We start from the raw sequence: 56,313 nt of genomic DNA, 5'->3' as shown, positions 1-56,313 counted from the left end.
AACCTGACGGAGTGAGCTGGCGCACACCTGCCGTAGAGTTGAGGCCGGTCGATACATGACCGTGACAGATCGGAAGGGCAGCAGGCGTGACCGTCGACGACTCGGGTTCCGGCACGGACGCGCAGGGCCGGGAGGACCCTCCCCCACTCTCGGCGTCGCTGGAGCAGGGGGACCCCCAGTCCGCCGATCCCGGCGAGGACCCTCTCGCTCTGCGCCTCGAACAGCTCATCCTGGGCGCGGAGCGTCGTTACACCCCCTTCCAGGCGGCCCGCAGTGCCGGCGTCACCATGGACCTGGCCACCCGCTTCTGGCGGGCCATGGGCTTCGCCGACGTCGGCCAGGCCAAGGCGCTGACCGAGGCCGACGTCCTCGCCCTGCGGCGGCTGGCCGGTCTGGTGGAGTCGGGGCTGTTGAGCGAGGCCATGGCCGTGCAGGTGGCGAGGTCCACCGGACAGACCACGGCGAGACTCGCCGAGTGGCAGATCGACTCGTTCCTGGAGGGCCTGACCGAGCCCCCGGAGCCCGGGATGACGCGTACCGAGGTGACGTACCCCATCGTCGAGCTCCTGCTGCCCGAGCTGGAGGAGTTCCTCGTCTACGTCTGGCGGCGCCAGCTGGCCGCCTCGGCCGGCCGGGTCGTGCAGGCGGCCGACGACGAGGAGATGGTCGACCGGCGCCTCGCGGTCGGCTTCGCCGACCTGGTCGGGTTCACGCGGCTGACCCGCCGTATGGAGGAGGAGGAACTCGGCGAGCTCGTCGAGGCCTTCGAGACCACCGCGGCCGACCTGGTGGCCGCACACGGCGGACGGCTGATCAAGACGCTCGGCGACGAGGTGCTGTACGCCGCCGACGACGCCGGGACGGCCGCCGAGATCGCCCTGCGGCTCATCGAGACCATGGCGAACGACGAGACCATGCCGGAGCTGCGCGTCGGCATGGCGTTCGGCACGGTGACCACCCGTATGGGTGATGTCTTCGGTACGACGGTCAACCTGGCCTCCCGGCTCACCTCGATAGCGCCGAAGGACGCCGTCCTGGTCGACACCGCCTTCGCCGAGGAGCTGATCCGTACGCAGGACGCACCGGCCTCCGAGGCGGAGGCGGTCGAGGAGGCGGCCGCGGCGGAGAAGGAGGGCGAGGAGCCACCGGTGTACAGGTTCGCGTTGCAGCCGATGTGGCAGCGGCCGGTGCGTGGGCTGGGCGTCGTGGAGCCGTGGCTGCTCACGCGGCGCAACGGGGTCTCGTAGCCGCGCGCCGCCGTCAGCGTCGGTGGTCCGATCCGCCCACGCACAGGTCGATGACCGGTATGCACAGGCCGGGGTCCGCCGGGGCCTCCGGCTGCTCGGGCTGGTCGGGGCGGCCCGGGTTCGGGGGCGGGGCGGGCGTGGTGCGGCTCGGGGGCGGGGTCCGGGACGGCTGGGATGCGGTGCTCGTCGTCGGGTGTGCGGGGGCGGGGTTCGTCGCGTCGGGGATGGTGGTGGCGTGGGGCGCGGTGATCGGCACGGTGGTCGTCGCGGGTGAGGTGGGGGCCGTGCTTCCGCCGGAGGCGGTCGGTGTGGTGCTGGGGCCGCCGAGGACCGTGGGCGCCGACGGGCTGACCCTCGGCACGGCGGCGGCGGTCGCCGCGGTGTGGGTCGCGTGTTCCGTGCCGGTGACCTGGTCCGGGCTCGGATCGGCCTCGGCGGTGTCGACGCTGCCGGCGCCCGGACCGGACGTCAGGCGTACGAGGCTCAGGGCGCCTGCGGCCAGGGCGAGGCCGCCGGCTGCGAGCAGGACCTTGCGGGGCCGGGGCTTGCGGTGCCGGCCCCGGCTGCGGGGGCTGAAGAGGCGAGTGTCGGTACCGGTACCGGTCGCTCCGTTCGGCTGGGGTGGTGCGGACGCCGCGGGCCCGGTGTCCCGATGTGGCTTCGCCGGCGTGTTCGTCGTCATCCCGATCCCTCCCCGATGCGCACGCGCCCCCGATACGCCGTGGCGGTGCGCACGCTATGCGCTGCCCTGGCAGGCGGGGCCGGAGTCGCCGGTATGTCACTCGAACGGGTGGGCGGGGCGGTGCTGCGGGAACCGGCCGCGTCCGCTCTTTTCCCGGCGCGGGCCGGCTGCGATGATCGGGGCGAGTGGTGTTAACCCGCGTTAACCGGAGGGTGTCATGAGTGAGGAACGGTTCGGGGAGTTCGTGCTGGTGCGGCGGCACGAGCAGGGGCATGTCGCGGAGCTCGCCCTCGACCGGCCCAAGGCCATGAACGCCGTGTCCACCGAGATGGCCCGGTCCATCGCCGGGGCGTGCGCGGCGCTGGGGGAGGACCGGAGCGTACGGGTGGTCGTGCTGACCTCGACGCATGAGCGGGCGTTCTGTGTCGGCGCCGATCTGAAGGAGCGCAATTCGTTCGCCGACGCCGATCTGGTGCGGCAGCGGCCGGTGGCGCGTGGGGCGTACACCGGGGTGCTGGAGCTGCCGGTGCCGACGATCGCGGCGGTGCACGGCTTCGCGCTGGGGGGCGGGTTCGAGCTCGCGCTGTCGTGCGACGTGATCGTGGCCGACCGTACGGCGGTGGTGGGGTTGCCGGAGGTGTCCGTGGGGGTGATCCCGGGGGGCGGCGGTACGCAGTTGCTGCCCCGGCGGGTGGGGGCGGCGCGGGCGGCCGAGCTGATCTTCTCGGCGCGGCGGGTGGAGGCCGTGGAGGCACGGGAGTTGGGGCTCGTCGACCAGCTGGTGGAGGACGGGCGGGACCGGGAGGAGGCGTTGGCCCTGGCGGGCCGGATCGCGGGGAACTCACCGGTGGGGTTGCGGGCGGCGAAGCGGGCGCTGCGGCTGGGGCAGGGGCTGGATCTGCGGGCCGGGCTGGAGGTCGAGGACGCGGCGTGGCGGGCGGTGGCGTTTTCCGGGGACCGGGCGGAGGGGGTCGCGGCGTTCAATGAGAAGCGGAGGCCGGAGTGGCCGGGGGAGTAGTGCGGTGGGGTGTGTACAGGTGGGGCGCGAGGGCTTCGTGAGCGGCGTTTGATGACTCCCGGCGCTGCGGCTGGGGCGGGTGGGTCGCGCAACCCGGCGCTGCCGGGTGCCTCCGCGCCCACCCTCCCCCCATCGCCCCAGGCGGCACGACTGCCCGCGGATCGCGGACCCGGCCGCCCGCCGCGGGGCACGCCGACGCCCACCTCTCCCCGTTCGCTCCGTAAACATCCCGATTCGACCCGAATATCCCTAGCCTGGAGTGATGGGTGAGGACAGGCGGCTGGCTGCCGTCGTGGCGTTGGCTCAGGGGATGGCCGGTGCGCACAGCCTGCGGGAGGCGTGGCGTGCGGCGGCTGCCGGGGCGTGTCGGGCGCTGGGTGGGAGTTTCGCCGCGCTGTCGGTGTGGGAGCGGGAGCTCGGGCGGCTCAGGGTTCTGGTGAACGTCGGTGATCTCGCCGAGGGGGAGGTGGTGTTCCCGGACGACGAGGCCTACCCGGTGCACCAGTTCGCGGAGATCACCGAGTTCCTGCACGAGCAGTGGGCGGGGGGCGGCGAGCCCGGCGCGTGGGTCGAGACCGCCGAGGGGCCGGCGGCCGGGCGGCGGCCCGGGTACTGCCACCAGCGCGTCGCCGCGCTGCGCCGCCGGGGACGCGGATGCTGCGTGGTCGCGCCCATCGTGCTGCACGGCCGCGCCTGGGGCGAGCTGTACGTCGCCCGTCCGGCCGGAGCGGAGGTCTTCGAGCGGTCCGACGCCGACTTCGCCACCGTCCTGGCCGCCGTCGTCGCCGCCGGGATCGCGCAGACCGAGCGGCTGGAGGAGGCCCGGCGGCTGGCGTTCACCGACGCGCTCACCGGGCTCGCCAACCGCCGTGCCGTCGATGTACGCCTGGAGCGGGCGATCGAGCGGCACCGCAGGGACGGCGTCGCCGTCAGTCTCGTCGTGTGTGATCTGAACGGGCTCAAGCGGGTCAACGACACACAGGGGCACGCGGTCGGCGACCGGCTCCTGGAGCGGTTCGGGTCCGTGCTGTCGCTGTGCGGGGCCATGCTGCCGGGGGCGCTCGCGGCACGGCTCGGCGGCGACGAGTTCTGTCTGCTCGCGGTCGGGGTGCCCGCCGACCAGGTCGTCAAGGCGGCCGACGAACTGTGCCGCCGGGCCGCCGAATTGGAGCTCGGGGACGGGGTCGCCTGCGGGGTCGCGTCCACCGAGTACCCGATCGGGCCCGTTCACGATGCCCGCCGGCTCTTCCGGCTCGCGGACGCCGCCCAGTACCGGGCCAAGGCGGAGAAGGCCGCCCATCCCGTCGTCGCCGGCCGCGAGGGGCCCGACGATCCCGTCGTACGGCTGGCGGACGAGCCGCCGACGGAAGCGGACGGCGAGCGGCGGCGGTTCCGGGGACGGCACTCTCCGGACGGGTGACCGGGCGGGAAACCGAAGGAGGTAAGGGGCGGACGCCGCACCCACTCGTGACATTGTCGAATTCACTGCGTACGCTCCTGAATATGGATATGCACACTGTGGTGGTGGGGACGTCCGGGGTCACCGTGTCCGACGTCCACGCCGTGGCGCGCGGCGGCGCCCGGGTCGAGCTCTCCGAGGAGGCCGTGGCCGCTCTGACCGCCGCCCGCGAGATCGTGGACGCGCTGGCGGCCAAGCCGGACCCCGTCTACGGCGTGAGCACCGGCTTCGGCGCCCTGGCGACCCGGCACATCAGCCCGGACCTGCGCGCCCAGCTGCAACGCAACATCGTCCGCTCGCACGCCGCCGGCATGGGGCCGCGCGTCGAGCGGGAGGTCGTACGGGCCCTGATGTTCCTGCGGCTCAAGACCGTCTGCTCGGGACACACCGGCGTCCGCCCCGAGGTCGCGCAGACCATGGCCGACGTCCTCAACGCCGGGATCACCCCGGTCGTGCACGAGTACGGCTCCCTCGGCTGCTCCGGCGACCTGGCCCCGCTGTCCCACTGCGCCCTCACGCTCATGGGGGAGGGGGAGGCCGAGGGCCCCGACGGGGCCGTACGGCCCGCCGGTGAGCTGCTCGCCGCGCACGGGATCCGGCCCGTAGAGCTGCGTGAGAAGGAGGGGCTCGCCCTCCTCAACGGCACCGACGGCATGCTCGGCATGCTGATCATGGCCCTGGCCGACCTGGACACGCTCTACAAGTCCGCCGACGTCACGGCCGCCCTCAGCCTGGAGGCGCTGCTCGGCACCGACAGGGTGCTCGCCCCCGAGCTGCACGCCATCCGGCCGCATCCGGGGCAGGCCGCCAGCGCCGCCAACATGCTGGCCGTGCTGAAAGGTTCCGGCCTGACCGGGCACCACCAGGACGACGCCCCCCGCGTCCAGGACGCCTACTCCGTGCGCTGCGCTCCGCAGGTCGCCGGCGCCGGGCGGGACACCATGGCGCACGCGCGCGTGGTCGCCGAGCGTGAGCTGGCCTCCTCCGTCGACAACCCCGTGGTGCTGCCGGACGGGCGGGTGGAGTCCAACGGGAACTTCCACGGGGCGCCGGTCGCGTACGTCCTGGACTTCCTGGCCGTCGCCGCGGCCGACCTCGGCTCCATCGCCGAGCGCCGCACCGACCGGCTGCTCGACAAGAACCGCAGCCACGGGCTGCCGCCGTTCCTCGCCGACGACGCCGGGGTCGACTCCGGCCTGATGATCGCCCAGTACACGCAGGCGGCGCTGGTGAGCGAGATGAAGCGGCTGGCCGTACCGGCCTCGGCGGACTCGATCCCGTCCTCCGCGATGCAGGAGGACCACGTCTCGATGGGCTGGTCGGCGGCGCGCAAGCTGCGCACGGCCGTGGACAACCTGACGCGGATCATCGCCATCGAGCTGTACGCCGCCACGCGCGCGATCGAGCTGCGGGAGGGCCTGTCCCCGGCGCCCGCGACGCAGGCGGTCATCGACGCGGTACGCGAGGCCGGTGTCGGCGGTCCCGGACCGGACCGGTTCCTGGCGCCCGACCTGGCCGCGGCGGACGCGTTCGTGCGCGAGGGACGGCTGGTCGCGGCGGTGGAGACGGTCACTGGACCGCTGCGGTGACGGTCACCGGGCCGCTGCGGTCACGGCCACTGGGCCGCTGTGGTGACGGGTGCCGGGCCGCTGTGGTGACGGGTGCCGGGCCGCTGTGGTGACGGGTGCCGGGCCGCTGTGGTGACGGGTGCCGGGCCGCTGCGGTCACGGCCACTGGGCCGCTGCCGTGGCGGTTGCCGGGCCGCTGCGGTCACGGTCACCGGGCCGCTGCGGTCACGGTCGCCGGGTCATTGGCCTGACGGAAGCGGGGCCCTGCCGTGCCGCAGGGCCCCGGGGGGATCACTTGAGCTTGGCGACCTGCGCCTCGACCACGGCCGCCGGGATCTCGGCCGCCTTGCCGGAGCCGAGCGCGGCGAAGTTCACCGTGTAGAACGTGGCGATGGTGTTGCCCTTGCGCACCACCTCGGTGTGGAAGGTGGCCGAGCCCTCGCCGTCCATGTCGACGTCCTCGGAGAACGCGACGGACTCGTCGCCCAGCCCGGAGCCCTTCTGGGGGGCGATCTTGGTGACCTTCGAGTTCTCGCCGTCCGCGGCGAGGCCGAACCCGCCGGAGCAGGCCGTCACTCCGTCGGAAACGGCCTTCATGGCCTGCTCGGCGCCGTCGCCCTCGTACGAGGACAGGCCCACGAACGTCATGTTGATGTCGAAGGCGTCCGCGATGTCCTCCGGCTGCGCGGTGGCGGTCGACGCCTTGTCCTCCGCGACGGAGTTGCTGGCGTTCGCGTCCGTGTCGCCCGGGGCGAGAGCGGCAGTGGACCAGGCGAGCGGGTCGCACGCCGCCTTGTCGGTCTTCACCTCGGACTTGGACTTCGGGAGGGTGTCGTCGCCCGAGGTGACCTTGTAGCCCTTGACCTCGCCCTGCGCGAGGAGCAGCTTCTCCAGCTCGGCCTTGGTCAGCGCCTTCGCGGCCGGAGCCGACGAGGAGGAGGAACCGGATTCCTTGGACCCCTTGGAATCCGTGGCGTTGTCCGACCCTGAGTCGGAGCAGCCCGTGATGAGGGCGAGCGACAGCACGCTCACGGCAGCCGTGGCGCCCAGTCGCGCGCCCGATGATCTCTTCATGGGCGGACTATGAGTGCCACGCCGACGAAACGTCAAGTGAAGTTAAAAACCGAGACGTTCCCGGCGAACCGCATATGCGACGAATCCGGCGCCCAGGGTGAGGAAGACGGTCCCGCCGACGACGTACGGGGTGCTGTCGAAGCTGCCCGTGTCGGCCAGCCTGGCCTCGGTGACCGAGCTCTGCGTGGCCGTGGACGCGACCCTGGCCTGCTCTGTGACCTGCGGAGACGGGTTCGCCGAGGAGGCCGTTCTCACCGGATGCTCCGCCGTCGCGTTCGCGGACGGAACGAACCACAGGGCGCCCAGCAGGGTGCCCGCGGCGGTGGCGGTCAGCAACGGACGGCGAGCGGATGACACGGAATATCGATCCCCTTGTGGCGCTGGTGAATTGGCCGTGTGGGGCGATGTTAGTGAAAGGCGCGGGTCACGGGAAAGTCACGGGGGCGAGGGGCCGTACGCTCCGAGCATGAGCACTCCAGAGACATCACGTTTTGTACGGCTTCGCGTGGAACTCGTCCTCGAAGTCGAGGACGGGGACGCGGTGACCAAGGCCGCGCTGCGCCGGATCGCCGGCGACAGTGACATGCCCGACGCGGAACGGGTACACGCCGAAGGGGCTGTGACGGAAGACACCGCGGAGGCCCTCGCCTACCTCGTCGATCCGTTCGGCCTGGTCGGTGAGGTGCCCGGGGTGGAACTCCAGCAGGCCTCATGGAGCAGTGAGCGGATCGAGTACGACCCTGATTCGCCCGACTGGGACCTCGACGAGGATGATGTCGACGAAGACGACGAAGAAGAGGACGCCGGCTGAGGCGCCTTGGGGAAATCGTGACCCCGGGCGGCAACCGCCGTCCGGGGTTTCGTCGTCTCAAGCGGCGCAGTGACCGACGCCGCCCCGTCCGCCCCAGGTGGACGTGGTGATCCCCACACAACGAGACGATGTGGAACGGGATGAACCGGTCGTAGCGTTGAAAGTTCCGGCGAGGACTCTCGGGTCGTGACGGGGGACTCTCGGGGTTCAGGGGAATTCGGCAACGATGGAGAAGCGTGTGATGACGGACAGTAAGCGGCGCAGGGGCCTGACGGTCGCGTCCGCACTGCTCGGCGGAGTGCTGGTGCTCTCGGCCTGTTCCGGCGGCGACGACAACGCCAACGGGGACGGCGGCGGCAACGGCACCTCGCAGGCCAAGGTCGACGAGGCGGCAGCCGAGAAGACCTCCGAGGCCCAGATCGAGATCACGCCGAAGGACGGCTCGACCAACGCCTCCATCAACAACTCCGCCGCCGTGACCGTGACCAAGGGCACGCTCACGGAGGTGAAGATGACGACGTCCGACGGCACCGCCGTCGCCGGTGAGATATCCGCCGACAAGAAGAGCTGGAAGCCCAGCGTCCAGCTGGAGCGCGCCACCACCTACAAGCTGACGGCGACGGCCAAGGACTCCGAGGGCCGCGCCGCCCACGAGAACGCCTCGTTCACCACGGTCTCCCCGGCCAACAGCTTCATCGGCACGTTCACCCCGGACGACGGCACCACGGTGGGCGTGGGCATGCCGGTGTCGATCAACTTCGACAAGGCGATCACCAACAAGGCCGCCGTCCAGAAGGGCATCACGGTCTCCACCACCGGTGGCCAGGAGGTCGCCTGCCACTGGTTCAACGCCAACCGCATGGACTGCCGGCCCGAGGAGTACTGGAAGGAAGGCTCCACCGTCACGCTGAAGCTGGCGCTCGACGGCGTCGAGGGCGCCTCCGGTGTCTACGGCGTCCAGCAGAAGACGGTCACCTTCAAGATCGGCCGCAACCAGGTCTCCTACGTCGACGCGAAGACCAAGCAGATGAAGGTCACGCAGGACGGCAAGACCGTCCGCACCATCCCGATCTCCGCCGGCGCGCCCGAGAACAAGACGTACGAGGGCCAGATGGTGATCTCCGAGAAGTTCAAGGAGACCCGGATGAACGGCGCGACCGTCGGCTTCACCGACGACGACGGCAAGGGCGAGTACGACATCAAGGACGTGCCGCACGCCATGCGCCTGACCACCTCCGGCACCTTCATCCACGGCAACTACTGGGGTGCCCCCTCGGTCTTCGGCAACGTCAACACCAGCCACGGCTGCGTCGGCCTCCAGGACAAGAAGGGCGCCAACGACCCGAGCACGCCGGCCGCGTGGTTCTACAACCACACGCTGATCGGGGACGTGGTCGTCGTCCAGAACACCGGCGACAAGACCGTCGCACCGGACAACGGCCTCAACGGCTGGAACATGAGCTGGGCCGACTGGAAGGCGGGCTCCGCCCTCTGACGGTCCCTCGACACCTTCGCTGTTGTCGCCGCCCATCCTTCGGGAGCGGGCGGCGACATCTGTGTCCTGGCCGCAGTCGGCGACGCTCCGGACGGGCCGGACCACGGTCACGGGGAACATCAGGGCTCAACCGTCGAACCTGTAACGGGATTCCGGCAGTCCCGTAACAGGACGTCGACAGTTCGCCGACGGCTTTCTCAGCTTCCTCTCATCTATTGAGCGGCCTGATCACCTCCCGGCATACTGCGTATTCCGGGGGGTGTACGCGCATGTGTACGAGACCGCCCCCGGCCGGGTGAACAGGGAATTCGCCCGGTTCTTCTGCTAGGGGGAAATTTGCGCAGACAAGTGAAGAGAGCATGCGCGGCCACGGTCGCCACGGCGGCAGCCGTGGCTCTCGCGGCGGGCATGACGAGCCCCGCGTCGGCCAAGGGGGAGCAGCCGGCCGGCGTCTCCAAGGCGTCGTCGCTCGCGGCCAAGCACCGCATCACCCTGATCACCGGTGACCGCGTAGCCGTCGACGCCAAGGGCCGCGTCGTCGGTCTGGAGCGGGCGAAGGGCCGCGACGACATACCCGTCCAGATCCGCAAGGTCGACGGCCACACCCTGGTGATACCGGCGGACGTCGCCCGGCTGATCGCGACCGGCAAGCTCGACCAGCGGCTGTTCGACGTCACCGAACTCAACAAGGCCACCACCCGCAAGTCCCAGAAGCAGGGCCTGAAGGTCATCGTCGGCTACAAGGGCACCGCGGCGAACGCGAAGGCCGAGGTCCGCGACGCGGGCAAGCTCCGCCAGACCCTGAAGTCCCTGAACGCCGACGCCGTCCAGACACCGCAGGAGGACGCGCCCGAGCTGTGGGACGCGGTCACCGACGGCGACAAGACCGCCTCCGGCATCGCGCACGTCTGGCTCGACGGCGTCCGCAAGGCCAGCCTCGACAAGTCCGTTCCGCAGATCGGCGCCCCCAAGGCGTGGGCGGCCGGCTACGACGGCAAGGGCGTCAAGATCGCCGTCCTGGACACCGGCGTCGACGCCACGCACCCCGACCTCAAGGGCCAGGTCATCGCGGAGAAGAACTTCTCCCCGTCGCCCGGCACCAACGACAAGGTCGGCCACGGCACGCACGTCGCCTCCATCGCGGCCGGTACGGGCGCTGGATCTCCCGCGGGGTCCGGCGGCAAGTACAAGGGCGTCGCGCCGGGCGCGAAGGTCCTCAACGGCAAGGTGCTCAGCGACGAGGGCTTCGGCAACGACTCCGAGATCCTCGCCGGCATGGAGTGGGCCGCCGCGCAGGGCGCCGACGTCATCAACATGAGCCTCGGCGGCGCGGACACGCCCGAGATCGACCCGCTGGAAGCGGCGGTGAACAAGCTCTCCGAGGAGAAGGGCGTCCTGTTCGCCATCGCCGCCGGCAACGAGGGCTTCCTCGGCGAGCAGACCATCGGCTCCCCGGGCAGCGCGGAAGCCGCCCTGACCGTCGGCGCTGTCGACGACAAGGACAAGCTGGCCGAGTTCTCCAGCATCGGCCCGGGCATGGACGGCGCCCTCAAGCCGGACGTCACCGCGCCCGGCGTGGACATCACCGCCGCCTCCGCCAAGGGCAACGACATCGCCCAGGAGGTCGGCGAGAAGCCGGCCGGCTACATGTCGATCTCCGGTACGTCGATGGCGACCCCGCATGTCGCGGGCGCCGCGGCGATTCTGAAGCAGCAGCACCCGGACTGGAAGTACACCGAGATCAAGGGCGCCCTCACCGGCTCCACGAAGGGCGGCAAGTACACGCCGTTCCAGCAGGGTTCGGGCCGTATCCAGGTCGACAAGGCCGTCAAGCAGACCGTCATCGCCGACCCGGTGTCGGTGAGCTTCGGTGTCCAGCAGTGGCCGCACACCGACGACAAGCCGGTCACCAAGCAGCTGACGTACCGCAACCTGGGCACGAAGGACGTCACGCTGAAGCTGACGTCGACCGCCACCAACCCCAAGGGCCAGGCGGCCCCGGCCGGCTTCTTCAAGCTCGGCGCCACCACCGTCACGGTCCCGGCCGGCGGCAAGGCCTCGGTCGACTTCACCGTCAACACCAAGCTGGGCGGCACCGTGGACGGCGCCTACTCGGCGTACGTCACGGCGACGGGCGGCGGCCAGACCGTCCGCACGGCGGCCGCGGTGCAGCGTGAGGTGGAGTCGTACGACGTCACGCTGAAGGTCCTCGACCGGGCGGGCAACCCGGCCAAGAACTACGACCTCAGCCTGACCGGCGTGTCCGGCCTGGGCAAGGAGAAGTGGTTCTCGCCGTACGACGCCGACGGCACGGTCACGGCCCGCGTGCCCAAGGGCGGCTACGTCCTGAACTCGGGCGTCTACGTGGGCGACGACCCGGAGAAGTACGAGGGCGCCGACTGGCTCGCCCAGCCCAAGCTGAGCGTCACCAAGAACACGACGATCACGCTGGACGCCCGCAAGGCCAAGCCGGTGAACATCACCGTCCCGGATGCCGCCGCCAAGTCGGAGTTCGCCTCGGCGGACTTCACGGTGCAGGCGGGCAACGCCACCTACGGCTTCGGCTGGTGGCTGGACTCGTACGACAACTTCCGCTCCGCCCACCTCGGTCCGCAGGTCACCGACGGCTCGCTGTACCAGCAGTGGGACGGCCACTGGGTCAAGGGTGACAAGGAGCAGTACAGCACCACGGTCGGCAGCAAGGTCAAGCAGCTCGCCACCGGCTACACCCGCCACTACAAGGCCAGCGAGCTGGCCACGGTGAAGGCCGGCCTGGGTGCCGCCGCGAGCGGCAAGAAGGGCGCGGTCTCCGCGATCGGCTGGCTGCCCGGGAGCAGCGGAGCCTCCTCGATCGGCTTCATGCAGGCCCTGCCCAGCACCCGGACGCTGCACCTGTCCACCGCGGGCGGCGTGCGGTGGGAGATGGACTTCGAGCAGTACGGCGGAGTCGACGCGGAGGGCTGGCCGATCGTCGAGGCGTTCTACACGCTCGGTGCGCAGCAGAGCTTCAAGGCCGGCAAGAGCTACTCGAAGACGTTCAACACCGCCGTCTTCCAGCCGCATCTGAACGCCGGCTTCGGTCTCTACCGCGACGGCAACAGCATCTCGGGCCTCATCCCGCTGTTCGCCGACGGCCACAAGCACGCGGGCTCCTCGCTGTTCTCCTCGGTGAACACGACCCTCTACCGCAACGGCACCAAGGTCGGCTCCCACAACGACCCGCTGTTCGGCGAGAAGGAGTTCAAGGTCCCGGCCGGCGACGCCGAGTACAAGCTGACGACGTCGGTCAAGCGCAGCGTCAAGGTCGCGGCGGCCTCCACCCGCATCGACGCGAGCTGGACGTTCCGCTCCAAGAAGACCGCCGACCCGACGAAGCTGCCCGCCTCCACGGTCCGCTTCAACGCCAAGACCGGCCTGGACAGCAAGGTCCCGGCCGACAAGAAGGTCAGCGTTCCGGTCGAGGTCCAGGGTGCGGCCAAGGGCAGCAACCTCAAGTCGCTGTCGGTGTACGTGTCGTACGACTACGGCCAGACCTGGAAGAAGGTCACCGTCAAGGACGGCAAGATCTCCGTCAAGAACCCGGCGAAGGGGAAGGCCATCTCCTTCCACGCCAAGATCGCCGACAAGAAGGGCAACAAGTCGACGATCTCGATCTACAACGCGTACTACGGCAAGTGATCCATTGAGCCGTTAGCGGACGGCCCGCCGGAAGAGCAGTGTCCGGCGGGCCGTTCGTGTTTCCGTACCGCTGCTCGCGACGATCAGGCCGACGGCGTCGAAGCCCCCGTGCCCGAACGCGTCGCGTCCGTTCCCCAGCTCGCCAGCAACCGCAGCGCCTCGGCCGCGGCCGAGCCCGGTTCGGCGTGGTACGTGATCAGGGACTGCTCGGCGTCGTCGACCAGCCGGAACGTCTCGAAGGACAGAGTGAGATCACCGACCAGCGGGTGCCGCATGCGCTTGACGCCGAAGCTCTTCTCCTTGACGTCGTGCGTGGCCCACAGCCGCCTGAACTCCTCGCTCTTGACGGAGAGTTCGCCCACCAGGGCGGCAAGCTGCGGGTCGTCCGGATGGCAGCCCGCGTCCATGCGCAGGTAGCTGACCAGGTCGGACGCCTTCTGGTCCCAGTCGACGTACAGCTCGCGGTACTCCGGCCTCAGGAACACCAGCCGCGCCCAGTTCCGCTCCTGCGCCGACAGCTCCGCCCAGTCCCCGAAGACGGCCGCGGCCATCCGGTTCCAGGCCAGGATGTCGGAGCGGCGCCCGACGATGTACGCCGGAACGCTGTCGATCGAGTCCAACAGGTGCCGCAGCGCCACCCGCACCTGCTGGGTGCGCGCCACCGGCTTCTTCTTGTGCTGCTTGGGCTTGGCCAGGTGCATGAGATGCGCGTGCTCGGCGTCGGTCAGCCGCAGGGCGCGGGCGATGGAGTCGAGCACCTCCGCCGACACGTTGCGTCCGTTGCCCTGCTCCAGCCGCGTGTAGTACGCCACGGACACCCCGGCGAGCTGCGCCAGCTCCTCGCGGCGCAGACCCGGCACCCGGCGGTGCCGCCCGAAGTCCGGCAGCCCCACGTCCTCCGGCTTCAGCCGGGCACGCCGGGTGCGCAGGAACTCGCTGAGCTCGGCACGCCGGTCGAGGCCCCCGGCGTCCGGGGCGGCCTCCTGCACGGATTCGGGCTGTTCGTCCATGCGTCCAGTATTCACCGTCGTACGCACGCGAACCTGACCCCGCCAGTAGTAGGAACAGCAGACGTACGCAAAGCCGTGGCCTGGGTGAACGCTCGCCGGTCCGGCAGGCTGGACGCCGTGCCCGGTCAGAAGGCAGCCGGGCGCGGAACCCTGAGGAGAACCCCCGGCATGACCACTGTTGCTGCGTACGCCGCCCCCGCCGCCAAGGCTCCGCTGGAGCGCACCACCATCGAGCGGCGCGAGGTCGGCGAGTTCGACGTCCTGATCGACATCAAGTTCGCGGGCATCTGCCACTCCGACATCCACCAGGCCCGCGAGGGCTGGGGCGAGGCCATCTTTCCGATGGTCCCCGGTCACGAGATCACCGGTGTCGTCTCCGAGGTCGGCCCGGGTGTGACCAGGTTCAGGGTCGGCGACCGCGTGGGCGTCGGCTGCATGGTCGACTCCTGCCGCGAGTGCGAGAACTGCAAGGCCGGCCTGGAGCAGTACTGCACCCGCGGCATGGTCGGCACGTACAACGCCCTCGACAAGAACGGCGAGCCCACCTACGGCGGCTACTCGCAGAAGATCGTCGTCGACGAGAACTACGTCGTCCGCATCCCCGACGGGCTGTCCCTCGACGTGGCCGCCCCGCTGCTGTGCGCCGGCATCACGCTGTACTCGCCGCTCAAGCGCTGGGGCGCCGGCCCCGGCAAGAAGGTCGCGATCCTCGGCATGGGCGGCCTCGGCCACATGGGCGTCAAGATCGCGCACGCGCTCGGCGCCGAGGTGACCGTGCTGTCGCAGTCCCTGCGCAAGAAGGACGACGGCCTGAAGCTGGGCGCCGACCACTACTACGCCACGAGCGACCCGAAGACCTTCCAGGAGCTGCAGGGCACCTTCGACCTGATCGTGTCGACGGTGTCGGCCCCGCTGGACTTCAACGCCTACCTCTCGCTGCTGAAGACGGAGGGCGCGCTCGTGAACGTGGGCGCCCCGGAGGAGCCGATCTCCCTCAACCTCTTCTCGGTGATCGGGGGCGGCAAGACCCTCGCCGGTTCCATGATCGGCGGCATCGCGGAGACCCAGGAGATGCTGGACTTCTGCGCCGAGCACGGCTTCGGCGCCGAGATCGAGATGATCCGGGCCGACCAGATCAACGAGGCGTACGAGCGGGTGCTCGCGAGTGATGTGCGGTACCGGTTCGTGATCGACACCGCGACGATCTGACCCGTGGCTCCTGGTTCGTCTCCTGGTTCGACTCCTGATCTGTCTCGCTGTTCTTCGTGGGCCCCGGCAGCGCCGCTCCGGGGCCCACGGGCGTCCTGTCATGTAAGGCAAGGCTTGCCTTACCGCTGGGCGGAGTAGGGTGGTCACGAGGGGAGGTCACCATGACCGTGCAGCTGAACCACACCATCGTCGCCGCCCACGACAAGCACGCCTCGGCCCGGTTCCTCGCCGGCCTCCTGGGCCTCGAAGTGAGCCCGCCCTACGGGCCGTTCGTGCCGGTCGAGATCCCCAACGGCGTGACCCTCGACTACCTGGACACGCCGGGCCACATCACGCCGCAGCACTACGCGTTCCTGGTCTCGGAGGACGAGTTCGACCAGATTTTCGCCCGCATACGGCAGGCGGGCCTGACCTATTGGGCGGACCCGTTCCACACCCGCCCCGGCGAGATCAACCACAACGACGGCGGCCGCGGCGCGTACTTCGACGACCCCAACGGCCACCGCCTGGAGATCCTGACCCGGCCGTACGGCAGCGGCGGCTGACGCACGCCTTCGGGCCGGCGGCTCAGCCCTGGACGGCGGTGCCGGTGTCCGACTCGCCGGTCCCCGGTTCCGGTGACGGCTCGCTGAGCTGGTCGCGCACATAGTTCCAGACCACCGCGATCAGTGCGGCGACCGGTACGGCGAGCAGACTGCCCACGATGCCGGCCAGACTGGCGCCCAACGTCACCGCCAGCAGGATCACGGCCGCATGGAGGCCGAGCCCACGACTCTGGATCACGGGCTGGAACACGTTGCCCTCCAGCTGCTGCACCACGACGATGATGGCCAGCACGATCAGCGCGTCCGTCAGGCCGTTGTAGACCAGCGCGATGAGAACCGCGACGAAACCGGCGAACAGGGCGCCGACGATCGGTACGAACGCGGAGACGAACGTCAGCACCGCCAGCGGGAGCACCAGCGGTACTCCCAGAATCCACAGGCCGAGACCGATCAGGACGGCGTCGAGCAGGCCGACGGCCGCCTGGGAACGCACGAACGAGCCCAGGGTGTCCCAGCCGCGCGCGGCCACGGTCGGGACGTCGGTGGCGAGCCGACCGGGCAGCTGACGGGCGAGCCACGGCAGGAACCGCGGGCCGTCCTTGAGGAAGAAGAACATCAGGAAGAGTCCCAGGACGGCCGTGACCACGCCGTTGACCACGGTGCCCACTCCCGTGACGACGGCGGAGACCATGCTGCCGAGGCCCTCCTGAGCGCGGGCGACCGCGCTGTCGAAGGCCTGGTTGATCTGGGCCTCACCGATGTTCAACGGCGGCCCGGCGGCCCACTCGCGCAGCCTTTGGATGCCTTCGACCACGCCGTCGGTCAGCTCGCCGGACTGGGACGCCACCGGTACGGCGATCAGCGCCACGACGCCCATGGCGACCAGGAGGAACAGCACGGTCACGACCGATGCGGCCAGGGCCGGTTTCCATCCGCGACGACGCAGGAAACGAGCCGGGGGCCAGGTCAGTGTGGTCAGAAGCAGGCCCACCACGAGCGGCCAGACCACCGACCACATCCGGCCCAGAACCCACAAAGTCACCGCCAGCATCACCAACACCAGCAGCAACTCGACGGAGACACGCGCCGATGTGCGGAGCGCGGCGCGGGTTTTCGTGGAACTCAACATGGCAGTCACGAGGGCACCCTATTGGTACCCCGGTCACGCTGGCTTCGCCGAGTCGCACTCCTGTGCGGCGACTCGGGCCGTCAGCCCTCGGCCTTCGCCAGGCCGATCGGGCAGGACACTCCGGTGCCTACGGGGGTGTACCTATGTGACCCATGACGAACTCGATGGGCAAGGGCACCAGGCGAGCAGCGATCTACTGCCGGATCAGCCAGGACAGGGGCGGCGCCGGACTCGGAGTCGCGCGTCAGGAAGAGGACTGCCGGGCACTGTGCGCCCGCCTGGGTTGGGACGTCGTAGCCGTCCACACGGACAACGACGTCAGTGCGTACTCGGGAGCGCCCCGACCAGCGTGGCGAGAGCTGCTGGCTGCGGTGAACCGGGGCGAAGTCGACGCGATCGCGGTATGGCACGTGGACAGGCTTACACGATCGCCTCGCGAGCTGGAAGACGTTATCGATCTGGCGGACCGTCGAGGCGTCGAACTCGCCACGGTGAGCGGAGAGATCGACCTTGCGACGCCGACCGGCCGCATGGTGGCCCGCATGCTGGGAGCCGCCGCCCGCCACGAGGCGGAGCACAAGGCGGAGAGGCAGAAGCGGCAGCGCCGCCAGGCCGCCGACGCGGGGCGGATCTCCGGGGGCGGGGCACGACCCTTCGGCTACGAGGACGACCGCGTGACCATTCGCGAGACCGAGGCCGAGGTGATACGCGAGGGTGTTCGGCGCGTGCTCGCGAACGAGAGTTTGGCGAGCATCTGCCGTGACTGGCAGGAGCGCGGAATCGTCAGCCCGGCAGGTAAGCCGTGGAAGCCCCACGGATTGCGGCGCTTACTGGCGTCGGCACGGATCAGCGGACGTCGTGAGCACACGCCGCGTGGTTCGTGGGAGAGCACACGTCCGCTGCTCGGGGAGATCGTTGCCGATGCCGTCTGGCCGGGGATCATTAGCCACGAGGACTCGGATCGTGTTCGGAGGATCCTGAGTGACCCGACACGACGGCGGAATGTGGAGGGCACGACGAAGCGCAGCTATCTGCTCACGGGCGTTCTGCGTTGCGGAAAGCCGAAGCCGGACGGTACGCCGTGCGGATGGGGGATGGTCGGTCGTCCCCGGAGCGGAGTTCCTCGGTATGTATGCCCCAACACCCCGGGAACGGACGCATGCGCCGGTACGGCCACCAACGCCGAGCGGACCGACGAGCACGTACGGGACATGGTGTTGGCCGCGCTGGAGTCGCCCGCCTTCATGCAGCGGTTGCGCGATGAGGATCACGCGGGGAAGGAGCTATACGACGAGATCCGGGCAGACGAAGAGGAGCTCGAAGCTCTCGCCGAGGACATGGGGGAGCGGAGGATCAGCCGCAAGGAATGGATGATCGCCCGCAAGCCGATCGAGGACCGGTTGAACCTCAACCGGGCGAGGCTCGCGAAGGTCTCCCGGATCGCGGTGCTCAGCGGATTCGTGGGCACCTTCGAGGACATGCAGGCCCGTTGGAAGAAGATGAACAACTCCCAGCGCAGGGCCATCATCACGGCTTGCGTGCGGTCGATCGAGGTGCGTCCGGCGAATCCACGGAAGCGCTGGGACGCTGATCGGTTCGTGTTCGACTGGATTGCGTAGCTTGACGACGCATTGGGGCGGGCATTGGTTGAGCCGGAGGCAGCCAAGCCGTCGAGTGCGGTCAGAACCAACGCACGTAGCTATTGCTCACAGGCTCCAGCCGATCGGACTTTTCCCGATTGCATGGCCTGCAGAGCAATTGCAGGTTAGTCACGTCATTTAGTCCACCTTTGCTCAGAGGCATAATGTGGTCGTAATTTTCCTTGGCGAAGGGGTTGAGTAAGCCTGAGATGTCTCGCTTGCATTGCGTACACATGCCGCGGTCGCGGAAGTACACCGCGCGACGTGCCCACTCGGGTGCATCGCGGCGTTGGAGCCGCCCTGTCTTCGTGAAGAGTTTCCTAAGGTTCGGGTATTCGGCTTCAATGTACTCTTGATCGCATTCGAGAACGTACATTGAGAGGAATTCGTGTAGGTCCTGGAGGGCGGCCCTATTTGTGAACATGACGAAGAAGACTTCGTCGGAAATCTTGCGAAGAATGTCCTGGTAAGCCTGCGTGAGCCTCAGTTCCAGGAAGTAGTCGTAGCAGGCATCGAAGAGCTCGGGCGGATCCTCGTAGCTGAAAATGTTCCCCTCGCGCTTCTCGATTTGCGGGAAGTCTGGGATCTCGAACTGGATTCTCTCCTGGATCCCGTAGAGCGCCAGGGCTACCTCGATCGGTAAGGTCCACTTAGGGTTCATTGGGTCGCCGAAGCGAATTTTTCGGCGACCGGAATTGTCGCTCTCTAGGATGCCGTCCGCAATGTATCTAATGAACTTATGAAGCGCCGTGTCCTTCTGCCATGCCGGGATGAACTCCAAAATCCCATGTTCCATGGTGAGGGATTCAAGATCGTGGAACTATGCCGAGTATCCACGTGCTACAGATTCCACCTTGCTGGCGATCCGGTACGTGTACAGGTACTCGTGATCAATCCACATGCTGCCTGTGTTCGAAGTCAACGTGCCCCCAATCTCCCACGTGATTGTAGGGCGACGCTTTCTCCTGCCGTGCGCCGTTGGCTTGGCCGACTGTCTCGGGTGCCTCCGGGTCGACGAGGCGGAAGGCCAACGCCACGCGCTCGATCACAGCCAGGTCCTCTATGACCGGGGGAAGTCCCTGCCGAGCGCGTGATTCGGCGACTCGTTTCCGAAGCTCATCCGGCACCAAGGGCGCCCCCGTAGGCGGAGGAGACAACGTCACGGGCGGCTTCTCGGCCGATGGCCAGGTCTTCGGCGATTCCGGCCGCGATGAGCGCGCCGCCGGGGGTGTGGCCGGAGCCGACGTAGCGCCAGTGCCGTTCGGTGACCGTGCTGGGGGTGCCGTCTGGCATGTCGGCCTGGCCCACGTGGTTGGCGCGTTCGGCGCGTAGTGCTGTGTAGGTCGTGGAGTAGGCGCGGGACTTGGTGAGGATGTGGCCCCGGTAGCCGAGCGTGTGAGCCCAGGCGCGCAGGCGCAGAGGCTCGTACTCAGGCAGGGCGCCGAGGCGCCAGCAGGCCCGCATGAGCGTGCGGACGTGTTCACTCACGGGGACTGTCTCGATGTCGTGCCAGGTCGTGAGCGGGTGGTCGGTGCCGGCGCCTGTCTCGCTCGCGCCCTTGGTGACGTACTTCGCGACGTACGCGGCTACAGCGTCATCGTCGGGCCCGTCGCCGTCCGCATGCAGTGGCCGGGCGTCGATCTGGTTGCCCCAGCGCAGGGCCAGCTCACCGACGGCCGGGCTGTACGGGGTGCGGATCAGGACACGCCGGGCCGAGGCCCGTATGGCATCGGCCAAGGGGTCGACGCTGCCCCAGGCCGGGGGTTCGTCGGCCGGGCCGTTGGGGCCGTCGAGGCGGACGATGGCGTGCACGTGGACGGCCGCCCGCTTCTGGTACTCGGCGACGCGGGCGAAGGACAGCCGCGCGTGCTGGGTGAAGCGGGACTGTACGAGGCCGACCGAGGAGGCGAGGCGTCGCCGGACGTCGATGACGAACCGATCCCACAGCTTGGATGCGTGCGCGTGCCACAACACGTGGCCCGTGTAGTCGTAGCAGTCGGCGCAGAGGGGTTGGCCGACGGAGGGATCATCCGGTGCGTGGACGATGCCGCAGCCAAGGGGGCGGCCGTGTTCGCACACCCCACGGTCGCGGCGGGGGCGGCACAGTTCCCCGGCGCGGTGCACCGGGCCGAAGGACGGGGCGGTCAGGGTCACGAACAGCCGAGGCCGTTGGCGGACGGTGGCGGGGACGTTCTTGCCTCCGAGGAGGCCCGCGCGGACGAGGTGGTAGGTGTCTCCGGCGTGAAGGCGGGAGCAGGCCGGGCAGACGGTTGCACGTCGGTTGCGGCAGCGGACGAGGAGGCGTTCGCCGGGTTCGTTGCGGGTGTCGTAGTGATGGAGGATCTCGCCGGTTGCGGCGTCCAGGGTGGTAGTCGAGCCGGACAAGTGGACCGGGTGAGCGCAGCCACCCGTGGCGGTGACTTGTTCCAGCCAGCGCGGGAATTTGGGGTCTTGGGCGAGGCGGATTGCGTCGCGGTCTGCTTCGGAGAGCTGACGCAGGCGCGCCGCGTGGTCGAGGGTGGCGCGCCGGTCAGCCGGGGTGTACTCCGGGGTGATGGTGGTGACCTTCCGGGGTGGGCCGCCGTAGCGGCGCGGTGGGTGGGTGGTGGGGTGTTGTGGGGCATGGGGATCACCTCCGTTGCGTGGTCGGATGGGCTGTGAGGCGGTCAGCGGATGGTTCCGGTGCCCCGGCAGACGCGGCAGCGCCTCCGCCGACCGGTCCAGGTCCTACGGGCCCCGTCGCCCTTGCAGTGGGGGCACCTCACGCGAGGCATCGGCATGGGCGTGTGTCCTTTCTGCTCAGGTGTGGGAGAAGCCGTTGATCACCCAGGTGACGAGGCCGTGGATGGTGAAGAGCACCGGCGTCTGACCGAGGTAGAGACCGAAGAGGCCGACGCAGACCGCTTCCCAGGTCCGCACGTCGCGGGAGCGGACCAAGAGGACGGTGATGATCCCGAAGACCACCGCGAACGTGAACGCCGTACCTTCGCTGATCACTTCTCGTCTCCTTCCAGTGCCCCAAGGGCACGGTCCAGGGCGGGCAGTTCCGGGGTGAGGGCTGCGTGCTTGCGGGCCGTGGAGACGGCCTCTTCCGTGGGGGTGAGGTGGGAGCGGGCACGGCTCCAGCCGCCGTCCGGGCCGGTACAGACGGCCACGCCCCGTTCCTCCGCCGTGATCGCTTGCGCGACAGCCACGGCATCCTTGTTCAGGTCGCCCAAGGTCATCTCGGCTGTGCCGGGGTCGTTGACCCGGTGGCATATCCGGCCGCCGAGCTGAGCTCGCAGCGCGGTGACACCAGGCCCGAGATCGGAACCGACCCGTTGGCCTGCCACCACGAGGTGGACGCCGAGTGCGGCCCCGAGTTGAGCCAGGCGCAGCAGCAGGGTGGAGCACTGCTCGGCTTCCGCCTTGCTCTCTCGTGTGCCGTCGGACAGGTACAGCTCCGCGATCTCGTCGACGATCACGACGACCGGCACCGGGCGGAGCTTGTCCGGGAGCTCCCAGATCGAGCGCACACCGGCCGAGCGGCATGCGCTCATCCGGTCCTGCATGTCGACCACGAGCGCGGAAAGCACGGCGACTGCTTCGCGTCGACAGGTCGCCAGTGCGCTCAACCGCCCGGCGAACAGCCCGAGTTCCATGCCGCCCTTGCAGTCGATGCCGACCAGGGCGACGGGCTGCGGCGCGAGCTGAGTGATCAGCCGGGCCAGCAGGGTGGACTTACCGGACCGGGTGGCCCCGGCGATGAGCCAGTGCGGCACGAGGCGCAGGTTCATCACCCAGGCCCCGCCGGTTTCCAGTGCGCCGATGAGCGCGGACAGCAGTTCGGTGGGGGCGGTGGCCAAGCCGGGCCGCTGAAGCGGATCGCTGCCCATCGCGGTCAGCAGGACGAGCCCGCGTTTCGGCGAGGTCACCCGCACCGCGTGGACCTTCCAGGCGTGCACGAGGGCATCGGCCGCCTTCATGTACGTCGCCGGGGTCTGGCCCGCGTGCAGCCGCACGGTCACGGTCAGGCCCATGCGGGTGGCCCGGGGGAAGGAGATCCGCGGGACCACCGGCCGCAGCGGTTCGCCTTTGACCATCAGGTCACCGAGCAGCCCGCGCGGCGGGCGCCGGGATACGGCGAGGTCGTTGAGCATGGCGACCTTGCGCCAGGTGAACGCCACCCGGCACGCGGTGACCGGGTAGTCGACGAGGTACCAGTGCCAGGCCGGCCGATGGCGGCGCACCAGGTCGCCGACGACGAGCACCCACGCGAGCACGGCCAGGGCGAAGGCGAGCAGGGTGGGCCCCATCAGGCGTCACCGCCCTTGCCGTGGGCCGCCGGTCCGTGTGCGGGCGTGATCGCATCCGCGCGGAAGCTGACGCCCTGCCGGTCGCCCATCGACCAGACGAACGCCGTCAGCCCGGTGACCTTGACGACCTGGCCCGGTTCGATGCCCTTGGGCTCACCGCTGATGGCGATCTCGATCACGGAGATACGCCGTCCGTCCGGCCGCACGGTGACGGCCACGGTGTAGACCGGGTTGCCCTCCCGGTCCTTCTTCACCTCCTGTGTCTCGGAGTTGCTGAACTTCACTTCGGGCGCGTTGGCGCACCGCAGTACGCCGAGTCGCGCCGTGTCCACAGGAATGGACTGCATTGGATTGGCCTCCCTGGCCAGTCGGGACACCAGCGAGATACTGACGTCACTTGTCCTTACGAGTGACGAGTCTGGAGTGCTGTACGGCGAGAGCGCAAGTACTTATGCTGACGAGTGATGTCGCGCGTGCGACGTGCCTACGACCTCAGGAGATGCCGAGATGTCGGAGATCCAGCGCCCAGGAGCCCTCTACCAGCAAGTCGCCGCCGCCATCCGCGAGGCAATCCTGTCGGGCGAGTTCGCCCCCGACTCCCTGTTGCCGTCCGAATCGCAGCTCATGACCCGCTACGGGGTGTCCCGGCCCACCGTTCGGAACGCCATCTCCGCACTGCGCGCGGAAGGACTGATCGACGTCCGCCACGGCAAGGGCAGCTTCGTCCGCTCCGACGGCCAGCCCACGCTCACTCTCGAACGCCGCATCAGCCGCACCACCGACGGCCGGTTCCTCATGCCCAACGGCGACGTCTGGGACGAAGCCGAAGAACCCAGCACGTACCGCACGCACACCACGAAGGCCACCGGCCGACTGCTCGGACTCGGCGAAGAAGAGGCCTTGTTCGGCTGCGACCGGCTCCTGATCGACAAGGCCACCGGCGCCCGCGCGATGCACCGCACGCTGATCCCCGTCGAAGTCGCCGAGGCCGTGCCACTGCTCGCGGAGGAGCCGGGCAAGCGCCCGGCAGCGATCTACGGGGTGCTCACCACGGACGGCCACAAGTTGTGGTGGTCGGAGAAGGTCCGCGCCCGCATGCCGCTGCCCGATGAGCGCGCCACGCTCCAGCTCCCTGACGCGACCCCGATCCTGCACCTCGCCCGCGTCACGCACGGCACCGACGATCGCCCACTGATCCTCGAAGAGCTCCGCATCGGCGCGGACCGTGCCGAACTCGCCTTCCGGATCACCGCCGACAAACAGCCCGCACGACGCACCCGCGCCTGAACACCAACGGCGATCGGTCGAAACAGCCTTTACTTCCTCAAGGGCGCGCCTGCGGCGCGCCGGGCCGCCCGGCCGCCCCGGCCGGGCGTGCGGCGTGGGCGCCGGTCCCGGCCGGTCGCCGGGCGCCCCACACGGCAGCACACCCGAGGAGGCAAGGCGTCGCCCGGCCGTCGTGGGCAGGGGCGTGGTGGGCTGGGGGTCGACGGCCTCCGAGACTTTAGGCAGCTCCCATGGGGCGAGTCTCGAAGAACAGGGGGCCGACCGGGCCATTGCGGGCAGGCCAACAGCCAGCCCGGTTCGCGGGCGAGCGTAAGGCCCCCTGTTCTCTCGCCCCATGGCAGCTACTGCCCAAAGTCTCTGCGGCCGGCGACGTGCCCACGTGTACCGCTCACCAGCGATAAGGCGGCTCATGCCGCACCACCGTCGCCATCGGCGCGCGCCTCCAGGAGCACGGCAAGCCGGTCTATGGCACCGGGCCAGCCCGCCAGGCGCACGACCCCGCGCCCGCTCTCGTCCGTGGAGGCCACCGCCCGTACGGCGGACAGCTCGAACCCCGCGCCGAGCAGCGCCCGGTTCAGTCGATCAGCGGCCTCACGAGCTTCACGCCAGCCCGCCACGTAATCGACTCCCGGCACCCAGAGGCCGGAGTCCACACCTGCGATGCCGTCGAGCCCATCGCCGAGCCAGTCCTCACCCGCTCCAGTCACCCTCGCTCACCTCAGCCCTGTTGCAGATAACAGCACGTCAACTTGCTTGAGTTAAGGGCCAGAAGCGACGCAGCGCAGCGGCCCCGGTACCATCAGGCACCGGGGACCGCTGCGTCCCCTGCCGGGCCACCCTTCGCTTTCCAGGGCTGACGGGGTGGCCCGGTCTCGGTATGCGGTTGTGAAGCGCGGCCCCTTACTGGAGTGGGGAGCTCCGTGATCCCGAAGGGACCGCGCTCCGTTGGCCGGAGGGGTCAAACTCCGGCCGGTTTCCGGGCCGCCGCCGAACTCCTGATCGCTAAGGAGTCGACACGGGCGGCAGCCCGGAGATCATCAGTGCGGTTTGCCCTCAGCACAGCCGTTCAGGTCGAAGCGACACCAGACCGTCTTGCCGCCGCCTTCTTCCGGCGTCCACCACACCGCCGCCGCCATCCGCTGAGTGATCATCAACCCACGGCCGCTGTCCGGTAGCACTGCCTCAGTCAACTCACCCATCAACTCCGGGCAGACGAAGTCGCCCATGGGAAGAAGCGGTGGCGTCGAGTCCTCATCCTTGACGCCGATGAAGAGCCACTTCGGATACAGCTTGAACGTCACGTCGATGCGCCGACAGCCGTTGGGGCGGGCTCGACCACGATCCGGAACCGCATGGTTCACCACATTCCCAACCAGCTCCGAGACAGCCAGCCGCGCGTCGTACACCACTTCACCCGTAACGACGCCGCGCAGGAACGCCGACGTGGTGTCGCGCGCGATTCGTGCCACGTCTCCGCACTCGGCGAAGAGCGTCAGTGCCAGGAAGTGGCCATTGGCGGACGGATCCGGCGCCGCGAACCAGTGGGCGTACGCCTCCACCTCTCTCGCCACGTACTCGGCTTTCCCCGCGTCCATCGCATCCCCTCCTGAGCCTCCACGGCACTCACGTCGACCGCTTGCTTCACGCAAGCCAGTACACGGCGCAGTGGGCGCGATCGGGAGCGTTCACCCGGGGGTTCACGTGAACACCTGCAAAGCCAAAGGGGGTTCGCGAATGAACCCCCCGGGGTGATACTGCTGTGACAGGATGAGCACTTGCCGTCATTCTCGGGTTGGCAGGGGAGCATGAGCCGAGAGCCGAACGCGCATTGATCGCAGTCATGGACGAGGCCAGGGTCTCGAACAAGGGCCTTGCGAAGCGCATGAAGGATGCCGCCGCTCAGCGCGGTATCAGTCTCGGGACCACCCACGTTGCCGTGCAGCGATGGCGAGACGGCGCAGGGATCAAGCCGGAGACAGCGGCGATCATGGCTGACGTACTCAGCACCAAGCTTGGCCGCCGTATCACGCCCGGGGATCTCGGCTTCTTCGACCACACACGGCCCACCGCGCCAGATCCGATCGGCATCCGAGCACGGTCCCCGACGTACTGTCCATGCTGGACGGACTCGCCCAAGAGCGCGCCGATGCGGTGACATCCGAGGAACTGATCATTGCGGACGCCGAACTCAGTTCTGCCGTTCTGTCGTGGATGATCGCGCGCCCCGACGGCATCCAGGCGGACAGACCCGCTCACCAACGGGTCGGCATGCGCGACGTACGGGCAATCAGGGACGCCGCCGCCACCTTCATGCAACTCGACTTCAAGTACGGCGGAGGCCATGGTCACAAGGCGCTACGGCACTACTTCCGCCATGAAGTGCTGCCCCTGCTCAGCGCCAGCTACAGCGAGAAGGTAGGCACGGCCTTATTCGGTGCCGCCGCCGAGGTCTCCCAGTTGCTCGCGTGGACCGCATACGACTCGGGAAACCACCGGCTTGCCCACCGCTATCTCACATCCACGCTGCGCCTGTCCCAGGTCATCGACGACCGCATGTTCGGCGCCCGCATTCTCGGCAATCTCAGCCACCAGGCGAACTACTTGGGCAACCACGCCCAGGCCGTCCAGCTAGCCCGCGCGGCCGTCGAAGGCGCCAAGGGCCGGGCCACCCCGCGTGCCATGGCGAATTACTGGGCGATGGAGGCCCGAGCGCTCTCCAACGCGGGAGACCGGACCGGCGCGGCCCTTGCGATGAACCAAGCAGAACGCCACTTCGAGCGTGCCGACAGCGCCGAAGACCCGGCATGGTTGAGCTACTTCGACGACGCAGAGCTGTTGGGCGAGTTCTGCCACTGCTTCCGCGATCTGAAGATGCGCCGTGAAGCAGTCGAGCACGCACAGCGGGCTGTGGACACCACTGATCCGCAGTACGCCCGCACCCTCGGCTTCTGTCGCATGGTGCTCGCACAGAGCCAGCTACTGAATGACGAACTGGAAGCCGCCGTCACCACAGCAAGCCTTGCCGTGGACGGCGGCGACTCCATCCAGTCCTCCCGCTTCCAGCGCTACGTGACCGACTTCCAAGCAGAGGTCAGTGCGTACGCGGCCAACCCCGCCGTCGTAGCCTTCAACGAGCAGGTGAACGAAGCACTCGCCCGACTCGACGAGGACGAGTAGCAGCTACCAAGGGCGCCAGTCGCGCGGCGCATCGTCGTTCCGCAGGGCAGCGATGCGCCGGCGGTACTCGGCCGCCGTCTCTTCGTTCTCCTGCACGTTCTGCATGAGCCACGTGGTCATACCGAACTCTTGGAGCCGCCGGAGCGTGTCGTAGCCGTGCCAGTCGTGCAGGTCCCGCCCATAGGCCCGCACGAAGTCGGCGTACTGCTCGTCGGTCTGCCACCCAAGGCTGTGGTGCTCGACCGCCGTGACCATCAGGTCCCACTCAGGGTGATCGAAGCAGAAGGCTTCGAAGTCGATCAGGATGACTTCTCCCCGATCGTTCACCATCAGGTTCTGCACGTGCGCGTCACCGTGCACCGGCCCCTTCGGAGTCTCGAACTTCAACTCCTCGAACTGATCGCGCAGCTCCCGCCAGCGCTTACGGAGAAAGACCCTGTCGTCTTCCGGGATCGGTGCCCGGCGGATTCGCAGCTCTTGCTTGTCGAAGGGGTCGAACGAAGGAAGCTCCAGCCCGGCAGGCACCGTCATGGAGTGCAGATCCCGCAGGATGCCCCCCAGCTCCCCGTACGTAGCCTTACGGTCGCCCTCGACGATGAGGCGCCAGAAGGTCACCGGGTGGCCATCGATCAAGAACGGCTTATCCAACCCGTCGACTAGGCGCGCGGCAGGGAACCCCTCCCCGGCCAGCCACCGCGACACAGCCACCTCGACACGAGCCTTAGGTAGCCATGGCTCGCCCCGCGCCACACGCACGATCACCGGCGCCGTGTCCAAGCGGAACAGCGCGTTTTCTCCGAGCCGGATCAGCTCTGCCTCTCTGCTGTCCAACCCTGCCGCCCGGCAGGCCGCGCTCATCACCTGCGCAGCCCTAACCGACGTGAACCCCTCTTCCGATCGAGCAGCGTCAACCGCCATGCCCGTACCAGCTCCCCTAGTCGTGCGCGACCAACCGACGCGCGCCCACGGGTGACCAACCCGACGCGCGCCAGACACGACCTCGACGGTACCTAGGGACGCGTATGTCTGACGAGAAGAGGCCAGCCCTGCGAGGCTGGCAACGCACTCCCGGTGGCCGGGGCCAGCCGAGGTCGGCAAGCCTCCAGAGGGCGGCAGAGGCGTTCTCGGACCCTCCCGCACGATCCCCTGCCTGCTGCGGGAGGGATGAACCAACTTACGGTTGAATCGGTGGCGTTCACCCAAGAGCGATAATTCCGTACATATGATCGCGCCATGGCACTGCAACCTGTTGAGGCCACTCTGATAGTCGGAGCAGTCGGGGTTTTGACGACGACGTCTGCTGTGCTGATCACTCACCGGCTGACCCTTCGCCGGGACCGCCAGCACCGAGTGTGGGACCGCCGCATGGACACCTACGAAGAGGTGCTGCGCAGCCGCCGGGTTCTGGCACAGCACCGGGCGGAGGTGCTGCGTACGCAATCGGCCAAGTCGAGCGTTATCGACGCCGAGAAGGAACTCAACGCCTTCCTGCTGACCCAGGCTCAGTTGGACATGTTCGGCTCGCCCGCGGTCAGGGCCCTGGATACCCTTTCGCTGGCAGCTTTCAACCACTGGGCCCGTCTGCTGTCGGAGTGGCGCGATCTGTACGCCCGCGCTACGAGCCACTTCAACAACCAAGAGATGTGGGACGAGGCCGACAGGAAGTGGGCTGAACTGAAAGAAGCCTCGGAGACCGTGGACCTGGCTGACAGGCGACTGGTCGAGGTAATCCGGGACGAGGCGGAGTTCAGCCGATTCCGTGCGCGTACGCCGTGGCAGCGCCTGGCAACGAGGTTGCAGCGCCCTCTTCGCACCCGGCGGCGGCGCATCGAGCGCGCGGAGGGCACTCAACCGACGCACTCCGTGTGACCACGCTGAGAGGGGGACTGCCGGGCAGGGGCTGCGTACGACAGCCGTGGCACCGCCATCAAGGAAGACGGTGCCATGGCCAGCAAGTCCTGGATAGATCTACTTCTCGCGCGCTTCCGGCGCCGGAGCAACCCCCGTCGGGCAAGACGCCCCCCAGTTCGTCTCGAACGGGGTACTTAGCTTGACCCCCGTCCCGCCCAGCCCGCAGTACCCCGCCGGGTTCTTGTCGAGGTACTGCTGGTGGTACGCCTCCGCCGGGTAGAACGGGCGGTCCTTCGCCGGGAGGATCTCCGTGGTGATCGCGCCGTAGCCGGAGGACGTCAGGACGTTCTGGTAGGCCTCGCGGGAGGACGTGGCCGTGGCCGCCTGCCCGGGGGTGTGGGTGTAGATCGCCGAGCGGTACTGCGTGCCGACGTCGTTGCCCTGGCGGAAGCCCTGCGTGGGGTCGTGGGACTCCCAGAAGGTCTTCAGGAGCCTGTCGTACGAGATCAGCTGCGGGTCGTAGACCACGCGGACCACCTCCGTGTGGCCGGTCAGGCCCGAGCAGACCTCCTCGTACGTGGGGTGCTCGGTGTAACCGCCCTGGTAGCCGACCAGGGTCGTCCAGACGCCGGCCGGGAGCTGCCAGAACTTGCGCTCGGCACCCCAGAAACAGCCCAGGCCGAAGTCGGCGATCTCCAGGCCCTCGGGGTACGGGCCTAGGAGCGGGTTGCCGAGCACGGTGTGGCGGTCGGGGACCGTGAACGCCGGCTCCGGGCGGCCGGGCAGCGCCTGCTCGGGCGTCGGCAGCTGGGGCGTACGGCTGTGCAGGAACATGCGGTCTCCTATCCGGGGCGGCGTATGGGTCAACGTCCGGGGGCCGGGTGGAATTCCGGTGGGTTCCGGCCGGCCCCGCGGTCCTGACCCCGGCGGCGCCTCAGCGCGGCAGGCTCGCCGGGCTGCCGCCGTTCGCCTCGAAGCCCGCCACCGCCAGCGCCCGGTAGACCGCGAACTCCGCCGCCGGGTCGGCGGACAGGGTCCACGGCAGGGCGCCGACATGGCCGTCGATGTGTATCAGCTGGTGCATGGCCTCCGCCCAGCGTTCGCCGCGCACCAGGAAGAACACCAGCATGTGCCGTACGTGCGCCAGCATCGGGTCGTCGGGGCGGGCCGAGTGCACCGCGTGCAGCGCGCCGTGGATCGCCTTGGTGACGACCTCGCTCTGCCAGAAGCTGCTGACCAGGGTCACCTCGGGCAGGTGCTCGAAGACCGCGAAGAGCGGCATGGCCGCCAGCAGCGAGCCCTGGGGGGCGCGGGCCGCCGCGGCCTCCGCGAACTCGTACGCCAGCTCGCGCGAGCCGTGCCACTTCTCGCACCAGTAGTGCAGCGCGGCCAGGTGCGCTCCCATGTGGGCCGGGGCGCGGTCCAGGATCTTCAGCCAGAGCTGCTCGAACTCCTTCTGGGAGTACGCCAGTCCGCGGGCCACCGACAGCTCGATGATGTACGGGATCGGGTCACCGGGGGCCAGCAGCGCCGCCTCGCCGCACGCCGCCTTCGCCTCCTCCATGATGATCCGGAACTCGTCCGTCCCGGGCGTCGCCGTCCGCCACGCCTGCTGCACCAGGAACTCGGCGTGCACCGCCGCACCGCCCGCGTCCTTGGGCTGCTCGGCGCGCCACACCCGCAGCCACTGCCCGCCCGGCGCCTCGCCCACCCCGCCGGGCCGCTGCCGCAGCTCCAGCGAGGCGGCACCCGCGAAGGCCTGCACGCGCTGCCAGCGCCGCTCGCCCTCCGTCTCCGTACCGGCGAGGAGTTGCTGGGCCGCGCGGTAGTCCTGGGTGCGCTGCACCAGGTCCAGGACGTCCAGCAGGTCCTGGTCGGGGCCGGGCATGCGGATGTCCAGCTCCTCCTCGCGGACGAAGCCGTAGTTCGCCGGGTCCGCGGCGTCCGGGTGGTCGGGCGAGACCAGCCCGATCGCGCCCCGCCTGCGGCGCAGATACGGCAGCAGCACGAAGCCCAGCATGACCAGTGCCATCAGGACCCAGAGAATCTCCATGTCTACAGCGTTCCAGACGCCGCCGACTCTTGGCCAACGTGGTGGGCGGCCCTGTGGAAAACCCCGCAAAACCCCGCGCGGACCGGCGTGCGCAGTGGGTCGGAGCTCCTCATCCGTCACGAGCGCCGTCGGCGCACTACCCTCGGTGCCCATGAGCGACAGGCACATCAGTCAGCACTTCGAAACGCTCGCCATCCACGCGGGCAACACCGCCGACCCCCTGACCGGCGCGGTCGTCCCGCCGATCTACCAGGTCTCGACCTACAAGCAGGACGGCGTCGGGGGCCTGCGCGGCGGCTACGAGTACAGCCGCAGCGCCAACCCGACCAGGACCGCGCTGGAGGAGAACCTCGCCGCCCTCGAGGGCGGCCGTCGCGGCCTGGCGTTCGCGTCCGGGCTGGCGGCCGAGGACTGCCTGTTGCGTACGCTGCTCAGCCCCGGCGACCACGTGGTGATCCCCAACGACGCGTACGGCGGCACATTCCGCCTGTTCGCCAAGGTCGTCGCCCGGTGGGGCGTGGAGTGGTCGGTCGCCGACACGAGCGACCCCGCCGCCGTACGGGCCGCCCTCACCCCGAAGACCAGGATCGTGTGGGTGGAGACCCCCTCCAACCCGCTGCTCGGCATCACCGACATCGCCGCCGTCGCTCAGGTCGCCCAGGACGCGGGCGCCCGCCTCGTCGTCGACAACACCTTCGCCACGCCCTACCTCCAGCAGCCGCTCTCGCTCGGCGCGGACGTCGTCGTGCACTCCCTGACCAAGTACATGGGCGGCCACTCCGACGTCGTCGGCGGCGCGCTGATCACCAGCGACCCGGACCTGGGCGAGGAGCTCGCCTTCCACCAGAACGCGATGGGCGCGGTCGCCGGGCCCTTCGACTCCTGGCTGGTGCTGCGCGGCACCAAGACCCTCTCCGTACGCATGGACCGGCACAGCGAGAACGCCACCAAGATCGCCGACATGCTCACCCGGCACGCGCGCGTGACGAGCGTGCTGTACCCGGGGCTGCCCGAGCACCCCGGCCACGAGGTCGCCGCCAAGCAGATGAAGGCGTTCGGCGGCATGGTCTCCTTCCGTGTCCAGGGCGGCGAGGAGGCGGCCGTCGAGGTCTGCAACCGTGCCAAGGTGTTCACGCTCGGCGAGTCCCTGGGCGGTGTCGAGTCGCTCATCGAGCACCCCGGCCGTATGACGCACGCCTCCGCGGCCGGCTCCGCCCTGGAGGTGCCCGCCGATCTCGTCCGTCTCTCCGTGGGCATCGAGAACGTCGACGACCTGCTCGAAGACCTCCAGCAGGCCCTCGGCCAGGTGTATTGACCTGCTGTCCCTCGTGACGGGATCACCAGCCGGTCAGGGGTGGAGTCGTGTCGGACGGCGGCTCCACCCAGGGGCGCGCGGTCAGCGCCCACACGACGAACGCCACGCTCGCCGCGCACATCAGCAGCCACATCACGCGGCGGGCCAGCACCCGGCGCCGCAGCATGCGCCCACCGCGCCGCACCGCCTCCGCGTACACCTCGGGCGGCACCGCCGGCGAGGCCCGCTCCAGCATCCGCCGCACGGCCGCTTCCCGGTCGGGCCTGTTCATGCGGGCCTCCTGTCACAGACAGCCCTCCCCGGGCGCCCCGTACTTCCGTACCGCCCCCTCACGACGGCACCGCCTTCGCCCCCAGCACCGCCGGTGCCGGCCCCCGCGGCGGATGCAGCAGGGCCGTCGTCGCCCGGTGGCAGATGGCCCGGACGCGCTCCGGGGACAGGCCGAGCAGGGCCGCGGTCTGCTCCTCGGCGACGCCTTCGTAGAGCCGCAGGACCAGGATCAGGCGCTCCTGGGGGGTGAGGCGGGCCAGGACGCTCGCGGGGTGCGGGCGGGCCCGGCCCAGGCCGCCGTAGTGGTGCCACGCGCCGCGCGCGAAACGGGTGGCCAGGTACTGGCGGGCGCGGTCGTAGGGGTCCTCGCCGCGCAGCCGGTCCCAGCACGCGTACGTGTGGGCCAGCGCCAGGGTCAGCAGGCGCCGCGCGCGCGGATTGTCGTCGGCGGTCTCCGCGGTGAGCAGGGTGGCGGTGTGCAGCAGGCGCCCGGCCGCGCCCGCGACGAACGCCCCGAACTCCCGGTCCCGGCGGGCGGCCTGGGACGCGTGCCGTTGTCGCACCGCGCCTCCCGCGTGAGCGTCCCCTTGAGGATGCGGGCCCCGGCCGCGTACGGGACATGACAGCCGCGTACGACGAGGACCCGGTCTCATCTGAGGCCAGGGGTGGCCTCTCGGTCAAGAGCCGCGCAGTGCGTGGTCAAGAGCCGCGCACTGCGTATCGGTCGGACGCGGCACACGTCGTCTGACCGCGGCACGCGCGCGTGGCGCTCAGGACGGCGACTGCGCCTCCGGCCCCGGCACCCCCTGCGCCGACATCCGGGCGGACAGGGCGGTGTTGAAACGCGTGAGCAGCGTGCAGAACGCCGCACGCTCCTCCGGAGACCAGTCGTGGGTCAGCTCGGCCATCAACTGACGCCGCGAGGACCGCACTTCCTCCAGCCGTGCCTGCCCGCGCGGGGACAGCTGCAGCACCACCGCCCGCCCGTCCTCGGGGTGCGAGGTCCGCTTGACGAGCCCGGTGTCGACCAGCGGAGCCACCTGACGGGTGACCGTCGACGAGTCGATCCCCATGCTCGCGGCGAGCGCCTTGACGCCCATCGGGCCTTCCTTGTCGAGGCGGTTGAGCAGCAGGTACGCGGCGCGGTCCATGGAGTTGCGCACCTGCCCGACCCCGCCGAGCCGGGTCTGTTCGGCACGGCGTGCGAACACCGCCACCTCGTGCTGCAGCGTGTCGAGAAGACCGGTGTCACCGACGGTCGTCATGTCCATCGACATTTCAGGCGTTGTGGGCATGGCCGGGGGCTCACTTCGTGGAGGGCTGGCTGATTGGGGGACAGGGTACGCGGCCCGGCGGCGGGCCGTACCGGCGCTGCGCAAAGCGGGTCTCGGAGGTTGGTCACAACCGCCCTTCCGGCCTGTGAACTGCGATGCTTGAGTCATGAGCTACAGCACGGCTGACTCCTTGCGGCCCGTCACCCTCGACGACGTGCGCGGCGCCCAGAAGATGCTCTCGGGCGTGGCGCGGGTGACCGCGATGGAGGGCAGCAGGCACCTGTCCCAGCTGGTGGGCGCGCCGGTGCACCTCAAGTGCGAGAACCTCCAGCGGACCGGTTCCTTCAAGTTGCGCGGCGCGTACGTCCGGATCGCGGGACTGCTGCCGGAGGAGCGCGCCGCCGGTGTCGTCGCGGCGAGTGCCGGCAACCACGCGCAGGGCGTCGCCCTGGCGTCGGCGCTGCTCGGCGTGCGCTCCACGGTGTTCATGCCGAAGGGCGCCCCGCTGCCGAAGATCAGTGCGACGAGGGACTACGGCGCCGAGGTGCGCCTGCACGGCCACGTCGTCGACGAGACACTGACCGCCGCCAAGGAGTACGCGGCCGAGACGGGCGCGGTGTTCATCCACCCCTTCGACCACCCCGACATCATCGCGGGCCAGGGCACGGTGGGCCTGGAGATCCTGGAGCAGTGCCCCGAGGTGCGCACGATCGTCGTCGGCATCGGCGGGGGCGGGCTGGTGGCCGGGATCGCGGTCGCCGTGAAGGCCCTGCGGCCGGATGTGCGGATCGTGGGCGTCCAGGCGGAGGGCGCGGCGGCGTATCCGCCCTCGCTGGCGGCCGGGTGCCCGGTGTCGATCGAGAACCCGGCGACGATGGCCGACGGCATCAAGGTCGGCCGGCCGGGCGATGTGCCGTTCGGCATCGTCGGCGATCTGGTCGACGAGGTCCGCACGGTCACCGAGGACGAGCTGTCCGCCGCGCTGCTGCTGTGCCTGGAACGGGCCAAGCTCGTCGTCGAGCCGGCCGGGGCGAGCCCGGTCGCGGCGCTGCTGAGCGCGCCCGGCGGCTTCGAGGGGCCGGTCGTCGCGGTGCTGTCCGGCGGCAACGTCGACCCGGTGCTGATGCAGCGCGTCCTGCGGCACGGCATGGCCGCGCAGGGCCGCTACCTGGCGGTCCGGCTGCGCCTGACGGACCGGCCGGGTGCCCTCGCGACGCTTCTCGGGGTGTTGTCAGTGGTCGACGCTAACGTCCTCGATGTGAGCCACGTACGGACCGACCCACGGCTCGGGCTCACGGAGGCGGAGGTCGAGCTGCACCTGGAGACGAAGGGCCCGGCGCACTGCGCCGAGGTCAACCAGGCCCTGCGCGACGCGGGTTACACGGTCATGAGCTGACCGGGGCCGCGTCAGGACCCTGGGTCAGGACTCCTTCGTGGCTTCCTCGTCCCCGCCCGGAAAATTCGATTGAGAGACGCGATACATCGCGTTATGGTGTGTCCGTGTCGCATGACCATTCGCATGACCATTCGCACGAACAGTTACATGGCCAGTAATCCCCGACGACGTGGAGAACTTATATGCCAGGCGCCATCTATGCCGAAGGTCTGGTGAAGACCTTCGGTGACGTAAGGGCTCTGGACGGCGTCGACCTCGAGGTCCCCGAGGGAACGGTCCTGGGCCTGCTCGGACCGAACGGCGCGGGCAAGACGACCACCGTCCGCTGCCTGACCACCCTGCTGCGGCCCGACAGCGGCAGGGCGGTCGTCGCGGGCCTCGATGTCCTGAAGCAGCCCGACGCCGTACGCCGCTCCATCGGCCTGTCCGGCCAGTTCGCGGCGGTCGACGAGTACCTGACCGGCCGCGAGAACCTCCAGATGGTCGGCCAGCTGTACCAGATGAAGGCGAAGGCGGCCAAGGAGCGTGCGGCCGAACTGCTGGAGCAGTTCAACCTCACGGACGCCGCCGACCGCCCCACCAAGACCTACTCCGGCGGCATGCGCCGCCGCCTCGACCTCGCCGCGGCCCTGGTCGTCTCACCGCCGGTGATGTTCATGGACGAGCCGACGACCGGCCTGGACCCGCGCAACCGCCAGCAGCTGTGGGACGTCATCAAGCAGCTGGTCTCCGGCGGCACGACGCTGCTGCTGACCACCCAGTACCTGGAGGAGGCCGACCATCTCGCGCACGACATCGCGGTGGTCGACCACGGCCGGGTCATCGCCAAGGGCACCTCCGACCAGCTCAAGGCCCGCACCGGCGGCGAGCGCGTCGAGGTCGTCGTGCACGAGCGCGAACACATCCAGGCCGCCTCCGAGGTGCTGAGCGGCTTCGGCAAGGGCGAGACCACGGTCGAGGAGCACATGCGCAAACTCACCGTGCCCGTGACCGGCGGCGCCAAGCTGCTCGCCGAGGTGATCCGCGAGCTGGACACCCGCGGCATCGAGATCGACGACATCGGCCTGCGCCGCCCGACGCTCGACGACGTGTTCCTGTCCCTCACGGGACATGTGGCGGAGGCCAAGGACGAGGAGAACGGCAAGGAGGCCGCCAAGTGAGTGCCGTCAGCGACGCCGTGCCGGTCACGGCACCCACCAACCCCGTCAGCCAGTCGATCCGGGACTCGCTGATCGTCGCGAAACGCAATCTGATCAGAATGTCCCGGATTCCGGAAATGGTCATCTTTGGGCTCATCCAGCCCATCATGTTCGTGGTGCTGTTCAGTTACGTGTTCGGTGGCTCCATGAACATCGGCGGCTCCACGGACTCCTCGGTCTACCGCGAGTTCCTGATGGCCGGCATCTTCGCGCAGACCGTCACGTTCGCCACCGCCGGAGCGGGCGCGGGCATCGCCGACGACATGCACAAGGGCCTCATCGACCGCTTCCGCTCACTGCCCATGGCGCGCGGCGCGGTGCTCACCGGGCGCACGCTCGCCGACCTCGTGCAGACCGCGCTCACGCTGTTCGTGCTGGCCCTGGTCGCCCTGCTGGTCGGCTGGCGCACCCACACCTCCGTCGGCGAGGTGCTCGCCGCCTTCGGGCTGCTGCTCCTGACCGGCTACGCGTTCACCTGGATCGGCGCGGTGATCGGCCTGTCCGTCCGCACCCCCGAGGCGGCCACCTCGGGCGGACTCATCTGGCTCTTCCCGGTCACGTTCATCTCGAACGCGTTCGTCGACTCGGAGCGGATGACCCCCTGGCTGCGCCACATCGCCGAGTGGAACCCGTTCAGCGCCACCGTCCAGGCCAGCCGGGAGCTCTTCGGCAACCCCGGTGTCTCGCCCTCGGACGCCTGGCCCATGCAGCACCCGGTCTGGGCCTCGTTGATCTACTCCGTCCTGATCATCGTCATCTTCCGGACCCTGGCGGTGCGGAAGTACCGCTCGGCATCGGCATGACAGAGCCCCCGGCACCGCATGGATGCCGGGGGCTTCGTCAGGAACGTGGGGGCCGGGTCAGCCGGTGTACGGCTCGGCCTTGAGGATCCGCACGGAGGCCTTCTTGCCGTTGGGCAGCTCGTACTCCGCGTCCTCACCGACCTTGTGGCCGATCACGCCGGTGCCCAGCGGGGACTGCGGCGAGTACGTCTCGATCTCGGCGCTCGCGTACTCGCGGGAGGCGAGCAGGAAGGTCAGCGTGTCGTCCTCGTCGCCGTCGAAGGCGATCGTCACGACCATGCCGGGCGCCACCGCACCGTCGGCCGCCGGCGGCTCGCCGACCTTGGCGTTCTCGAGGAGCTGGGTCAGCTGGCGCACACGGAGCTCCTGCTTGCCCTGCTCCTCCTTGGCCGCGTGGTACCCGCCGTTCTCACGCAGGTCGCCCTCCTCGCGCGCGGCAGCGATCTTCGCGGAGATCTCCGCGCGCGCGGGACCAGTAAGGTACTCAAGCTCAGCCTTGAGCTTGTTGTACGCCTCCTGGGTCAGCCAGGTGACGTTCTCGCTGGTCTGGGTCACAGGTGCTCCTCGTAGGTACTGGGAATACAAAGCATCGCCCTACCCAGAAGCATGTTCCTTCATGGATGGGCGAAACCACGAGCCTAACAATTCGCGGGCTGAAGGGGGAGGACATAAGCCATGAGATTCACGTCAACGCAGGTCAGCTGCTACGTATTCCCGGTGACGTCCGGCTCGCGTCAGTCGGCGTGGCAGCCGAGCAGCTCGGCCGTCGTGCCCGGGGAGGTCGTACGGAGCGTGACGACCTTGTCGATACGCGAGGCGTTCCCGTCGAAGCGGAAGTCGGCCCGGCCCACCTCGGCGCCGTTCTCGGCCTGGGAGCGCACCGTGCAGTAGCCGCTCGCCCCGGCGTCCTTGTGGACCTCCAGGTGCACCTTCACCGCGTCCTTCGACAGGTCGAAGCTGATCACCTCGGCGCTGATCTTGTTCTGGCCGACGTAGTGGTAGCCGAACCAGCCGACCAGTGCGAGCAGCGCCACCGCCAGGACGGCGCCGACGACCTTCAGGGTGCGGTCGGCGCGCTCGTCCGAGGAGCGGCCGTAGCGGCCCTCGGGCGGTCGCGTGCTCACCGTACTCATGATCGTCCTCTCGGCCGGGCCGGGACAGGTGTCCCGAAAAGGGTCCCGGAGCCTGATCCCGGAATTATTCGCCCCCCGATTCGGTCACTATAGAAGCCGCCGATCGCACCCGGTCACGCCGGGGCGCCGACTTAACGAGGATTGAGTCTTGACTGACCAGCTGCGACTGATGGCCGTCCACGCCCACCCCGACGACGAGTCGAGCAAGGGCGCGGCCACCATGGCGAAGTATGTGTCCGAGGGGGTGGACGTGCTGGTGGTGACCTGCACGGGCGGGGAACGCGGCTCCATCCTCAACCCCAAGCTGCAGGGCGACACGTACATCGAGGAGCACATCCACGAGGTACGCAAGAAGGAGATGGACGAGGCCCGGGAGATCCTCGGCGTCAAGCAGGAGTGGCTCGGCTTCGTCGACTCCGGCCTGCCCGAGGGCGACCCGCTGCCGCCGCTGCCGGAGGGCTGCTTCGCCCTGGAGAACGTCGACAAGGCGGCCGGCGAGCTGGTGAAGAAGATCCGCTCGTTCCGCCCCCAGGTGATCACCACCTACGACGAGAACGGCGGCTACCCGCACCCCGACCACATCATGACCCACAAGATCTCGATGGTGGCGTTCGAGGGGGCGGCGGACACCGAGAAGTACCCGGAGGCCGAGTACGGCCCCGCGTACCAGCCGCAGAAGCTCTACTACAACCAGGGCTTCAACCGCCCCCGCACCGAGGCGCTGCACCAGGCGATGCTCGACCGGGGCCTGGAGTCGCCCTACGGGGACTGGCTCAAGCGCTGGGAGGAGTTCGGCATGAAGCAGCGCACGCTCACCACGTACATCCCCTGCGCCGACTTCTTCGAGATCCGCGACAAGGCGCTGATCGCCCACGCCACGCAGATCGACCCCGACGGCGGCTGGTTCCGGGTGCCGATGGAGCTCCAGAAGGAGGTCTGGCCGACGGAGGAGTACGAGCTCGCGAAGTCCCTCGTCGATACCTCCCTCCCCGAGGACGACCTCTTTGCGGGCATCCGCGACAATGCCTGACATGAGCGCAAGCGCAAGCCTGGCAATGACGCACCTCGTCACCTTCGCCAAGGAGGTCGACGAGGACAAGGTCACCCCCGGCGTCCTCGGTTTCATCGTCTTCGCGGCGATGGCCCTGGCGGTGTGGGGCCTGATGAAGTCGATGAATCGCCACATGGGCAGGGTCGATTTCACGGAGGCCCCGGACCCGAAGGCGGAGCCCGAGAACGCGGAGGCCCCCGCTCCCACCCCCGCCTCCGCCGAAGCTCCCGCCCAGGCGGCCCCCGGCGAGGCCCCCGGCCGGGGCAGGCCGCAGCAGGGCTGACGTTCTTCCAGGGAGGGTGAGGGCCTGCGCGCCGTGGCCGCGAGGCAGCGGCACGCGGCCCTCGGCGCTGTGTCGGTACGCGGTCCTCAGCGATGAATCGGTACGCGGTCCTCAGTGCTGTGCGGGCACCGGCACCCCCATGACCTCCCGCGCATGCCGGTTCGGGACCATCCCCAGCCGCCAGGCCTGCCAGCCCGCCTCCAGGTTCACCCCGCGCTCCAGCAGCAGCTGGTACGCCTCCACGTAGTCGTCCAGCTTCTCGTCCCGCAGTGGGTGCCCGGCCCGCGCCAGCTGGGCCAGCTCCTCCTGGGCCACCGCCGTACCGACCTCGACACCGCCCGGCGCCGCGTACGACAGGAGCGTGCAGCGCAGGAAGCGGGCCCAGTCCTCGCCGCGGCGGTCGCCGTACGACCTGAACAGGCCGAGGGCCTCGTCGCACAGGGCCAGTGCCTGGGGCGTGCGGGCGTTGCCCGCGTCCACGACCGCCAGTTCCAGACAGGTCCAGGCCTCCCCGTGCGCCACACCGATGCGCTGGAAGTCCGCGCGGGCGTCCACCAGCAGCTGCCGGGCGAAGCCCGAGTTGCGCAGGGAACCCGTCTGGGCCGCGCGCTGGTCGCGGGTCACCCGGGCCGAGTGGTGGCGGGCGCAGGCCAGGCCGTACACGTCGCGCATCCGCGAGAACATCGTCCTCGCCCGTTCCAGGTCGCGCACCGCCTGGTCCAGGTCGCCCGTCTCCTCCAGGGCCTGCCCCAGGTAGTACAGGGTCCACGCCTCGCCGCGCGCGTCCTCGTTGTCCCGGTGCCGAGCGGCCGCCTGACGCAGCTCCGCGACCGCCGGTGACGCGTCGCCCGCGACCAGGCGGGCCCGGGCCAGCTGGGTCAGGGCCCAGGCCTCGCCGCGGGCGTCGCGGGTACGGCCGTACAGGTCGAGGGCCGTGCGCAGCTCGGACTCGGCGCGCGGGACGTCGCCCATGCGCAGGTTCAGCTGGCCGAGCTGGAAGTGGGCCCAGGCCTGGCCGTGCAGGGACTCGCCCGCCCGGTGCAGGACCAGGGACTCGGTGAGCAGGTCCAGCGCCTCGGCCAGGTGGGCACGGTCCCGCTCCACCGCGGCCAGGGCGTGCAGGGTCCAGGCGCGGTCCGTGGCCAGCTCGGCCGGCGCCTGCAGGGCCAGCGCCTCCCGCAGCCTGGCCGCCGCCTCCGTGAGGTTGCCCTGGTGGTGCAGGGTGATGCCGAGGGAGCACAGCGCACGGGCCGCGCCCGCGTCGTGGTGGGCCTCCCGGTACAGGTCGACCACGGACGTCAGCGTCGTCCGGGCCTTGTCCAGTTCGCCCAGCTGACGGGCCGCGATGCCGGTGCGCCACTGCACCGAGCGGACCAGCAGGCCCTGGTCGACGGACTGGGCCAGTTCGCTGATCTCGCCCAGGCGGTACAGGTCACCGCGCAGCAGGCAGTAGTCGCACAGCGCGCCGAGCAGGTTCAGCACGGCGGCCTGGTTCACGCCCTCCGCGTGCCGCAGGGTCGCCGTGATGAAGCTGGACTCGTCGTCCAGCCAGCGCAGCGCCTCGTCCAGGGAGGTGAAGCCGTGCGGGCTGAAGTGGTCCGAGCGGGTCGACACGTTGCCGTCGACCAGGCGCAGCACCGAGTCGGCCAGCTCGGCGTAGGCCACGATCAACCGTTCCTGCGCCGCCGTGCGCTCGGCCGGCTCCTCCTCGTCGAGGAGGCGGGCCTGGGCGAAGCCGCGCACCAGGTCGTGGAGGCGGTAGCGGTTGTTGCGGACGTGGTCGATCAGGCCCGCGCGGGACAGGGCCACCAGGTGGCGGGTCGCCTCCGCCTCGTCCGTGGCCAGGAGCGCGGCGGCCGCTGCCGCGCCCAGGGAGGCGCGGCCCGCCAGGGCGAGGCGGCGCAGCAGCCGCCGTACGGTCTCCGGCTGGTCGGTGTAGCGCAGCCACAGGGCGCGCTCGACCGGGTCGACGGGGCCGTACGCGCCCAGGTCCGTGGCCAGGCCGCGCGGCGAGCGCGGGCCGAGCGACGAGCCCGCGATGCGCAGGGCCAGGGGCAGTCCGCCGCACAACTCCCGGATCCGGTCGGCGGATTCGGCGTCGTACGGCTCGGAGGCGTCCTGCGTGGCCGCGGCCAGCAGCTCCTCCGCGCCCGCCGCGTCCAGCGGGTCGACGGGCAGCTGGTGCACCCGCGCGGGCAGGTCCGCTCCAAGATCCAGCGGCTCCCGCGCCGTGACCAGCACCAGGCTGTCGGAGCGCTCGGGGACGAGCGTGCGGACCTGCTCGGGGTCGGAGGCGTCGTCGAGGACGACGGTGACCGGCAGGCCGGTCAGATGCTGGTGGTACAGCTCGCTCAGCCGCTTGACCTGCTGGTCCGGGGAGGACCGCTCGCGGAACAGCAACTGCTCACGGGGCGCGCCGAGCCGGTTCAGCAGGTGCATCAGTGCGTCCCGGGTGGACAGCGGCGGATCGCCCGGGCTGTCGGCGCGCAGGTCGACCACGCAGGCACCGCGGAAGTAGTCCTTCAGCTCGTGGGTGGCCCGCACGGCGAGGGCCGTACGACCGCTGCCGGGCTGCCCGTGCAGGACGACCACCGTCGGCTGGGTCTCCGTACTGGCCCGTGCCGCCTGCACCCACTGCCGGATCCGCGCCATCTCCTGCCGCCGGCCCGCGAACGGACCCGCCGGCTCCGGAAGCTGCCCGAAGGACTGTGCCAGCACACTCCGCCCCCGGGCCGCCGCGCTCTTGTCCACGCCTTTCAGCCGCGGCCCCGGCTTCTTCGGGCCGGTGGACGCGGCCAGCACCCGCTGCTGGTCCAGGAACGGCCGGATGCCCCGCACCTCCAGCGCCGTCAGCCACTGCAGTCGCAGCTGCTCCGGCCCGCCCGGCTGGCTCACCGCGCCCGCGCGGTGGTGGGCGGCGGGCAGATGGGAACCGACCACCTTCACCACGGTCGCCGCGGCGCCGACCACGCCCACCGTCATACCCGCGCCCAGCGCGGTCCCCGTGTCGGTGCCGAGGGCCAGGTCGGCGACGACGGCCGCGACCGCCGCCACCGCGGCCACCAGCAGCGGCGTCCCGGCACCCTCCCGGGCGTAGCGCTCCCGGAAGGTGAGCTGCCCGGCCTCCGCCTCGTCCAGGGCGCGCGTGTAGGCCTCGTACTCCTCGGCGGCCGTCCGCGCCATCGCGTCCAGCGCCCCACGCGCCCGCGCCAGCAGCACCTTGCCGTCGGTGCGCCCGCCCGACCGGCGCACCTCCTCCTCCACGGCCCGCACCAGCAACCGCTCGGCCTCCGCGCGATGACTGTCCCGCATGTCACGTCCCCCTCCGGCGGCAACGGCCGTCCCCGTTCGTCTCCTTGGTGGTCAAGTGTGCTGCGGACCGGGCGCCCTGGGGAGAGGGCCGAATCGTACGGCCGTGCGCTGTCCCAGCCCGGACCGGGTGTGCAGGGGCGGCTCGTCTTGCTCCCGGGCCCCCAGGACCGTTTGGAGGGCCGCCGGACTATTTGTCCGGAGTATGGTGACTTGGTCGATGGTGGGTGAGAACCCTGGGAACGGTACTGCGGCAGGATGGACCCCATGCCGAACCGACTGGCGAACGAGACGTCCCCGTACCTCCTTCAGCACGCCGACAACCCCGTCGACTGGTGGCCCTGGTCGGCCGAGGCCTTCGAGGAGGCGCGTCAACGGAACGTGCCCGTGCTGCTGAGCGTCGGCTATTCGAGCTGCCACTGGTGCCATGTGATGGCGCACGAGTCCTTCGAGGACCAGGCCACCGCCGACTACCTGAACGCGCACTTCGTGAGCGTGAAGGTCGACCGTGAGGAGCGCCCCGACGTGGACGCCGTCTACATGGAGGCCGTGCAGGCGGCCACCGGGCACGGCGGCTGGCCCATGACCGTGTTCCTCACGCCGGACGCCGAGCCGTTCTACTTCGGCACCTACTTCCCGCCCGCGCCCCGGCACGGCATGCCCTCCTTCCGGCAGGTCCTGGAGGGCGTGCACGCCGCCTGGACCGACCGGCGGGAGGAGGTCGCCGACGTGGCCGGGAAGATCGTGCGGGACCTCGCGGGGCGGGAGATCTCCTACGGCGACACCAAGGCCCCCGGCGAGCAGGAGCTCGCGCAGGCGCTGCTCGCTCTGACCCGGGAGTACGACCCGCAGCGCGGCGGGTTCGGCGGGGCGCCGAAGTTCCCGCCGTCCATGGTCGTCGAGTTCCTGCTGCGGCACCACGCGCGCACCGGCTCCGAGGGTGCGCTGCAGATGGCGGCGGACACGTGTGAGCGCATGGCGCGCGGGGGGATCTACGACCAGCTCGGCGGCGGGTTCGCCCGGTACTCCGTCGACCGGGACTGGATCGTGCCGCACTTCGAGAAGATGCTGTACGACAACGCCCTGCTGTGCCGCGTGTACGCCCACCTGTGGCGGGCCACCGGCTCGGAGCTCGCCCGCCGGGTCGCGCTGGAGACCGCCGACTTCATGGTGCGTGAGCTGCGCACCGCCGAAGGCGGGTTCGCCTCCGCGCTCGACGCCGACAGCGACGACGGGACGGGCAGGCACGTCGAGGGCGCGTACTACGTGTGGACCCCGCAGCAGCTGCGCGAGGTGCTCGGCGACGACGACGCCGAGCTCGCCGCCCGCTACTTCGGCGTCACCGTGGAGGGCACCTTCGAACACGGGTCCTCCGTGCTCCAACTGCCGCAGCAGGACGGGCTGTTCGACGCCGAGAAGACCGAGTCGGTCAAGGACCGGCTCCTTCAGGCCCGCTCCCGGCGTCCCGCCCCCGGCCGGGACGACAAGGTCGTCGCCGCCTGGAACGGCCTCGCGATCGCCGCGCTCGCCGAGACCGGCGCCTACTTCGACCGGCCCGACCTCGTGGAGGCGGCCGTCGCCGCCGCCGACCTCCTCGTACGGCTGCACCTCGACGAGCACGCCCGGCTGGCCAGGACCAGCAAGGACGGCCACGTCGGTGCCAACGCGGGCGTGCTGGAGGACTACGCCGACGTGGCGGAGGGGCTCCTCGCGCTCGCGTCCGTCACGGGGGAGGGGGTGTGGCTGGACTTCGCGGGGCTGCTCCTGGACCACGTCCTCACCGGCTTCACCGACCCGGAGTCGGGCGCCCTGTACGACACCGCCGCCGACGCCGAGAAGCTGATCCGCCGCCCGCAGGACCCCACCGACAACGCGGCCCCGTCCGGCTGGACCGCCGCCGCCGGAGCCCTGCTGAGCTACGCCGCCCACACCGGCTCGGAGCCGCATCGCACCGCCGCCGAGAAGGCCCTCGGCGTCGTCAAGGCGCTCGGGCCGCGCGTGCCGCGCTTCATCGGCTGGGGGCTCGCCGTCGCCGAGGCGGTGCTCGACGGGCCGCGCGAGGTCGCGGTCGTCGGGCCGTCGCTGGACGAAGACGGCACCAGGACCCTGCACCGCACGGCACTTCTGGGCACCGCCCCCGGTGCGGTGGTCGCCGTCGGCACCCCGGACGGCGACGAGTTCCCGCTGCTCGCCGACCGGCCGCTCGTGCACGGTGAACCGGCCGCGTACGTCTGCCGTAACTTCACGTGTGACGCCCCGACGACCGACCCTGATCGGTTGCGTGCGGTGTTGAGCACCTGAAGTCGCGAATAAGCGGAAACACGCTCTTTATCGGAACAGCCCCCGCGCTTCACACTTCCCCCTTAATCTCTGCACAGGGACGCGACGGGCGTGAACGCCCGTCGCGACGGGGGGTCAAGGGGATCTGGGGGGATCTGTTTGCTGACGTCTGTCTTCATCGCTGCCGTTTCACTGGCCCTGTTCTGGATGGCGGCGTTCACTCTGTGGTGGCAGATGCACGCCTGGCGCACGCCCGAGGTGCTCGCCTCCACCCGGTTCAGCAGTCCGGACGGCGGCGAGCACCTGTCGTTCTCGCTGCTGTTGCCGGCCCGGCACGAGCAGGCCGTGCTGGACCACACGATCCAGCGGCTGCTGGAGTCGAGCCACACCGACTTCGAGATCATCGTGATCGTCGGACACGACGACCCGGAGACCACCGCGGTCGCCGAGAAGGCCGCCGAACGCGACCCACGCGTCCGCGTCGTCGTTGACACGCACGAGAAGAAGAACAAGCCGAAGGCCATGAACACGGCCCTGCCGCACTGCCGCGGCGACGTCGTCGGGGTCTTCGACGCCGAGGACCAGGTCCATCCCGAGCTCCTCGCCCACGTCGACCACGCCTTCCGCACCACGGGCGCGGACGTCGTCCAGGGCGGCGTGCAGCTGATCAACTTCCACTCCAGCTGGTACAGCCTGCGCAACTGCCTGGAGTACTTCTTCTGGTTCCGCTCCCGGCTGCACCTGCACGCGCAGAAGGGGTTCATCCCGCTCGGCGGCAACACCGTCTTCGTCCGGACCGACGTGCTCCGGGAGGCGAACGGCTGGGATCCCCACTGCCTCGCCGAGGACTGCGACCTGGGCGTGCGGCTCTCCAGTGTCGGCAAGAAGGTCGTCGTCGCCTACGACTCCGACATGGTGACCCGGGAGGAGACCCCGGGCTCGCTGATGTCGCTGCTGAAGCAGCGCACCCGATGGAACCAGGGCTTCCTCCAGGTGTACCGGAAGAAGGACTGGAAGCAGCTGCCCACGTTCGGGCAGCGGTTGCTGGCCCGCTACACGCTCATGACGCCGTTCCTGCAGGCGTTCACCGGCATCGTCATCCCGCTGAACGTGGCGATCGCGCTCTTCCTGGACGTCCCCGTCGGCATCGCCTTCATCACCTTCCTGCCGGCCGTCACCGCCCTGGTCACCTTCGTCTTCGAGGTGGTCGGGCTGCACGACTTCGGCAAGCAGTACGGCCTGCGCGTCCGCTTCGTGCACTACCTCAAGCTCATCGTGGGCGGCCCCTTCTACCAGGTGCTCCTCGCCGGGGCCGCGGTCCGTGCCGTCTGGCGCGAGCAGCGCGGCCGCACCGACTGGGAGCTGACCAGGCACGTCGGCGCCCACCTGGGTGACGCCGCGGTGAGCCGAGACATCCGAGAGGACGTTCCCGCGTGACCTCCACTCTCCCCGCGGTGACCACGCCCAAGGTCCCCGCGCAGCGGCAGCCTGCGCCTCGTACCGGTTCGGCCCGTCGAACAGCAACGCCGCCGAGCCGGCTGCGCTCCTCCCGGTCCGACCTGATCCTGTGCGGTGTCCTCCTCGTGGCGATCCTCACCGTGCAGGGCTGGAACATCGCCGACTACCCGACGCTCAGCGACGACGAGGGCACCTACCTCGCCCAGGCCTGGGCCGTCCAGGAGGGCAGGGGCCTCGCCCACTACACCTACTGGTACGACCACCCGCCGCTCGGCTGGATCCAGATAGCCGCGCTGACCGGGATACCCGCGCTGATCAGCCCCGAGTCGATGACGGTGGGCACCATGCGCGCCGCGATGCTGGTGATCAGCGGCATCAGCGCGGTCCTCGTCTATCTGCTGGGCCGCCGCCTGGCCCTGCCCCGCTGGGCGGCCGGCCTCGGCATGGTGCTCTTCGGCCTCTCGCCGCTGTCGGTCGTGCTCCAGCGCGAGATCTTCCTCGACAACCTGGCGGTGATGTGGACGCTGCTGGCGTTCACCCTCGCCGCCTCCCCGAGCCGCCACCTCTGGCACCACTTCGGCGCGGGGATCGCCGCCGCGACGGCCGTCCTCACCAAGGAGACGATGCTCGTCGTCCTGCCCGCCCTGTTCCTCACCATGTGGCGGCACAGCCACAAGGACACCCGCAAGTTCGCCCTCACCGGCGCCATCACGGCGTGCACGCTGATCGGCTTCTCGTACCCCCTCTTCGCCCTCCTCAAGGGCGAGTTGCTCCCGGGCGGCGGCCACGTCTCCCTCTGGGACGGCGTCAAGTACCAGATGACGCGGCCCGGTTCGGGCTTCATCCTCGACCAGGGCTCGGGCTCCTGGGGCGTCCTGCAGTCGTGGCTGTACTACGACCGTGTCCTGCCCCTCGGCGGCCTCGCGGGCGCGCTGCTGCTGCTCGTCACCTGGCGCTGGTCGGTCACCGCCCGCGCCCTGGCCGGACCGGCCCTGGCGGTCGCGATCTTCGCCGCGCTGGCCCTGCGCCCCAACGGCTACCTGCCCGCGATGTACGTCATCCAGGCCCTGCCGTTCCTCGCCCTGGTCCTCGCCGGAGGCACCGCCTCCGTCGCCCACGGCGTGCTGCACCGCCGGCGCTCCGAGGCCGAGAAGCGGTCGGTCGGCGTGGCCCGGTACGCGCTCGCCGTCGTCCTCGCCCTCGCCGCCGGGGCGTACGTCGTACCGCGCTGGTACGACGGCGCCCGCACCGCCGTCACCGCCGACGCCAACGCCCCCTACCGGGCCGCCTCGAAGTGGCTGGCCACCGAGGTGGCCGAGCCGCGCGAGACCCGGGTCCTGGTCGACGACGCGATGTGGCTCGACCTGGTGCACGCCGGGTACCGGCCCGGGCTCGGCGTCATCTGGTTCTACAAGGCCGACCTCGACCCGGCCGTGACCAGGACGATGCCGCGCGGCTGGCGGGACATCGACTACGTCGTCGCCTCGCCGACCGTGCGGCGCGACGCGGTGGACCTGCCCAATGTCAAGGCCGCCATCGAGCACTCCGAGCCGGTCGCCGTCTTCGGCACCGGCGAGGACCGCATCGAGATCCGCCAGATCCAGCCCGAGAAGCAGCCGACCGCCGGAGGCACGCGATGAGCCAGGAGTCCACCGTCCCCGGCGAGCTGGGGGATCCGACCGTACAGGCGACCGTACAGGCGGTGGAGGTGCCCGAGCCGGGGGCCGTCACCATCGTGGTGCCGACCTTCAACGAGTCGGCGAACGTCAGGCAGTTGCTGCGTCAGATCACCGAGTCGGTGCCGTCCCGGCTGCCCTGCGAGGTCGTCTTCGTGGACGACTCCACCGACGACACCCCCGAGGTCATCCGGGACGCGGCGAAGGACTGCCCGTTCCCGGTCGCGGTCCTGCACCGGGACGAACCCGTCGGCGGGCTCGGCGGCGCGGTCGTGGCGGGCATGAAGGCGGCCTCGTCGGACTGGATCGTCGTCATGGACGGCGACTGCCAGCACCCGCCGTCCCTCGTGCCCGAGCTGGTGGCCACGGGGGAGCGGGCCAACGCCGGGCTCGTGGTCGCCTCCCGGTACATCAAGGGCGGCAGCCGGGCCGGGCTCGCGGGCAGCTACCGCGTCGCCGTCTCGCGCGGGGCGACCTGGCTGACGAAGTCGCTGTTCCCGCGTCGGCTGCACGGCATCAGCGACCCGATGTCCGGCTTCTTCGCGATCCGCCGCAGCGCGGTGACGGCGGAGGTCCTCCAGCCGCTCGGCTACAAGATCCTGCTGGAGCTGGCCGTCCGCAGCCGCCCCCGCACGGTCACCGAGGTGCCGTTCGTCTTCCAGGAGCGGTTCGCGGGGGAGTCGAAGTCGACCGCGCAGGAGGGCTTCCGTTTCCTGCGCCACCTGGTCGGGCTGCGGGCCGCCTCGCCGGTCGCGCGCATGGTGGGCTTCGGCCTGATCGGCCTGACCGGGTTCGTGCCGAACCTGCTCGGCCTGTGGGCGCTGACCGTGCTCGGCATGCACTACGTACCGGCCGAGATCCTCGCCAACCAGCTCGGCGTCGCCTGGAACTTCCTGCTCATCGAGCAGTTGCTGTTCCGCGAGCGGCGCCGGTACCGCAGCGGGTGGGACCGGGCCGGCCGGTTCGCGCTGCTCGCCAACGCCGACCTGGTGCTGCGCATCCCGCTGATCGCGTTGTTCGTGCACCGGTTCGGGATGGGGGCGCTGTCCGCCACCGCGCTCGCGCTGGTGACGACGTTCCTCCTGCGCTTCGTGGCGACCGAAGCGCTGGTCTATCTGCCGCGCAGGGACCGTGCGTCCCTGCGCGGGAGCCGCACCGCAGGGAGAGCCGTGTGAACAGAGGTCGTAGAAGAACCGCACTCCTGGCCGTGGCGGGCCTCACCGGAGGCCTGCTGCTGACCTCGCCCGAAACCGCCTCCGCCGCCAACCTCGTCAAGAACCCCGGCTTCGAGACCGCCGGCAGCGGCGACATGCCGTACTGCTGGGAGAAGTCCGGCTGGGGCGACAACGACTTCACCTTCTCGACCGTGAGCGACGCCCACAGCGGTGGCAAGGCCATGAGGGTCGAGCTGACCCGCCGTGCGGACGGCGACCGCAAGGCCCTGATCACCGAGTCCGCCGAGTGCGCGCCGGTGGTGACGCCGGGCAGGCAGTACGACCTCGGGCTCTGGTACAAGTCCACGACACCCGACACCTCCATCACCCTGTTCCGGCACGACACCACGGCCGGCTGGCAGTACTGGACCGACCTCAAGACGCTGGAGATGGTGGGAAGCTGGACGCAGGCCACGGTCCGCACCCCCGAGGTTCCCGCCGGCACCGACCGCATCAGCTGGGGTGTCTCCGTCTACGGCACGGGCTCCGCGACCACCGACGACTACACGATGGACCAGGTCGCCGACCCGGTCCCGCCACCGCAGTGCACCGGCACGGCGGACCAGTGCGCCAACGGCAAGTGGGACGTACTGCCCACGAAGAACCCGGTCCGCTCCATGCACTCCGTCGTCCTGCACAACGGCAAGGTGCTGCTCATCGCCGGCTCCGGCAACGACGAGTCGATGTTCGAGGCGGGCACGTTCACGAGCGCCGTGTACGACCCCGCGAACGGCTCGTACAAGGTCATCCCCACGCCCAAGGACATGTTCTGCGCCGGGCACGTGCAGCTCCAGGACGGGCGCGTGCTGGTGATGAGCGGCAACAAGGGCTATCCGACGGCGGACGGCAGGGTCGGCTACCAGGGCTACAGGGACTCGTACGTCTTCGACCCGGAGACCGAGACCTACACCAGGACCAACGACATGAACGACGGCCACTGGTACCCGTCGGCGACGATCCTCGGCAACGGTGACGTGATCTCCTTCGGCGGGCTGCGCGAGGACTCCACCGGCTCGGTGACCGCCGAGCGGTGGTCGGAAGCCGAGCAGCAGTGGCAGCCGACGTGGAAGGTCAACCAGACCTGGTCGTACTGGGGCCTGTACCCGTCGATGATCCTGATGCAGGACGGCCGCCTCTTCTACTCGGGCAGCCACGTCTTCGGCAACAACATCCCGGGCACGGGTTCGGCGATCTACGACTACGACGCCAACACGATCACCCAGGTGCCCGGCCTGCGGAAGAAGGACGAGCGGGACCAGTCGGCGAGCGTGCTGCTGCCCCCGGCGCAGGACCAGAAGGTCCTCACCCTCGGCGGCGGCAACATCGACTCCAACCCGGAGGCGAACCGCCTGACCGACATCATCGACCTCAAGCAGCCCGACCCGGCATACGTGGCCGGTCCGCCGATCCCGCAGGGCACCGTCGACCTCGGCAACGGCCCGGTCCCGCAGACCGGTGACCAGGGCAAGATGTACGTTTCCGCCGTACTGCTGCCCGACGGCAAGGTGCTGGAGACGGGCGGCGCGCTGCACAACCGGGCCAACCCGGTCTACGAGACGTCGCTCTTCGACCCGGAGACGGAGACCTTCGACCCGGTGGCCGTCGACCCGGAGGCCCGCGGCTACCACGCGTCGGCGTTCCTGATGCCGGACGGCCGCGTGATGACCACCGGCGACAACCCGGGCAACGGCACCTGGAACCACGACGTGTCGATCTACAGCCCGCCCTACCTGTTCAAGGGCCCGCGTCCGGCGATCACCTCGGTGATCGACACCGAGTGGACCTACGGCGACACCCAGCGGATCACCGTCGACCGGCCCATCGCCAAGGCCGAGCTGATCCGCCCGGCCGCCGTCACCCACTCCTCCGACCCGAACCAGCGGTTCGTGGACCTGCCGCTGTCGGTGGACGGCAACAATGTCGACCTGAACGTGACGAGCAACCCCAACCTGGCCCCGCCCGGCTGGTACATGCTCTTCGCGGTCGACGCCAACGGTGTGCCGTCGGTGGCCGAGTGGGTGCACCTGACGGGCCCGAAGGCCCTCGCCGCCACGGACGCCTCGGCACACGTCCACGACTTCGCCGACGACCTGAAGGGCAAGGTCGCCGGGCCCGGCGAGAAGCGGAAGGCGCAGAAGGTCAGCCCGGCCGTCTCCGGCTGCGACCGGCACTACGGCTCGATCAACGTGTGCGTCCCGACCGCGTTCCCGGCGGAGGTCAAGCCCACGACGGCCGCGCGCTGCACCTGGCTGAAGAAGAACGACTACGGCCGTCTGAAGGTCAACGGCAAGGACGACCCGCTGCGCCTGGACGCCGACAAGGACGGCATCGCCTGCGGGAAGGCGGACCTCACGCGCCGCTGAGGATCAGCGCGCCCAGCGTGAGCTGAGCGCCCCACCGCACGGCCACGGCCCCGGACCTGGCGTACCTCACCGGGTTCGGGGCCAGGTCCGTGCCGGCAGCCCGGCCGCGAGGGCCGTGCGGAAGAGGCCGTACGGGACGTACTCAACCGCCCTGAGTACCCATGATCAGCGCGCGCTCCACGATGGCCACCAGCTGCTCGTGGTGCGCGCCCTTCCAGTAGGCGCGGCCGCAGTCCCGGCACTGCGCGAACACCTCGTACGTGCGGTGCGTGCCGTGCTTCAGCTGATCGGCGACCTCCTCCTTGGAGGCCTCCTTCAGCAGTCCGTTGCAGGCGGTGCACCGCGTCCAGGGGCGCAGTTCGGGCCGGAACCGGTCCAGGACGTCACGGAGTTGCTCGTCGGGGCGGGTGCTGTAGACGAACGCGCCCGCCCACAGCTCGCGGCGGCGCAGCAGGCCCCGGTCGCGGCTGAGCATGACCCGCTTCTCGGCCGCCGACCGGGCGGCCAGCGCCGGGTCGCCGATGTCCGTCGACTCGTACGCCGTGTCCACGCCGAGCAGGCGCAGGCGGCGGGCCAGGGTGCCGAGGTGCACGTCGAGGAGGAAGCGCAGGGGAGCGCCGGGGACCTTCTGGGGGCGCTCGACGGCCCGTACGCACACCGACTCGCCGGCCGCCGGGACGTGCGAGACGGGCACCTCGCGGCCGTCCACGACCAGCGCCCCGACCTCGGTCAGCGGGACGCCGAGGGACTCGATGACGTGGCCCAGGGTGGAGACGCCGTCGGTGGCTGCCCGCATGGCGTCCGCCCGCCGGGCCTGGGGGACGAACAGGTGCAGCTCGGGGGCGAACTCGACGTGGATCTCGGGACCGTTCACGTCGTCAGGATGTCACGAGAGGGGGGTGCGGCCTCAGGGTTTCGCGGTGGGCAGGCCGTGTTCGAGGACGCCCAGGGCGCGGTCGAGGAGCTCGCGGATGTCGTCGCGGTGGCCGTTCTCGGCCCAGTAGGAGGAGACCTCCATGAGCCCGCCGACGACGGACATCGCGAACACCCGCACCTCCAGGCTGTCCGGGTCCAGCCCCGAGCGTTCCGCGATGGCCTGGCGGAGCAGCAGTCCGGTGGCCGACATGCTCTCGAACATCCGGGAGCGAACCGCGGGCACCTCGACGCCCAGCCGCGTCCGCAGCCGGGTCACCTCGGGTTCCTCCGCCAGGCTCAGGTCGAGGGCCTTGCGCATCACGTACCGCAGGGAGTCCGCCCACGACTCGTCCGCGGGCCGGGCCCGCAGCTCCTCCAGCATGACCGGGTCCCACTCGTCCGTGAGGACGATGTCCTCCTTGGTCGGGAAGTAGCGGAAGACGGTCGACGGCGACACCTCGGCCCGGTCGGCGATCTGCTCGATCGTCGTGGCCTCGTACCCCTGCTCCTCGATCAGCGCATACGTCGCGTCGCGGATCGCCTGCCGGGTCTTGATCTTCTTCCGCTCGCGGAGTCCGAGCTGCGGGCGGTCGGCGGGGGAGGAAGGGGTGCGTGCGGGCGTCATGAGGGTCATTCTCGGGCATCGGCCGACGGGGTGCCCATGTCCGGACCGGCTTGCGGAGTGGAGGGTTCCGATGTCTTCCGTGCCCTTTCCGGGGTCGGCGTGTTCGGCAGGAACGCCCCGGTCGGCAGCGCGGCGACCAGCGTCCCCTACATGGCCGGGACCCTCGAAGCCGAAGCCCACCCCGGTCACGGTCAGCCACAGCGCCAGAAAGTCGTGACAGTGACTATCAAAAAAATACCGAGAGTCAATCGATGGCCTTCTCCGGGCACAGAAAAACGGCCACGGCTGGAAGCCGTGGCCACGAAGGCTGAGCGCGGGCTTACCCGTGCTGGTACGCCACCAGTGAGATCCCCACGTAGTGCGCGATGAAGGCCGCCAGGGTGAAGGAGTGGAACACCTCGTGGAAGCCGAACCAGCGCGGTGACGGGTTGGGGCGCTGGAGCCCGTAGATCACGCCGCCCGCGCTGTAGAGGACACCGCCCACGATCACCAGGACCAGGACGGCGATGCCGCCGGTGCGCATGAAGTCGGGCAGGAAGAACACCGCCGCCCAGCCCATCGCGATGTAGCAGGGCGTGTAGAGCCAGCGCGGGGCGCCGACCCAGAAGACCCGGAAGATGATGCCGGCCGCCGCGGCGCCCCAGATGCCCCACAGCAGCCACTGACCCTTGGTGCCGGGCAGGAGCAGCATGGTCAGCGGGGTGTAGGTGCCCGCGATGATCAAAAATATGTTCGAATGGTCGAGGCGTCGCAGGATGCCGTCCATGCGCGGGCTCCAGTCGCCCCGGTGGTACAGCGCGCTCACGCCGAACAGCAGGCAGGCCGTCAGTGCGTAGATCCCGCAGGCGATGCGTGCCCGGGTCGAGTCGGCGAGGGCGGTGAGCACCAGGCCCGCGACGAGGACGGCCGGGAACATGCCGAGGTGCAGCCAGCCGCGGAGTTTGGGTTTGACCGGATGTGGCAGGTGGAGCGGCTGCGGACCGTGGCCGTCGGCCGGCGGGTCCGTGGGCGCGTCGGGGACGAACGCAGTCATGTATCGATGGTAGCTACGGAGCCGTAAGTCACGGATCCGTGGGGTGAATTGACTGGTCAAGAGTGGCCCACCTCTCACAGTCATCGATGGGCCGTCACGCAAAGAAACGGTCTGGTGAACACAACGTGCACGTAAAACGTCCGGGAAAACCGTGGCCATCGTCACGTCGCTCACCTGTGAGGTCCACTGGACAGATGGGCACTCTCGTCGGATGATCAAATGAGTGCGGTCGGCACCGGATGAGCGCCGAAGTTCAACCGTGAAGCATCCGGGTCGCAGCCCCCACGGGGCCTCCAACCAAAAACCCCTCATTTAGGAGCAATCGTGGCGCGCGACATCGCGGCTCCCACCGTCCCCACCAAGCACCAGGGTCTGATCTCGTGGGTCAACGAGATCGCCGAACTGACGCAGCCGGACAACGTGGTCTGGTGTGACGGATCCGAAGCCGAGTACGAGCGACTGTGTGAAGAACTTGTCCAAAAGGGCACCTTCCGGAAACTCGACCCGATCAAGCGCCCCAACTCCTACTACGCCGCCTCCGACCCCACCGACGTCGCCCGTGTGGAGGACCGGACGTTCATCTGCTCCGAGAAGCAGGAGGACGCCGGTCCGACCAACCACTGGAAGGACCCCGCCGAGATGCGGGAGATCTTCCAGGGCTCCGGTGGTGAAGGCGGCCTGTTCCGCGGCTCCATGCGGGGCCGCACCATGTACGTCGTGCCCTTCTGCATGGGCCCGCTCGGCTCGCCGCTGTCCGCGATCGGCGTCGAGATAACCGATTCGGCGTACGTCGCCGTCTCCATGCGCACGATGACCCGCATGGGGCAGGCCGTCCTGGACGAACTCGGTGACGAGGGCTTCTTCGTGAGGGCCGTGCACTCGCTCGGCGCCCCGCTGGAGCCCGGCCAGCAGGACGTCCCCTGGCCCTGCAACCGGACCAAGTACATCTCCCACTTCCCGGAGTCCCGCGAGATCTGGTCGTACGGCTCCGGCTACGGCGGCAACGCCCTGCTCGGCAAGAAGTGCTACGCCCTGCGCATCGCCTCCGTCATGGCCCGCGACGAGGGCTGGCTGGCCGAGCACATGCTGATCCTCAAGCTGACCCCGCCGCGCGGCGAGGCCAAGTACGTCGCCGCCGCCTTCCCGAGCGCCTGCGGCAAGACCAACCTGGCCATGCTGGAACCGACCATCCCCGGCTGGACGGTGGAGACGATCGGCGACGACATCGCCTGGATGCGCTTCGGCGAGGACGGCCGCCTGTACGCCATCAACCCCGAGGCCGGTTTCTTCGGTGTCGCGCCCGGCACCGGTGAGCACACCAACGCCAACGCGATGAAGACGCTGTGGGGCAACTCGGTCTTCACGAACGTGGCGTTGACGGACGACAACGACGTGTGGTGGGAGGGCATGACCGAGGAGCCCCCGGCCCACCTCACGGACTGGAAGGGCAACGACTGGACGCCCGAGTCCGAGACCCCGGCCGCCCAC

Annotated in this window: 50 protein-coding genes (1 of these 50 cut by a window edge); 26 read left to right on the top strand and 24 right to left on the bottom strand. The window is 69.9% G+C overall.

From position 1 onward, the window contains the following. Positions 1-86: 86 nt before the first annotated feature. Positions 87-1,247: an adenylate/guanylate cyclase domain-containing protein gene (locus ACYVMZ_RS19385; protein WP_461081239.1), complete on the top strand. Its 1,161-nt coding sequence runs from the start codon at positions 87-89 to the stop codon at positions 1,245-1,247. Positions 1,248-1,260: 13 nt separating this feature from the next. On the opposite strand, the gene ACYVMZ_RS19380 is transcribed toward ACYVMZ_RS19385, so the two are convergent. Continuing rightward, positions 1,261-1,929, bottom strand: coding sequence for a hypothetical protein (locus ACYVMZ_RS19380; RefSeq protein WP_461081237.1), 669 nt, complete (start codon positions 1,927-1,929; stop codon positions 1,261-1,263). A 217-nt stretch (positions 1,930-2,146) separates the two neighbouring features. Between ACYVMZ_RS19380 and ACYVMZ_RS19375 the strand changes: the two genes are divergently transcribed. The 3 genes from ACYVMZ_RS19375 (at position 2,147) to hutH (ending at position 5,995) form a co-directional block, all read left to right on the top strand. After that, entirely contained in the window at positions 2,147-2,947 is an 801-nt protein-coding gene (locus tag ACYVMZ_RS19375; RefSeq protein ID WP_461081235.1) for an enoyl-CoA hydratase/isomerase family protein, read from the top strand. Positions 2,948-3,209: 262 nt separating this feature from the next. After that, the gene (locus ACYVMZ_RS19370; protein WP_461081233.1) at positions 3,210-4,367 is read left to right on the top strand and encodes a GGDEF domain-containing protein; all 1,158 of its coding nucleotides are present in this window, start codon (positions 3,210-3,212) and stop codon (positions 4,365-4,367) included. An 89-nt stretch (positions 4,368-4,456) separates the two neighbouring features. Continuing rightward, positions 4,457-5,995 (top strand): histidine ammonia-lyase, encoded by a 1,539-nt coding sequence (gene hutH, locus ACYVMZ_RS19365; protein WP_461081366.1) that lies wholly within the window; start codon positions 4,457-4,459, stop codon positions 5,993-5,995. 270 nt (positions 5,996-6,265) lie between these two features. Here the strand turns inward: hutH and ACYVMZ_RS19360 are convergent, their stop codons facing one another. Together ACYVMZ_RS19360 and ACYVMZ_RS19355 are read right to left on the bottom strand one after the other, a co-directional pair. Further along, positions 6,266-7,048, bottom strand: a complete 783-nt coding sequence (locus ACYVMZ_RS19360; RefSeq protein WP_461081231.1) for a hypothetical protein — start codon at positions 7,046-7,048, stop codon at positions 6,266-6,268. A 42-nt stretch (positions 7,049-7,090) separates the two neighbouring features. Further along, the gene (locus tag ACYVMZ_RS19355; protein ID WP_461081229.1) at positions 7,091-7,405 is read right to left on the bottom strand and encodes a hypothetical protein; all 315 of its coding nucleotides are present in this window, start codon (positions 7,403-7,405) and stop codon (positions 7,091-7,093) included. 109 nt (positions 7,406-7,514) lie between these two features. Between ACYVMZ_RS19355 and ACYVMZ_RS19350 the strand changes: the two genes are divergently transcribed. The 3 genes from ACYVMZ_RS19350 (at position 7,515) to ACYVMZ_RS19340 (ending at position 13,032) form a co-directional block, all read left to right on the top strand. Continuing rightward, positions 7,515-7,859, top strand: a complete 345-nt coding sequence (locus ACYVMZ_RS19350) for a hypothetical protein (protein ID WP_461081227.1) — start codon at positions 7,515-7,517, stop codon at positions 7,857-7,859. 241 nt (positions 7,860-8,100) lie between these two features. Beyond that, on the top strand, positions 8,101-9,354 hold the full coding sequence (locus ACYVMZ_RS19345) for a L,D-transpeptidase (RefSeq protein WP_461081225.1): 1,254 nt from the start codon (positions 8,101-8,103) through the stop codon (positions 9,352-9,354). Between the two features lie 348 nt (positions 9,355-9,702). Next, positions 9,703-13,032: a S8 family peptidase gene (locus ACYVMZ_RS19340; RefSeq protein WP_461081223.1), complete on the top strand. Its 3,330-nt coding sequence runs from the start codon at positions 9,703-9,705 to the stop codon at positions 13,030-13,032. Positions 13,033-13,115: 83 nt separating this feature from the next. On the opposite strand, the gene ACYVMZ_RS19335 is transcribed toward ACYVMZ_RS19340, so the two are convergent. Then, positions 13,116-14,042 (bottom strand): helix-turn-helix domain-containing protein, encoded by a 927-nt coding sequence (locus ACYVMZ_RS19335; protein ID WP_461081221.1) that lies wholly within the window; start codon positions 14,040-14,042, stop codon positions 13,116-13,118. A gap of 168 nt (positions 14,043-14,210) precedes the next feature. Between ACYVMZ_RS19335 and ACYVMZ_RS19330 the strand changes: the two genes are divergently transcribed. Both ACYVMZ_RS19330 and ACYVMZ_RS19325 read left to right on the top strand, forming a co-directional pair. Continuing rightward, entirely contained in the window at positions 14,211-15,251 is a 1,041-nt protein-coding gene (locus tag ACYVMZ_RS19330) for an NAD(P)-dependent alcohol dehydrogenase (RefSeq protein WP_461081219.1), read from the top strand. A 161-nt stretch (positions 15,252-15,412) separates the two neighbouring features. Continuing rightward, positions 15,413-15,796, top strand: a complete 384-nt coding sequence (locus ACYVMZ_RS19325; RefSeq protein WP_461081217.1) for a VOC family protein — start codon at positions 15,413-15,415, stop codon at positions 15,794-15,796. A 22-nt stretch (positions 15,797-15,818) separates the two neighbouring features. Here ACYVMZ_RS19325 and ACYVMZ_RS19320 read toward each other — a convergent pair whose 3' ends face one another. Continuing rightward, entirely contained in the window at positions 15,819-16,925 is a 1,107-nt protein-coding gene (locus ACYVMZ_RS19320) for an AI-2E family transporter (RefSeq protein WP_461081364.1), read from the bottom strand. A gap of 152 nt (positions 16,926-17,077) precedes the next feature. Between ACYVMZ_RS19320 and ACYVMZ_RS19315 the strand changes: the two genes are divergently transcribed. Further along, the gene (locus tag ACYVMZ_RS19315) at positions 17,078-18,544 is read left to right on the top strand and encodes a recombinase family protein (protein WP_461081215.1); all 1,467 of its coding nucleotides are present in this window, start codon (positions 17,078-17,080) and stop codon (positions 18,542-18,544) included. 61 nt (positions 18,545-18,605) lie between these two features. On the opposite strand, the gene ACYVMZ_RS19310 is transcribed toward ACYVMZ_RS19315, so the two are convergent. The 5 genes from ACYVMZ_RS19310 to ACYVMZ_RS19290 all read right to left on the bottom strand — a co-directional run bounded on the left by ACYVMZ_RS19310 (position 18,606) and on the right by ACYVMZ_RS19290 (position 23,207). After that, positions 18,606-19,361: an HNH endonuclease gene (locus ACYVMZ_RS19310; protein ID WP_461081213.1), complete on the bottom strand. Its 756-nt coding sequence runs from the start codon at positions 19,359-19,361 to the stop codon at positions 18,606-18,608. A 320-nt stretch (positions 19,362-19,681) separates the two neighbouring features. After that, positions 19,682-21,064, bottom strand: a complete 1,383-nt coding sequence (locus tag ACYVMZ_RS19305) for a replication initiator (protein WP_461081362.1) — start codon at positions 21,062-21,064, stop codon at positions 19,682-19,684. Between the two features lie 300 nt (positions 21,065-21,364). After that, a complete protein-coding gene (locus ACYVMZ_RS19300; protein WP_461081211.1) occupies positions 21,365-21,562 on the bottom strand; it encodes a hypothetical protein in 198 nt (65 codons plus the stop codon). Next, entirely contained in the window at positions 21,559-22,860 is a 1,302-nt protein-coding gene (locus ACYVMZ_RS19295) for an FtsK/SpoIIIE domain-containing protein (protein WP_461081209.1), read from the bottom strand. Before ACYVMZ_RS19295 ends, ACYVMZ_RS19300 begins: the two co-directional genes overlap by 4 nt. After that, on the bottom strand, positions 22,860-23,207 hold the full coding sequence (locus ACYVMZ_RS19290; protein ID WP_461081207.1) for an SCO3933 family regulatory protein: 348 nt from the start codon (positions 23,205-23,207) through the stop codon (positions 22,860-22,862). The genes ACYVMZ_RS19295 and ACYVMZ_RS19290 overlap by 1 nt, the downstream gene beginning before the upstream one ends. A gap of 160 nt (positions 23,208-23,367) precedes the next feature. On the opposite strand from ACYVMZ_RS19290, the gene ACYVMZ_RS19285 reads away from it, so the two are divergent. Then, positions 23,368-24,147: a GntR family transcriptional regulator gene (locus ACYVMZ_RS19285; protein ID WP_461081205.1), complete on the top strand. Its 780-nt coding sequence runs from the start codon at positions 23,368-23,370 to the stop codon at positions 24,145-24,147. 407 nt (positions 24,148-24,554) lie between these two features. Here ACYVMZ_RS19285 and ACYVMZ_RS19280 read toward each other — a convergent pair whose 3' ends face one another. Further along, the gene (locus ACYVMZ_RS19280) at positions 24,555-24,854 is read right to left on the bottom strand and encodes a hypothetical protein (protein ID WP_461081203.1); all 300 of its coding nucleotides are present in this window, start codon (positions 24,852-24,854) and stop codon (positions 24,555-24,557) included. A 330-nt stretch (positions 24,855-25,184) separates the two neighbouring features. Beyond that, the gene (locus ACYVMZ_RS19275) at positions 25,185-25,742 is read right to left on the bottom strand and encodes an ATP-binding protein (RefSeq protein WP_461081201.1); all 558 of its coding nucleotides are present in this window, start codon (positions 25,740-25,742) and stop codon (positions 25,185-25,187) included. Positions 25,743-25,987: 245 nt separating this feature from the next. Between ACYVMZ_RS19275 and ACYVMZ_RS19270 the strand changes: the two genes are divergently transcribed. Together ACYVMZ_RS19270 and ACYVMZ_RS19265 are read left to right on the top strand one after the other, a co-directional pair. Then, positions 25,988-26,302 (top strand): hypothetical protein, encoded by a 315-nt coding sequence (locus ACYVMZ_RS19270; RefSeq protein WP_461081199.1) that lies wholly within the window; start codon positions 25,988-25,990, stop codon positions 26,300-26,302. Continuing rightward, positions 26,263-27,324: a sporulation protein gene (locus ACYVMZ_RS19265; RefSeq protein ID WP_461081197.1), complete on the top strand. Its 1,062-nt coding sequence runs from the start codon at positions 26,263-26,265 to the stop codon at positions 27,322-27,324. The genes ACYVMZ_RS19270 and ACYVMZ_RS19265 overlap by 40 nt, the downstream gene beginning before the upstream one ends. A 3-nt stretch (positions 27,325-27,327) precedes the next feature. Here the strand turns inward: ACYVMZ_RS19265 and ACYVMZ_RS19260 are convergent, their stop codons facing one another. Further along, positions 27,328-28,242, bottom strand: coding sequence for a phosphotransferase enzyme family protein (locus ACYVMZ_RS19260; protein ID WP_461081195.1), 915 nt, complete (start codon positions 28,240-28,242; stop codon positions 27,328-27,330). Positions 28,243-28,557: 315 nt separating this feature from the next. Here ACYVMZ_RS19260 and ACYVMZ_RS19255 point away from each other — a divergent pair, with 315 nt between their 5' ends. After that, positions 28,558-29,193, top strand: a complete 636-nt coding sequence (locus tag ACYVMZ_RS19255; protein WP_461081193.1) for a hypothetical protein — start codon at positions 28,558-28,560, stop codon at positions 29,191-29,193. 99 nt (positions 29,194-29,292) lie between these two features. On the opposite strand, the gene msrA is transcribed toward ACYVMZ_RS19255, so the two are convergent. After that, the gene (msrA, locus tag ACYVMZ_RS19250) at positions 29,293-30,009 is read right to left on the bottom strand and encodes a peptide-methionine (S)-S-oxide reductase MsrA (RefSeq protein WP_461081191.1); all 717 of its coding nucleotides are present in this window, start codon (positions 30,007-30,009) and stop codon (positions 29,293-29,295) included. Positions 30,010-30,109: 100 nt separating this feature from the next. Continuing rightward, positions 30,110-31,228, bottom strand: coding sequence for a hypothetical protein (locus ACYVMZ_RS19245; protein WP_461081189.1), 1,119 nt, complete (start codon positions 31,226-31,228; stop codon positions 30,110-30,112). Between the two features lie 151 nt (positions 31,229-31,379). Between ACYVMZ_RS19245 and ACYVMZ_RS19240 the strand changes: the two genes are divergently transcribed. After that, positions 31,380-32,543 carry a cystathionine gamma-synthase gene (locus ACYVMZ_RS19240; RefSeq protein ID WP_461081187.1) on the top strand — a complete coding sequence of 388 codons (1,164 nt, stop codon included), beginning with the start codon at positions 31,380-31,382 and terminating at the stop codon, positions 32,541-32,543. 22 nt (positions 32,544-32,565) lie between these two features. Here the strand turns inward: ACYVMZ_RS19240 and ACYVMZ_RS19235 are convergent, their stop codons facing one another. The 3 genes from ACYVMZ_RS19235 to ACYVMZ_RS19225 form a co-directional block, all read right to left on the bottom strand. After that, positions 32,566-32,814, bottom strand: a complete 249-nt coding sequence (locus ACYVMZ_RS19235) for a hypothetical protein (RefSeq protein ID WP_461081185.1) — start codon at positions 32,812-32,814, stop codon at positions 32,566-32,568. Between the two features lie 58 nt (positions 32,815-32,872). Then, positions 32,873-33,376, bottom strand: coding sequence for a sigma factor-like helix-turn-helix DNA-binding protein (locus tag ACYVMZ_RS19230; RefSeq protein ID WP_461081183.1), 504 nt, complete (start codon positions 33,374-33,376; stop codon positions 32,873-32,875). A gap of 207 nt (positions 33,377-33,583) precedes the next feature. Further along, complete coding sequence (locus ACYVMZ_RS19225) at positions 33,584-34,090, bottom strand: MarR family winged helix-turn-helix transcriptional regulator (protein ID WP_461081179.1); 507 nt, start codon at positions 34,088-34,090, stop codon at positions 33,584-33,586. Positions 34,091-34,253: 163 nt separating this feature from the next. Here ACYVMZ_RS19225 and ilvA point away from each other — a divergent pair, with 163 nt between their 5' ends. From ilvA to ACYVMZ_RS19210, 3 genes are all read left to right on the top strand, one after another. Then, positions 34,254-35,483, top strand: a complete 1,230-nt coding sequence (gene ilvA / locus ACYVMZ_RS19220) for a threonine ammonia-lyase (RefSeq protein WP_461081177.1) — start codon at positions 34,254-34,256, stop codon at positions 35,481-35,483. A gap of 182 nt (positions 35,484-35,665) precedes the next feature. Then, positions 35,666-36,643 (top strand): ATP-binding cassette domain-containing protein, encoded by a 978-nt coding sequence (locus ACYVMZ_RS19215; protein ID WP_461081175.1) that lies wholly within the window; start codon positions 35,666-35,668, stop codon positions 36,641-36,643. Beyond that, the gene (locus tag ACYVMZ_RS19210; protein ID WP_461081173.1) at positions 36,640-37,485 is read left to right on the top strand and encodes an ABC transporter permease; all 846 of its coding nucleotides are present in this window, start codon (positions 36,640-36,642) and stop codon (positions 37,483-37,485) included. The genes ACYVMZ_RS19215 and ACYVMZ_RS19210 overlap by 4 nt, the downstream gene beginning before the upstream one ends. A gap of 57 nt (positions 37,486-37,542) precedes the next feature. Here the strand turns inward: ACYVMZ_RS19210 and greA are convergent, their stop codons facing one another. Next, the gene (gene greA, locus ACYVMZ_RS19205; protein WP_461081171.1) at positions 37,543-38,040 is read right to left on the bottom strand and encodes a transcription elongation factor GreA; all 498 of its coding nucleotides are present in this window, start codon (positions 38,038-38,040) and stop codon (positions 37,543-37,545) included. Positions 38,041-38,219: 179 nt separating this feature from the next. After that, positions 38,220-38,618, bottom strand: a complete 399-nt coding sequence (locus tag ACYVMZ_RS19200) for a DUF4307 domain-containing protein (protein WP_461081169.1) — start codon at positions 38,616-38,618, stop codon at positions 38,220-38,222. Between the two features lie 169 nt (positions 38,619-38,787). Here ACYVMZ_RS19200 and mca point away from each other — a divergent pair, with 169 nt between their 5' ends. Next, entirely contained in the window at positions 38,788-39,648 is an 861-nt protein-coding gene (gene mca / locus ACYVMZ_RS19195; RefSeq protein ID WP_461081360.1) for a mycothiol conjugate amidase Mca, read from the top strand. After that, positions 39,641-39,952 (top strand): hypothetical protein, encoded by a 312-nt coding sequence (locus tag ACYVMZ_RS19190; RefSeq protein ID WP_461081167.1) that lies wholly within the window; start codon positions 39,641-39,643, stop codon positions 39,950-39,952. The genes mca and ACYVMZ_RS19190 overlap by 8 nt, the downstream gene beginning before the upstream one ends. Before the next feature lie 111 nt (positions 39,953-40,063). Here the strand turns inward: ACYVMZ_RS19190 and ACYVMZ_RS19185 are convergent, their stop codons facing one another. Next, positions 40,064-43,264, bottom strand: a complete 3,201-nt coding sequence (locus tag ACYVMZ_RS19185) for a tetratricopeptide repeat protein (RefSeq protein ID WP_461081165.1) — start codon at positions 43,262-43,264, stop codon at positions 40,064-40,066. A gap of 264 nt (positions 43,265-43,528) precedes the next feature. Between ACYVMZ_RS19185 and ACYVMZ_RS19180 the strand changes: the two genes are divergently transcribed. The 5 genes from ACYVMZ_RS19180 (at position 43,529) to ACYVMZ_RS19160 (ending at position 52,252) form a co-directional block, all read left to right on the top strand. Next, positions 43,529-45,562, top strand: a complete 2,034-nt coding sequence (locus ACYVMZ_RS19180; protein WP_461081163.1) for a thioredoxin domain-containing protein — start codon at positions 43,529-43,531, stop codon at positions 45,560-45,562. 138 nt (positions 45,563-45,700) lie between these two features. Continuing rightward, a complete protein-coding gene (locus ACYVMZ_RS19175) occupies positions 45,701-46,978 on the top strand; it encodes a glycosyltransferase (protein ID WP_461081161.1) in 1,278 nt (425 codons plus the stop codon). Further along, a complete protein-coding gene (locus tag ACYVMZ_RS19170; RefSeq protein WP_461081159.1) occupies positions 46,975-48,639 on the top strand; it encodes an ArnT family glycosyltransferase in 1,665 nt (554 codons plus the stop codon). The genes ACYVMZ_RS19175 and ACYVMZ_RS19170 overlap by 4 nt, the downstream gene beginning before the upstream one ends. Further along, entirely contained in the window at positions 48,636-49,850 is a 1,215-nt protein-coding gene (locus tag ACYVMZ_RS19165) for a glycosyltransferase (protein ID WP_461081157.1), read from the top strand. The genes ACYVMZ_RS19170 and ACYVMZ_RS19165 overlap by 4 nt, the downstream gene beginning before the upstream one ends. After that, positions 49,847-52,252, top strand: a complete 2,406-nt coding sequence (locus tag ACYVMZ_RS19160) for a galactose oxidase-like domain-containing protein (protein ID WP_461081155.1) — start codon at positions 49,847-49,849, stop codon at positions 52,250-52,252. Before ACYVMZ_RS19165 ends, ACYVMZ_RS19160 begins: the two co-directional genes overlap by 4 nt. Positions 52,253-52,394: 142 nt before the next feature. Here the strand turns inward: ACYVMZ_RS19160 and ACYVMZ_RS19155 are convergent, their stop codons facing one another. The 3 genes from ACYVMZ_RS19155 to trhA form a co-directional block, all read right to left on the bottom strand. Next, positions 52,395-53,126 (bottom strand): Mut7-C RNAse domain-containing protein, encoded by a 732-nt coding sequence (locus ACYVMZ_RS19155; protein ID WP_461081153.1) that lies wholly within the window; start codon positions 53,124-53,126, stop codon positions 52,395-52,397. Positions 53,127-53,159: 33 nt separating this feature from the next. Continuing rightward, a complete protein-coding gene (locus tag ACYVMZ_RS19150; protein WP_461081151.1) occupies positions 53,160-53,792 on the bottom strand; it encodes a TetR/AcrR family transcriptional regulator in 633 nt (210 codons plus the stop codon). Between the two features lie 319 nt (positions 53,793-54,111). Then, the gene (gene trhA, locus ACYVMZ_RS19145) at positions 54,112-54,825 is read right to left on the bottom strand and encodes a PAQR family membrane homeostasis protein TrhA (RefSeq protein ID WP_461081149.1); all 714 of its coding nucleotides are present in this window, start codon (positions 54,823-54,825) and stop codon (positions 54,112-54,114) included. 324 nt (positions 54,826-55,149) lie between these two features. Here trhA and ACYVMZ_RS19140 point away from each other — a divergent pair, with 324 nt between their 5' ends. Beyond that, a protein-coding gene (locus ACYVMZ_RS19140) for a phosphoenolpyruvate carboxykinase (GTP) (RefSeq protein WP_461081147.1) crosses the window boundary here: on the top strand, positions 55,150-56,313 show its 5' portion. 666 nt of this gene lie beyond the right edge of the window; 1,164 of the gene's 1,830 nt are visible here — the first part of the coding sequence; its start codon is at positions 55,150-55,152; its stop codon lies off the right edge, out of view.

Source organism: Streptomyces deserti (assembly GCF_054782695.1).
Note: the sequence above shows the minus strand (reverse complement) of the source record. Positions and strands in the feature narration are given on the sequence as shown.

Coding starts and splice junctions, on each gene's coding strand:
- ACYVMZ_RS19380 (WP_461081237.1), bottom strand. CDS start 1,929: ATGACGACGAACACGCCGGCGAAGCCACATCGGGACACCGGGCCCGCG.
- ACYVMZ_RS19375 (WP_461081235.1), top strand. CDS start 2,147: ATGAGTGAGGAACGGTTCGGGGAGTTCGTGCTGGTGCGGCGGCACGAG.
- ACYVMZ_RS19370 (WP_461081233.1), top strand. CDS start 3,210: ATGGGTGAGGACAGGCGGCTGGCTGCCGTCGTGGCGTTGGCTCAGGGG.
- hutH (WP_461081366.1), top strand. CDS start 4,457: ATGCACACTGTGGTGGTGGGGACGTCCGGGGTCACCGTGTCCGACGTC.
- ACYVMZ_RS19360 (WP_461081231.1), bottom strand. CDS start 7,048: ATGAAGAGATCATCGGGCGCGCGACTGGGCGCCACGGCTGCCGTGAGC.
- ACYVMZ_RS19350 (WP_461081227.1), top strand. CDS start 7,515: ATGAGCACTCCAGAGACATCACGTTTTGTACGGCTTCGCGTGGAACTC.
- ACYVMZ_RS19345 (WP_461081225.1), top strand. CDS start 8,101: ATGACGGACAGTAAGCGGCGCAGGGGCCTGACGGTCGCGTCCGCACTG.
- ACYVMZ_RS19335 (WP_461081221.1), bottom strand. CDS start 14,042: ATGGACGAACAGCCCGAATCCGTGCAGGAGGCCGCCCCGGACGCCGGG.
- ACYVMZ_RS19330 (WP_461081219.1), top strand. CDS start 14,211: ATGACCACTGTTGCTGCGTACGCCGCCCCCGCCGCCAAGGCTCCGCTG.
- ACYVMZ_RS19325 (WP_461081217.1), top strand. CDS start 15,413: ATGACCGTGCAGCTGAACCACACCATCGTCGCCGCCCACGACAAGCAC.
- ACYVMZ_RS19320 (WP_461081364.1), bottom strand. CDS start 16,925: ATGTTGAGTTCCACGAAAACCCGCGCCGCGCTCCGCACATCGGCGCGT.
- ACYVMZ_RS19315 (WP_461081215.1), top strand. CDS start 17,078: ATGACGAACTCGATGGGCAAGGGCACCAGGCGAGCAGCGATCTACTGC.
- ACYVMZ_RS19310 (WP_461081213.1), bottom strand. CDS start 19,361: ATGGAACATGGGATTTTGGAGTTCATCCCGGCATGGCAGAAGGACACG.
- ACYVMZ_RS19295 (WP_461081209.1), bottom strand. CDS start 22,860: ATGGGGCCCACCCTGCTCGCCTTCGCCCTGGCCGTGCTCGCGTGGGTG.
- ACYVMZ_RS19290 (WP_461081207.1), bottom strand. CDS start 23,207: ATGCAGTCCATTCCTGTGGACACGGCGCGACTCGGCGTACTGCGGTGC.
- ACYVMZ_RS19285 (WP_461081205.1), top strand. CDS start 23,368: ATGTCGGAGATCCAGCGCCCAGGAGCCCTCTACCAGCAAGTCGCCGCC.
- ACYVMZ_RS19275 (WP_461081201.1), bottom strand. CDS start 25,742: ATGGACGCGGGGAAAGCCGAGTACGTGGCGAGAGAGGTGGAGGCGTAC.
- ACYVMZ_RS19270 (WP_461081199.1), top strand. CDS start 25,988: ATGGACGAGGCCAGGGTCTCGAACAAGGGCCTTGCGAAGCGCATGAAG.
- ACYVMZ_RS19265 (WP_461081197.1), top strand. CDS start 26,263: ATGCTGGACGGACTCGCCCAAGAGCGCGCCGATGCGGTGACATCCGAG.
- ACYVMZ_RS19260 (WP_461081195.1), bottom strand. CDS start 28,242: ATGGCGGTTGACGCTGCTCGATCGGAAGAGGGGTTCACGTCGGTTAGG.
- ACYVMZ_RS19255 (WP_461081193.1), top strand. CDS start 28,558: ATGGCACTGCAACCTGTTGAGGCCACTCTGATAGTCGGAGCAGTCGGG.
- msrA (WP_461081191.1), bottom strand. CDS start 30,009: ATGTTCCTGCACAGCCGTACGCCCCAGCTGCCGACGCCCGAGCAGGCG.
- ACYVMZ_RS19245 (WP_461081189.1), bottom strand. CDS start 31,228: ATGGAGATTCTCTGGGTCCTGATGGCACTGGTCATGCTGGGCTTCGTG.
- ACYVMZ_RS19240 (WP_461081187.1), top strand. CDS start 31,380: ATGAGCGACAGGCACATCAGTCAGCACTTCGAAACGCTCGCCATCCAC.
- ACYVMZ_RS19235 (WP_461081185.1), bottom strand. CDS start 32,814: ATGAACAGGCCCGACCGGGAAGCGGCCGTGCGGCGGATGCTGGAGCGG.
- ACYVMZ_RS19225 (WP_461081179.1), bottom strand. CDS start 34,090: ATGTCGATGGACATGACGACCGTCGGTGACACCGGTCTTCTCGACACG.
- ilvA (WP_461081177.1), top strand. CDS start 34,254: ATGAGCTACAGCACGGCTGACTCCTTGCGGCCCGTCACCCTCGACGAC.
- ACYVMZ_RS19215 (WP_461081175.1), top strand. CDS start 35,666: ATGCCAGGCGCCATCTATGCCGAAGGTCTGGTGAAGACCTTCGGTGAC.
- ACYVMZ_RS19200 (WP_461081169.1), bottom strand. CDS start 38,618: ATGAGTACGGTGAGCACGCGACCGCCCGAGGGCCGCTACGGCCGCTCC.
- mca (WP_461081360.1), top strand. CDS start 38,788: ATGGCCGTCCACGCCCACCCCGACGACGAGTCGAGCAAGGGCGCGGCC.
- ACYVMZ_RS19190 (WP_461081167.1), top strand. CDS start 39,641: ATGCCTGACATGAGCGCAAGCGCAAGCCTGGCAATGACGCACCTCGTC.
- ACYVMZ_RS19185 (WP_461081165.1), bottom strand. CDS start 43,264: ATGCGGGACAGTCATCGCGCGGAGGCCGAGCGGTTGCTGGTGCGGGCC.
- ACYVMZ_RS19180 (WP_461081163.1), top strand. CDS start 43,529: ATGCCGAACCGACTGGCGAACGAGACGTCCCCGTACCTCCTTCAGCAC.
- ACYVMZ_RS19165 (WP_461081157.1), top strand. CDS start 48,636: ATGAGCCAGGAGTCCACCGTCCCCGGCGAGCTGGGGGATCCGACCGTA.
- ACYVMZ_RS19150 (WP_461081151.1), bottom strand. CDS start 53,792: ATGACGCCCGCACGCACCCCTTCCTCCCCCGCCGACCGCCCGCAGCTC.
- trhA (WP_461081149.1), bottom strand. CDS start 54,825: ATGACTGCGTTCGTCCCCGACGCGCCCACGGACCCGCCGGCCGACGGC.